This window comes from Levilactobacillus sp. HBUAS70063 (assembly GCF_038374745.1).
Lineage (GTDB): Bacteria > Bacillota > Bacilli > Lactobacillales > Lactobacillaceae > Levilactobacillus.
Genome location: NZ_JBANSM010000002.1, coordinates 115343 through 172423 on the forward strand (window position 1 = coordinate 115343; position 57081 = coordinate 172423).

A 57081-nucleotide genomic window follows, 5' to 3' on the forward strand; every position below is an offset into this window, starting at 1 on the left:
CGGGGCGGAAGCGACGTTTGCGGCCGTCGCCCATCCACAGGTTCCGGGTTATCAGGTTATCGCCAATAGTGCGGCGGACGGCGATTTGACGCGGGTATCGGCGCAATCCGTCTTCAGTGATGCATCGGACCTCACGTTTACCGTGGTCTACGCGCCAACGGAATCGGGGAAGCCAGTCGACCCCGAAAAACCGGTGGCTCCGGAGAAACCAATTGATCCAGAAAAGCCGGTCGATCCAGAAGACCCAGTCGATCCGGTGGACCCGAACAATCCCGATCAACCGGAAGCGCCCGGCGACGCGGGTGAATCGACCACCCCGGAACGCCCAACGGCCCCTGGCCATTCGGACACTCCGGACACGTCAGATTCTACCGAAACGGCGACCAATCCGTTCACGCAGGAACCGATGGAGACGGCTACTCGTGATCAGCGGCGCGGTGTGACGGTGTCTCTACCATACAGTCGAAATATTTGGACGCGCCAGTCGCAGTCGCTCCCACAGACCAACGAGCATTCGGCCAATTGGGGTCGTGGGTTGGGCGCCATATTGCTCCTGGCCTTGAGTTACTTGGGTTACGGGGCTTGGCGGCGGCACTAAACCATTGGCTGGTCGCCAATCAGTGGACAGTAGAATAGAGGACTTGGTGCCAGTCGACAACGACTATCGATCGGGTTTATGAGCCATCGGGACAGGGAAGCAAGCGCTGTGGCTAATTTCCCTTCAAGTTAGCCATCCTCTGCGCATGGTTGGTGAAGCGCCAAACAACTGACGGACTCACGCCCCTAGTCAACGTGTGTTCATCTAAGTCGTGCTCGCCGCCATACCTGACGATTGTGCGTTGACAGGACACCCAATCGACCGAGAACTTCCCCTCAGATTTCGGTTTTCCGATGGGATGATCGCCCAGGTAGTCGTTGTCGACTGGCACCAAGCACAGTGAAAAAACGAGATTGATCCGATGATTTTATCGGGACAATCCCGTTTTTTGACGTTCATGGCGGGTCATCTAGGAGGAGAAAGTTTCGGCCCGATTCTACCGGACAACCGTTACCATTCGGCTGGACTGTAGCGACTAGCGACCTTCAGTCACGCGCGACACGTGAAATTTCTGAACATTTTGTGTTGGCTTCAGTGGGAACGATCGGCACTATGGGCGGATTGGGGCTCATGATACGAAGAACAGTTAATAGCGGAAGTAAACGTTACATTAAAAATGTTTACATAATTCAGCACTTCTGGTGATTTGGTTATTCTTTTTCAGATGTAATGGTCTTATGATATTTTTATACTAGTTAATCTGGTGTGAAATCTTTCCCAGATAATTGGTCTAAATCGTTAAACTAGAACCTGGCCCGCGAATTTTTAGCGGGCCAATTCACGCAGGAAAAAGTTGTTTTGTCAAAAGTTGCGGGTCATTACGAGTCTAAAGAAGAGGGTTTATTCATGACATGGTCTCATTGGCAAGTGCCGCCATTTACTACCAGTGTATTCTTCGTTCTGGGCGTGTTGACGCTCTACTGGGTTTCCTATAATTGGATTATTTCCTGGACCCATACGCATCAGATTAAGGTGGCCGATGATACCATTAACACTTGGTATGGCCTGGCCTATATGATAGTTTTCGTTTTTGGGATACAGTCCTTAATTGTTGGGCAGACCAACGCCTGGGAGTTTATGAACTTTGAGTTGATTGCCATTACGTTCTGTGCGTATTTCCTAAATGTTCGAATTTCTTACTTTTTGCTGTTTCCAATCGTCCTCGTCTACATGGTCTTTGACGGGTCGTTGGGGTATTGGCAATCGTGGGCGCACGCCATTACCCTAATGATATTCTTCGTCCTTTTGAATCTTGCACACACGAGGTCGGAAGGATTCCGGCGCCCCATCGTCTTCTATTTCTTAACGGTGATTCCGTTCGGGGGCCTGTTGTGGTTCTGGATGAAATTAAAGTTCAACTTCTCGTGGTTCACGTTTGGCGAGGAGTGGCTGTACCTCATCATCTTTGAAATCTTGCTCTACATCTACGTGACGATGCTGACGAACGACGCGGAGCTCCGACTACAATTAGCGAAGTTTGCCAGCCACGATGCGTTGACCAAAACCGGTAATTTTGCCGCCTATACCGAGGACATCGAGCGGTTGTTCCAGCAGAGCAGTCGGGAGGGGCGAGCGCTGTCCATGATGATGTTTGACATCGATCATTTCAAAGCCGTCAACGACACCTACGGCCATTCCGTCGGCGATACGGTTTTGCGGGAGGTCGCGGCGACCGTGCAAACGGTGGTGGCCGAAAATGACCCGCACGTCAAGTTCTACCGCACGGGTGGTGAGGAGTTCAACCTGCTCTTCCCGGGGTATGACGTTGCGGCGACCAAGACCATTGTCGACCAGATCTTCACGGCCATTAACCACTTGGAAATTCAATCCGGCGATGACGTGATTCGGCTGTCGGTTTCCGTAGGGGTTTCCGCGATTACCACGGATGATAAGGCGCCCATGGACTTCTACAATCGGGTCGACCGGAATCTCTATTATTCCAAGCGGCACGGCCGGATGCAGATCACGGTGGCCTAATTATTGACTCACTTATAGAAATGACCTTTCTGACACTTTCTCAGAAAGGTTTTATTTTTGACTACTTTTTTCCAGGCGGAGGATTAGGCATAATGAAGCCATGGTTAGCCGCGGTGGTCACTTCCCAGAACCGTCGCGACTAGCTAGGCACTTGCATGACAGCTTCAACCCCTTATCTGTAGAAAGTAACTGTCTCTGAATGGCTGATTCTGCCGATGGAATCAGTCATTTTTGATTAGCCGCTAAAGGTTGAAAGATAGAGATCGACTAAAGCTGTGGTCATTGCGCAATTCATGGCGTTAATATTAGTCGTTTGCAATTTCATAGCGGAAAGCGGTCGCCTTACCGTTCGCCAAATATGGGTTGGATCGCGGTGGGCGGACCGGACCGAGCCTGAGAGGCGGTATCGGCCTCGCTTTGAGCCGATAGCCCACGTCTCAAAGACGCCAGTTCCCTAAGTGGCCTAAACACCACTAAGGGAACTTCCACGGCTGAACCCATATTTGGCTCACTCACGGCTGCGAGAGTGCTGGCCAGCAACCAGCGGCTTAATCCCACGTAACAACCGGTTTGTCGATAAACGTTGGTATTACTGATAAACACCATCCCGCCGGAGATCGTCAGGGGTGGAGCCAGCTGTGTCCCCCATAGCAGGCAGAACCCCTGGCAGGCGCAGGCCTCTGGTTTCACTAATTTTAGTGGACAAAACGCCGCCATTACGGGAAACAATGAGCTTTATTCAATTAGGGATTCTGTCAATGATGGAGGCCATCAGCCTGATAGCGGGTTAACCACAAGTTTGGAGTCCAACGTCTGACCGTTGGTACGCCCTGGATTTAATTGATCAGCTCTAAATAAAAAAACCCGTCAGACCTGACGGGATCGAATCGATTTCTTCTATTCTGCGGTAAGCCGCTGCATCAGCGTCACATCGTTTAAGATATCCTGCAGGGTAATCTTGGCCATCTTGGCCTCGGCCGCCGCCTGAATTTCACTATAGTAGTGACTCAGGACGGTCGGCATAGTTTGGCCAATTGGACATTTCTGCGACGTATGCGTGTCGACCTTGAGTAGCGGGGCTTGACCGGGCAAAGTCGCGTAAACATCGCGTAGCGTGATCTCGGCCGGATCGGTCGCCAGGGCCAGTTGGGTTGGCCCGTGGGTCGGCGCGAGTAAGTGACTACGCTTCAAGTTCGCCATAATCTTACGAATGAGGCTGGGGGACGTTTCGAGACTACTGGCCATTTCCTGACTGGTAATCTTCTTGCCCTTGAAATAAGCAATGTAGACGAGTACGTGAATGGTATCACTGAATTGCGTGTTCGCCATCCGGGGGGCCACCTCCTTTAATATTCTGTATCTTATTTTATAACAGTTTTATATAAAAGTCAGTTAAAAAATCCTAAATAATTAAATTTGTTGTATTTAAACAAAAGGATTGACATTCAGTCCCAAAGTCCTTATGATTAAACTGTACTTAAAAATAATACAAAAATTAATCGGGGGGTCTGTACTATGGCAGCAATTACGATTTTTGGTAAGGGAAACATGGGTCAAGCAATCGGTGACGTGTTCACGCAAGGTGGCAATCAGGTCAACTTTATTGATTCCAAGGATACCGTTGAGAATCTTGGTGAAATTGTGGTATTGGCGGTGCCGTACAATGCCGCATTAAGCATTGCCAAGGCGAACCAAGCCGCTTTAGCCGGTAAGGTTGTCGTGGATATCACGAACCCACTGAACTTTGATACTTGGGACGAATTGGTCGTTCCTGCCGACAGTTCCGCCGCGGCTCAGATTGCCGCTGCCTTACCTGATTCTAAGGTCATCAAGGCCTTCAACACGACCTTTGCCGCAACGTTGAAGAGTCGTCAGGTTGGCGACCAACAGACAACGGTGATGGCTGCCGGTGACGACGACGCCGCTAAGCAAACGTTAGCCGCTGCCTTAACCGATAGTGGCGTGGCCTTCGTCGATGCGGGCTCCCTGAAGCGGGCGCGTGAACTGGAAAGCTTTGGCTTCTTGCAAATGACCTTGGCCGCCAACGAAAAGATTGGCTGGACCGGTGGTTTTGCGGTCGAAAAGTAAGGGCAATTAAAGATTAAATTGACGGGCGTTACGCCCTGAAAATTGGGGAAGGGTCTTGTAATGGCAATCGCCGTTCAAGACTTTTTAGTCCAAAAGAAAAGCGTCAAGTTCCGGATAGTCGGAGCTTGGCGCTTTTGTCATTCAGCGGAGATTAGTCAATCACAACCAGGGACTTGATGGCTTTCCGGTCGGTCATGGCTTGGTAAGCCTCTTCAATGTTAGCCAAGGTGAATTGTTGGTTGAAGACCTTGCCGGGGTGAATGTCGCCATCCAGCACAGCTTTTAAGAGCACCTGCTTGTCGTAAGTGGTGACGGAAGCGGGACCACCGGCGATAATCGTGTTGGTGTAGAACGAGGTGGTCATATCCATCTTCGGTTCGTGAGGCAGGCCAACTCGGCCCACGATGGCACCCGGACGGGCAACCTTCATCGCCGTATCGTTGGACAATTCCGTACCGACACATTCGAGAACGGCATCCGCACCGGCACCGTTGGTTAAGTCCTTCACTTCGGCTACGGCTTCGTCGCCCCGTTCGGAGACGATATCGGTGGCGCCAAATTCAAGGGCCAGCTTTTGCCGATCGGCGTGACGGCTCATGGCAATGATCCGCTTAGCACCGCGCATTTGAGCGGCAATGACCCCGCACAGACCCACGGCACCGTCGCCGACAACGACGACGGTGTCTCCGGTCTTGACGTTAGCCACGCGAGCGGCGTGGTAGCCCGTCGCCATGACATCGGCCAGGCTCAATAGGGAATTTAACATGGCGTCGCTGTAGTCTTCGGGTTGGCCAGGAATCTTGACCAGGGCCCATTCGCCGTGTTGGAATCGAATGTATTCGGACTGAACACCACTACTGAAGTTATCGGTGTGGTTCTGGCAAACGCCGTCAAATCCGGCCCGGCAAGCGGCGCAGTGGCCACAACCGTGGGTGAATGGGGCGATGACAAAGTCGCCGGGTTTAACCGTGGTGATGTCATTTCCGACTTCTTCAACGATCCCGATGGCTTCGTGACCGGAGTTTTCGGAATGCGCCGCCTTGTCTTCTAATCCGCGGAAAGCCCACAGGTCGGACCCACAGACACAGGTCCGAACGACGTGGATAATCACGTCATCGCTGGCTTGAATCGTGGGTTTTTGAATATCTTCAACTTCAACTTTTCCAGGTTCCATAAAAATAGTAGACTTCATCTTTTGGCCTCCTAGGCTTTAATACAAAAAGTTTAAGCGTTTACACAACGTTTGTAAAGAAACGTTACTTTGGTGGGGAACCGCTGACCCCCATTTAGTTTAGCCCCATGATGGGGACTTTGTCTAATACCTATGGACTATTGGAAGCCATACGGGTTAGGCATGGAAATATACATAAGACCGCTTAGTTAAGCCGTCGCCGGCCAATTCTCCCGCAACAACCGAATCATTGGGGCCACGACCGTCTGATTAGTCGGTAAGTAAGCCGCATAGACCGGCATGTGCGCCGACTGATCGCGGATGGGTAGGCGGACGGTATTGGTCTTCGATGTATTCGTGGTGAGTAGTGGATCAAGGAATGAAAAGTTACTGTTGAAATATGGAAAGTCGGTGTACGCGCTGATTTCGCGAAAGGCTTCGCGCTGGTCCTGGTAGAGAAACTTGGCGCCCGGAATTGCCCGTTGAATGATGTCACGCCACGGACCAATGTCAGCAATGACCAGAAAACTCAGGTCCTTTAACTCGGCAAAACGAATATCAGCTTGATTGGCTTGGTACATGAACTGGTTTAGATTGACCGCGAGATTTTCGGTCCCCAGGAACTGAGTGGTGATATCTGGAGCAGTCGGCGCCTGGGACGTCAGAATTAAGGTGTAATCGCGATCCTGTAGTTTTTGAGTCAAGTCCTGATCCGTCAATAAATCCGCGGTAATCGTCGTTTGGACCGGCAATTGCGGCCGTAGGTGCTGTAGGAGCATGAGTGGTCCGGGGAGCGTGCTGCCAATGGTGAGGTGGTGTTGACTGCGCTCGAAGTTTTGGACCTTCTTAATCGCTTGGTGTTGTGCCTGCAGGAGCGCCGCCGCTTCCTGGGCAGCCAATTTACCGGTCGGTGTCAGCGTGATCCGGTTGGGCTGGCGGTCAAAGAGCCGCACACCCCAGTCGGCCTCCAGCTTCTGCATGCCACGGGTCACGGTGGGTTGGGTCACGTTGAGCTGGGCTGCCGTCTTGGCCAACGTTCCGGTCCGGGCAAAGGTCGTTAATTCCTCTAATAAATAATTATCGAGCATCCTAGAACCGCCTCCCTTAAAGTATACGTTAGTCGTATACTAGCATGAATAACTGGTAATTTTCAAGCGGGCCTTTCGCGGTTATAGTAGAGTCATTCAAGTTAAGAAAGGAACGATGATTTTATGGCAACCATACCAACGATTACGTTAAACAATGGCGTTGAAATGCCGCAACTGGGATTTGGCGTGTTCCAAGTCCCGGATCTAGCCGAGTGTGCGGCCGCCGTGACCACGGCGCTACAGGCCGGCTACCGGCTACTCGACACCGCGACCGCCTATCAGAATGAAGAGGCCGTGGGTCGCGGCATCAAGGCCAGTGGGGTTGCGCGCGACGAAATCTTTGTGACCTCGAAGCTGTGGGTCTCGGACTTCACCTACGAACGCGCCCAGCGGGGAATTGACGCCTCGCTTCAACGGCTGGGCCTGGACTATCTGGACCTTTACCTGTTGCATCAGCCCTACGGCGATACGATGGGGGCTTGGCGGGCCTTGGAAGAAGCGCACCAGGCCGGTAAGATTCGGGCCATTGGGGTGTCGAACTTCTATGCCGATCAATTGAAGAATCTCGAACTGACCATGACCGTCAAGCCCGTTATCAATCAGATTGAAGTTAACCCGTGGTATCAACAACCTAGCGAGGTCGCCTTCAATCAGAGTGAGGACGTGCGGGTTGAGGCCTGGGCGCCATTTGCGGAGGGAAAGCAGGGTATCTTCACCAACACCACGCTCCAACAGATTGCGCAGGCTCACGGGAAGACGACCGGACAGGTGATTCTTCGCTGGTTACTCCAACGCGGCATTACCGTCATTCCCAAGTCCGTCCACCGCGAACGGATCCGCGAGAACCAAGACGTCTTTGACTTCACGCTGACCCCGGCGGAAATGCAGACGATTGCGGGCTTGGACCAGGGAAAGAGCCAGTTCTTCGACCACCGCGATCCCGTCACCATCGAACAGATTTTTGGCGCAAGCTTAAAGGATTTAAAGTAAAGGAGTAGATAATAGATGACTACACCAACGATTAAATTAAACGATGGCCGGGCCATTCCGGCAATTGGCTTTGGGACCTTTCAGATTCCCAATGATGGGTCCACCTATGATGCCGTCAGCGAGGCCTTACGGGTCGGTTACCGCCACATCGATACGGCCGTAGCGTACTTCAACGAGGCCGAGGTCGGTCGCGCCATTAAAGATAGTGGGATTCCCCGTGACCAGATTTGGGTGACCAGTAAGTTGTGGCTTCAAGATTACGGCTACGAACCTGCGCAACGGGCCATCGACTTGTCGCTTGAGAAACTAGGGCTAGACTATCTGGACCTCTACCTCATTCACCAACCTTACGGCGACGTGCCCGGTGCTTGGCGGGCAATGGAAGACGCCCAACGTGCCGGCAAGTTAAAGTCGATTGGGGTCTCCAACATGACGCCGAAGATCTGGCAACACTTTGTGCCCCAATTCGACGTCATGCCGGCCGTTAACCAGGTCGAATTTAACCCGTACTTCCAGCAAAAGGCGATCCGGAAATTAATGGCGCCTGGCGATGTGAAGCTGGAAGCCTGGGCACCACTGGGACAAGGCAATCAAGTCCTCTTGCAGGAACCGGTCGTCACGCGGTTGGCGGCCAAGTACGGTAAGGACGCCGGGCAAATTATTCTGCGATTTGAACATCAGCTCGGCATCATCGTCTTTCCGAAGTCGGTCCATGCCGCGCGGATCAAGAGTAACTTGGCTATCTTCGACTTTGAATTGACCGCCGATGAGATGGCGGCCTTAACCGCCTTGGATCAGGGTAAGGGTCGGCATGATCCCGATGCTCCGGGTGTTCAGGAGATGCTATTAAATGCGTTCGACGTACACGCGGCGGACTAGGTCAACGTGAAAGTAAATAGAATTACGGTGGTGTCGGCGGCTCGTCGGCACCATTTTTAGGTTTAAGGCGACCGCAACCAAAGGAAAACGATAAACGCAGTTAATTTCCAGTCGGATTTGCTATAATTAGTGAGAATGGTTATGAAACTGTGGAGGGAAACATGAAAAGTAAGGATTTTAACTTAAAAATTCCGGCGAACATTGGCGAACAGCTCAAGCTCGATGCCGATACGCCGGTCAAATTGGTGGTAAAACGCGACCGCTTAGTCGTAGAATTCGCGGAATCGCGGCGGCGAATCTTTCAAAATCGGCTCATGTGGTGGCCGGTGATTGCCGCCTTCATCGTCAGCGTGGGGTACTACATCTTCTGTCGCTGGCAGGGGATTCGCCACCTCAAACTGTCCGGGGATAATTCACTGGCGACCGGGCTGATCGTGACCGGGGTGGTCATGGGGACGCTCCTGTTTGCCATCTTTTTTATTCGTGATCGGAATAATCCGCAGAATCACTTTACGAAGAATATTTATTGGCGAAACTTTCCGGTGATCGTGCTGTCCTTCGCGTTGATTCTCGCCCTCATCCTGGTCGGGAGCATGTGGCTACTGGGGATGCTATTTAACGGCGCCAGTTTTGACCGCATCACCGCCAGCATGATTATCTTTGTCTTCGGCGTCTTTATTAATTTAGCCATGATTTACTTCGCCCAGGCCGTGGACGCCGGTGTCTTGTCGACCGTCCTGACGCTGGTCATCATCAGTGGGGTGGTCATTTCCATGGCCGTCAATAACGAACGCTACTGGTGGCAACACAACCTGAGTTTTCTGGGGACGAGTCACGCCTCCAGCGGTTGGCAGTTCAACGCCACGCTAATCTTCTCGGCGCTTCTCATGATTGCCCTGATTGACTACCTCTTCGTGAGTCTTCAGGAATATTACCCGGGGTCACGCCGCCTGATTGTTCTGCGAATCTTGTTGACGCTGACGGCCATCAACCTGGGATTGGTGGGGGTCTTTCCCAACAATATTTCCTCACACCTGTTACATGATCAGGTCGCCAGTTTCCTGATTTACTGCGTGCTGGCCCTGATTATCGGTGTCCGGTGGTTGTTGCCGCAGATTACGAAAGAATTTCTGTACCTATCCTATGGTGTGGGGGCCGCGTTGTTCGTGGCCGAAGTCCTCTTCCGCGGGATCGGCTACTTCTCCCTGACGGCCTTTGAAATGGTGGCCTTCGTGATGGCCTTTGGCTGGTTACTGATGCTGCTGGACCGGATCGAATCCTTAATCAATGTCGGGACGGAGAGTATCATTTCATTAGAAGAATAAACGTTAGGCGGTGCCGGTGGGGCCGCCTTTTTAGGTGGCGCGATGGGTGATCACCGTCATGTTTTCGGGCATGGCCCGGACCTTGGCCGCCGCGTGATCGGCGTTGATCTGTTTGACAATCTCGCTTAGCGTGGTGGTCTTGGTCTGGTCCTGGCGGAAGGAGTGAACGATCATACTATCGTACAGCACGTGTTGATCGGTTAAGCGAAACCAATTGGGCGCCAGATTCTTGGCGTTATCTTGAATGTGTTGATCGGGCCAGACGAGGGACTTGGTCTGACCGTTACGTTGGTAGTTTTCGACCTGCCAGCCCAGCTTGAAGTCCGAGACCTCTTGCCAACGCTGGAGCTTAGCATGCTTGATGGCAAAGTAGATAATGGCGCTGTAGGTGAGTTTTCGCTGATGTTTGAGCTCACTAACGGTCAACTTGGGAGTGGGCCGCTTGCGAGTCGAGCTGGCGGTCGTGGGGGTACTGGCTTGCGAATGGTTCGGCGTCAAGCGAGGGAGCATTAGCAGGCCGACGCCCAGTAACAGGATGACGAGGCCGAGGCTAAACATTTTTTTCATGGCAATCAGTCCTTTGCATCATTTTGAGATAAAAAAAGACAGCTAAACACACTTGAGGTTTAACTGTCTGGGTCAGAAATTCAGTATGTAATTAAAACTGCCGTTAAGCAGATTCGCTGGTTTAGTACCAGTGATGACTTTGCCAGAACTTCTTGGCTTTGGTCCATGAACCGTAACGGCCACTGACGTAACGGTTAGCGGTCTTTTCCTGGTTGGCTGGTGAGTAGTCACCGTGCAAGTAGGACTTCAGAAGTTGGTAACGACCGTAACATTTGCCGTTACGTGCCGTGTAATTGTAGCCAGATTCGCGCTTAGCGATCCAGTTCTTCGCTGCTTTTTGTTTTTTAGAAAGGCCAGCGTTAATCTTAGCAATCTTCTTCGCTTGACTCGCGGATACTCGGGATGAGGCTTGGGCAGTCGTAGTCTGTTCAGGAACTAAGCTTGACGTAACGTCGGTCACCATGCCGAATGAAAAGCCAAATAAAAGTAAAAGTGAAGCAAATTTAATTGTAAGTTTTGATTTCGACATTTTTTTAATCTATCCAATCTGTTTTCTTAATACTTAACAGCATACCTGAGAAGTATTGCAATTTAGTTACTGTGTAGTTAAAAGGCTGTCACATTTGATTGCAGATTGTTGCAAATTCATTTATCCAGCGCTTTCAAACGTATAACGCAGAGCCTAAATCCAGATTGGTGGGCATTTGGGTCGCTAATTACCCGCAAGTATTGATTAATTGATGACCAAATTTTCTGTGGTGCAAGTCAGTGGTTGATGAAGCCAAAATACAAGATGACGATGGCGCCTAAAACGATCCGGTACCAGCCGAATAGCTTAAAGTCGTTGTGGCGAATGTAGTTCAGTAAGAACTTAATGGCGAGGTAGGCGACCACGAAGGAGACGATGACACCGGTCAGCAGGACCAAAATTTGACTGCCGGTAAAGCTGTTGCCGTGGAGAAAGTATTTGAGAATTTTGAGTAACGAGGCGCCAAACATGGTCGGAATGGCCAGGAAAAAGGAAAATTCGGTCGCCACGAAACGGGAGGTGCCGATCAGGATGGCCCCGAGAATGGTCGCTCCGGAGCGCGACGTACCGGGAACCATCGACAAAATCTGAAAGACGCCGATAAAGAGGGCGACCGTCACGGGAAGCTGGTTAAGGTCGTTGAAATGGGCCGTCTGATGCCGATTGTAGGTCTCGATCACGATGAAGAGGATGCCGTAGACAATCAGCGTGGTGGCAATTACCTGCCAACTGGTCAGGTGAGCCTCCATCCAGTCGTTGAGTGGCAGGCCCACGATGACCGAAGGCAAAACGGCGAGGATCACTTTGAACCACAGCGTCCACGTTTGATGGCGCTCGAGTCGATCCTTGCTGGGGGCCCAAGGGTTAAGTTTATTGAAATAGAGGACGACCACGGCGAGAATCGCGCCGAGCTGAATGACCACCATGAACATATTGATAAAGGCTGTCGGTTCCTGTAGTTTGACGAATTCGTCGGCCAGGTAGAGGTGACCGGTGGAACTAATGGGTAAGAATTCCGTGATCCCCTCGATAATCCCGAGGATGGCGGCTTTTAGAATGTCTAACACGTTAAGACCCCTTTGATTGTAGTTGGCAAGGCTGGTAGCTTCCAGCATACAGGCATGATGTAAAGGCAACGTGTGGATTACGTAAAAATTCTGTAAAATGAAAAGGTGACGTCTTCCTTTCAGAAGTCGTCACCTTGATGTGCAGGTTGTTTAGTTATTTTCCGAGGCCAAGCCGGTCAATGCCGCGAGCTTGCGGTAGGCAAAGGTCGCACCCAGGAAGAAGCAGGCGGCCAGGGTTGCCGCGATGGGTAAGGTGTGAAACATATTGGCGGGTAGGACCAGCGCCAGAAGGGGGAAGGCGTAGGCGGCCGGTAGCTTGATGCGCAAGAGCTGCAGGAACACGAATACCGACGGGAGCGTCACCAGCGTGGCCAGCAGCCATGAGCCAATGACTAGGTGAACCAGCACGCCGATGGTCGCCGCGCCACCCAAGGCGATGATGTGTTTGAGCGCGAGTTTCCCGCTGTAACTGCTCTTCTGTGAGACTTCAAAGAAGACGACGAGTACCGGCGGAATCCCGGCCATCTGAGGATAACCGGCGAGCCAAACGGCCCCGATCCAGATGGCGGCGGCCAACACGAAGCCCAGCATGTGCTGGTAGTGAAGGGGTTGGCCCGCGGGTTGCCCCTTGTAGTGGCCCTGTAAAAGCACGCCCACCATCAGCGTCAGGGTAAAGGCGAAGATGGCAAGGATAAAGGACCAGTGTGTGGCGTTGATGATAATAGGTAGCAGGCCGGTCGCAAAGGACGGGGCCAGCGTTGAGCGCAGCACGTTGAGGAGTAACAGAATGAACAGCAGCGTGATCCCCACTTTTTCCGGATAGCTGATGGGCAATTGATTGACGACGAAGCCAATCACCGCGGTGCCGGAAGGGGCGAGAAAGATTTTAAAGGGTTGACTGACCCAGGTGGGATTGTGATAAATCCACATCCCCGCCGTCAGCGCACCAATTTCGGGTAGAATAATTTCATAATCGTTGAGCCAAGTGGCGATGCCAACCATCGTCAGGACGAGGGCGAAGCCGATAAAGTAGTCGCGGACGTCACGTTTCGTAAGTGCCATGGGGCACCTCCTTGTTGTTTTTTTAAAATTACCTGAAACACGGCAAAAACGATTGTAACACGTTTCAATAAAATATTCAGGTCTGAAAAGCCATTGAAAACGGTGTCATTAGGCGCTTGCCATGACTAATTTTTAGGTTGAAGCGTCCGCCCAGTAGGGTATACTGAAAACAACACTAAAATGGAGACAACTATCAGGAGGCAACATGATTTCTTTAAAATCAACACGCGAAATTCAGGGCATGCAGGCAGCCGGCGATATTCTCGCTGGATTGTTTCACGCCCTGAGCGATTACATCAAGCCGGGGATAACGACCTGGGATATTGACCACTTCTCTTACCAGTACATTGTTGACCACGATGCGACGCCGGGCGAATTGAACTTCGAGGGCTATCAGTACTCGACCTGTGTGAGCGTCAACGCGGTTATCTGTCATGGTTGTCCCAGCAAGGACGTCCTGATCAAGGCCGGCGATCTCATCAAGGTGGATACCGTCATCGACTACCATGGCTACTTGAGCGATGCCTGCCACGCCTTTGTAGCGGGTCAGCCTTCCGCGGAAGTTCAGAAATTAATGGACGTCACGCTGAAGGCACTGTATTTGGGCATTGACCAGGCCGTTGTCGGCAATCGAATCGGCGATATTGGCTTTGCCATTCAGGATTACGCCGAGAACCAGATGGGGTACGGCGTGGTGCGCGACTACATTGGTCACGGCATCGGCCCGACCATGCACGAAGATCCCGACGTCCCGCACTACGGCAAGGCCGGTCACGGCACGCGACTGAAGGCGGGGATGACGATTACCATCGAACCCATGATTAATGTGGGCGATTGGGGTTGTAGCGCGCCGGCCGATGATGGCTGGACCATTTCAACGATTGACGGGAGCCTGAGCTGCCAATACGAGCACACCATCGTGATTACGACGGATGGGCCGAAGATTCTGACGTCATTTGACCATGAGCTGGATGCACCCTATTTATTGAAATAACCGTAAATGACTAAAGGGTGAAAGTAGAATAACCACGCTGATTCCCGTGACGGCGGTGTTCTGTCCACTAAAATTAGTGAAACCAGGAACCTGCACCTGCCAGGACTTACGCAAGGGTCTAGGATGTTTTGTCCTAGGCCTTTTGGTGGATAAAGGTCGATGTTTAGGCGCCGATTCGGCCAGCCACGCTTGACAACGCCATGAATTTCCCGTAGTGTGAAACGCAGCTTAACAGAAAGGGGTGACCATCCATGACGCTACAAACGCTAATGGCCTGCGTCCCCGCAGACGGTCAAGGACGTTTTTCCTCAAAGTAAATTCTAAGGAGAAATATGATGAAAAACGTCCGTCCATCGGTCCCCTCATTGGGATTGATGATTACACTCGTGGGATTTCCACAAATCAGCGAGTCAATCTTTACCCCGGTGTTACCGCAACTACGCCGGGCCTTTGCGGTGAGCGCCAATCAAGTGCAGCTCACCATGAGTACCTACTTTGTCGCCTTTGCTCTGGGTGTCCTGATGTGGGGGCAGCTGGCCGATAGGTGGGGTCGACGACCGGCCATGCTAGCCGGCATCGTCGTTTATTTGTTGGGAAATGTTGGCTTATTGCTGAGCCCGCAGTTTCTCACCTTACTGGGGTGGCGATTGGTCCAAGCACTCGGCGCGAGTGCCGGGTCAGTGGTGACCCAGACGATCATGCGCGAAAGCTTTAGCGGCGTGAGTGGCGCAAAGATTTTTGCCAAAACGAGTGCCGCGATGGCCCTGGCTCCGGCCTTGGGTCCCTTGATTGGTGGGATCATGCAAACCTACTTTGGCTACCGCAGCGTCTTCGCCACCCTGGTCACCATGGCCGTGGCGGTGGGGCTGTACGCTCTGAGTCGGCTACCCGAAACGCAGACTAGCCGACCACCCCGACTTCGTCAGTGGCGCGTCGTTCGCCGCCTATTGACCGATCCCGTTGTCTGGGGCTACGGGCTACTCATTGGCGGTATTAATGGCGTCTTGTTCAGCTATTACGCCGAGGCGCCGTTTATCTTCATGACCCATTTTGGCTATTCGGCCGTCCGATACGGTTGGCTGGGCTTGGTCTTGGCCGGTGCTAGTCTCCTCGGCGCCTTGTTGGTCAATCGGTTCCTGAACGTTTGGACGCCGGAGCAAGTCGCCCTCGGGGGTCTCGTCTTCAGTAGCTTGGCGAGTGCTGGCCTGGTGGCGGCCGCCTATTGGCAGCAGGCAACGCTGATGATTGTCAGCATTTTTCTAACGTTCCTCGGTCTTAACGTGACCTTACCCAACGCCTTGAATCGCGCGCTAGTGGGGTATGAGACGATCATGGGGAGTGCGAGTGGTTGGTTTAGCCTCGGCTACTACCTGCTGGTCAGCGCGCTGACGTATGGGATGAGCTGGCTGCATAACGGAATGGTTCAGACCCTGCCGTGGTATATGGCGGGATTGAGCTGCGGGATGTTGGTGATTTTTGTCTTACTCGTGCGCTCGCGGCGGCGTGAAAATCAGGAAAGCCTGTGCTTCACTGAGAATGATTAGTTTAGCGCTCAGTGCGAACCGCCTAATTAAATCGTAAAATAAAAACCGATCTCATCGCTGAGGTCGGTTTTCTTGTGAGCTTATTCGTGGATATGCGCCTTAACCAATTCGAAAATTTCAAAGATATGTTCGTCGGCCAGGGTGTACTTGATAAATTTACCATCGCGTTCGCCCACCACCAAGCCGGCCTGACGGAGGGTCTTGAGTTGATGGGAGACGGCCGATTGGGAAACGTCCATGACCGCCGTAATCTCGCTGACGGTCCGGCTACTTTGGTACAGTAGCGAGAGAATCTGATAGCGCGTGGCATCGCCGAACGTCTTGAAGAGGTCGACGCTTTTTTGAATTTCCGCGGTTGTCGGGAGCTGTGTCTGTTGTTTTTCCATATTCATCACCATGGCTTTCATTTTACCATAAAAGGCCGCCGTGAGTTTGTCCACTTTGACAGTTGACACCAGGATTAGATATGTTATGATGAAGCCATACATATGAGCGAACATTCATATAAACGGTGATTCATTTTTAGTCTGGGAGGCGAGTACGATGCGGGAATATTTAAAATTAGCGGAAACCAAACGTAACTTAGCCATGATTCTGGGGAGCATCAGTCTACTACTCATCGCCACTTTCGTACCTTTTGTGAAAGCGGTTACAATTGGGCTATACCTGTTGGCCTATCTGTTAGTGGGTGGCCCGATCTTAGTGGCGGCCGTTCGTGACTTATTTACGGGGAAACTCTTCGGGGAGGCGTTTTTGATGACGGTGGCCACGGTCGGCGCGCTCGCCATCCGACAATACCCCGAGGCCGTAGCGGTCATGCTCTTTTACCGCATCGGCGAGTTCTTCCAAGACTCCGCCGTTAGCAAGTCGAAGCGCTCGATTACGGACCTCCTGAAGATTCGGCCCGATTACGCCAATCTCGTGGTCAACGGTCATACCCAGCAGATCGCCCCAGATCAGGTTCGGGTCGGCGATACGCTTATCGTCCGGCCGGGAGAAAAGATTCCCGCCGATGGGACCGTTACGAGTGGGGAAACGTATCTGGATACCAAGGCGTTGACCGGTGAAACCAAGCCGGCTTTGGTCGGCGTGGGGGACCAGGCCTTGAGTGGGACCATCGTCAGCAATGGCGTGATTGAACTTCGGGTAGAAAAGGCCTACGCGGATTCGACCGTGGCCAAGATTTTAGAATTGGTGCAGGATGCCACGACGAAGAAGACCAAGACGGAGAATTTTATTACCAAATTCGCGCGGGTCTACACACCGGTAGTCGTTGGCATGGCCGCCTTACTGGCCATTGTGCCGCCGGTTTTCTTCGGCCAACCCTTCAACGATTGGCTGTACCGGGCGCTGATCTTCTTAGTCATCTCCTGTCCGTGTGCGTTGGTCATTTCCGTTCCGTTGAGTTATTTTGGCGGGATTGGTGCGGCGTCGCGGGCCGGCGTACTGATTAAAGGTAGCAATTATTTGGAAGCCTTGAATCAAGTCAAGACGGTCGCCTTTGACAAGACCGGGACGTTGACGCGGGGTGAATTTGCCGTAGTCAATGTCGCTCCGGTTACGCTGAGCAAGTCGGCGTTAATCCAATTGGCGGCTACGGCCGAAGTTGCCTCGCCCCATCCCATCGCTAAGTCAATCGTGGCCTTGGCCGGACTGTCGGCCGATTCGCAGCAGTCCGCAGAGGAATTGGTCGGTCTGGGCGTCAAAGCCAGCAGTGACGGGCAACCCCTGTACGTGGGCAACGCCAAGCTGATGCGCCAGGTTGGCGTCACACAAGACCTGCCGCAGAGTACCACAGGGACCATGGTTTACGTGGCGCTAGCCGGTCAGTACCAGGGGGCCATTGAGGTCGCCGATGCGATCAAAGAAGCCACGATTCCCGCGCTGGCGGCCCTGAAGCAGACGGGCGTCCGGCAAACGGTCATGTTGACCGGGGACAATCGTCAGGTCGGCCAAGCCGTGGGCGATCAGATTAAGATTGACGCGGTTAAGGCGGAATTGTTGCCGCAGGATAAGGTGGCCGAAATGGGGAAGCTTAAGGCCGACCTCGGGGCCAAGGAAAAACTGGCCTTCGTGGGCGATGGTCTCAACGACACGCCGGTGTTGGCCAGTGCCGATGTCGGGATTGCCATGGGGGCCTTGGGTTCCGATGCTGCCATCGAATCGGCGGACATTGTCTTGATGAACGATGATCCGCTGGCGATTCCCCGGACGATGACCATTGCCAAACAAACCAAGCAAATTGTGTGGGAGAATATTATCTTTGCTCTGGGGATTAAGCTGTTGTTCCTGACGCTGGCCGCCCTAGGTATTACGACCATGTGGTGGGCCGTTTTCTCCGACGTGGGGGTCACGCTAATCGCTGTGCTCAACACGTTACGCCTGTTGCTGATTGGCCGTCAGGATCGCCCGCAGAAGGTGCAGAAGACGTTGGCTAAGGTCAGTGGGTAAGTTGAATTTAAGTTGAATACAGGAAACGCCGTAAGACCAACTTGGTTTTACGGCGTTTTTTATGTTGTCGGGGCACAGTTAATTAACCAAAAATCAGTTAAGTTCGTTTATCGTATATTTTCCTTGGCTTTTCCCGGTCACTCTGGTATAGTTCTTCTTGTAAAGACCGATATTATTGTTTATAGTTATTTTAATGTTCGCATTTAGGAGGAACCCATTGTGGATAAGTTCTTTAAGCTTAAGGAGTCAGGCACCACCGTTGGCACCGAGATTGGCGCCGGCGTGACGACCTTCTTCGCGATGTCTTACATTCTGTTCGTTAATCCGCAAATTCTGGGCCAGACAGGGATGCCGCAACAGGCCGTCTTTCTGGCCACGATTATCGCCTCGGTGGCGGGAACCTTGGTCATGGGGCTGTTTGCCAACGTGCCGTATGCCCTGGCTCCCGGGATGGGGCTGAACGCCTTCTTCACTTATACCGTGGTGATGGGACTCGGCTTCACCTGGCAACAGGCCCTGGCGTTGGTCTTCTTTTGTGGAATCATTAACATTATCATCACGGTCACTAAGATTCGGAAGATGCTGATTTCGGCGATTCCGGTTAATCTCCAGCTCGCGATTAGTGGTGGGATTGGTGCGTTTATCGCCTACGTGGGATTGAAGAATGGGAACTTTCTCAATTTCACCAGTGACGCCAGCAGCTTACTGACGGTTAACGGCAAGGCCTTCAATGCCACGCAGGAAACGTTTCGGCATGGGATCAGTTCCGTGGTCACCAACGGGAGCATCACGCCGGCCTTGGCCGTGTTCAATTCGCCAGCGCTGATTCTCGCGGTGATTGGGTTGGTCATAACCGTGATTTTTAAGGTTCGTAAGGTACCGGGCGCTCTGTTAATTGGAATTTTGACGACCACCGTGATCGGTATTCCGATGGGCGTGACGAACCTACATCTGGCCAGCGATTATTCGATTGGCGCCTCCATTCACGAGTTGGGGACGACCTTCCTAGCGGCATTTTCCGCCGAGGGGATGGGGTCGTTATTCTCCCAGCACAACCGCGTGATTCTGGTTCTGATGACGATTCTTTCGTTCAGTCTGTCCGACACGTTTGACTCCCTGGGAACTTTCATCGGAACGGGACGTCAGACTGGAATCTTCTCCGGGAAACGGGAGCTCGAACTGGAGGCCCAGCCCGGATTCAAGTCGAAGCTAGACAAGGCTCTCTTCGCGGATTCGATTGCGACCGGGGTGGGATCGATCTTCGGGACCTCGAACCTGACGACCTACGTTGAAAGTTCGGCGGGGATTGGCGCCGGTGGTCGAACGGGGCTGACCAGCGTGGTCGTTTCCGTGCTGTTCCTGCTGAGTTCGTTGGCATCGCCGCTATTGTCGATTATCCCGACGGCGGCAATTGCCCCATCGCTGATTCTGGTCGGCATTATGATGATGAGTTCCTTCAGCCAGATTCCGTGGCACGACTTTGGGGAGGCCATTCCGGCGTTCATGACGGCCTTCATCATGGCGTTTGCCTACAACATTACCTATGGGATTGCTGCGGGGTTCATCTTCTACTGCCTGGTCAAGACGGTGGAAGGCAAGGCGAGAGAGGTTCACGGTTTGATTTGGATCGTGTCGGCACTGTTCGTGATTAACTTCGCCGTGTTGGCCTTTGTTTAGGCGCACTTTCGATAGTTGATGGTGATTTAGAAAATGCTGCGTGCCGCCGCAGAAACTGTTGAAGTTGCGAATGGCCGCAGAGATAGTCAATTTATCAGGGTATGTTGGGAGCAGATCGGTGTTGGCCGATCTGCTCCTTTTATTTCGAGATGAGAATAGAGTAGGATTTGTTAACTTGAGAAGATGTTGTTTATTTGAACTATAATTAGCTGAACATAGCACGGTGATTTTGAAGTTGTTCGTTCATCCGGTTAACGTTTAAATGCCGATTAGGTTCAAAAATACCGGTCGCAGAGTGGTTCGGCGCACCCTGAGTGATGAAATTTTAAGGGAAGCGTGCTACACTCAAAACAACTAATGACCGAAAGGGTGACGACCATGCCACAGGCAGATGTACTATTAGTGATTGACGTTCAGACCGGATTGAATCAGGCCGCAGGTTACGCGGAGCTGGTTGACCGAATCAATGAGCGCCTCGATATTTATCATGATGAGGAACGGCCGGTAATCTTTATGCAGCATACCGATGACGAGTTGCCGTATGGTAGCGATGCCTGGCGGCTGGATTCGCGCTTACACCGACAACCGGAGGATACCGTCTTCCTCAAATATCATTCGGATTCCTTCTACGAGACGGGGCTGGCCGAACGGCTACGGCATATTTCGGCGGAGAGTGTCGAAATTTGTGGACTCCAGACGGAATATTGTGTAGATACGGCCTTTCGGGTGGGGCATGACCGGGGCTTTGACATGATTACCATTTCTGGAATGAGCACGACCTTCGACACACCAGAATTGCCAGCAGCGGTAATTCGGCGGCATCACGAAGGAATTTGGAATGGGAGTTTTGCGACCGTTTATCAAGCCGTTGAATAACTAGTCTTTGAAATCAATTGGTGTATAATTTAGTTATGCACAATTGACTAAAATAGCGACCTGGTCACGCGACCGGGAATCAATCGCTATTCTTTAGAAGGGGCGTTTTCAATGACAACCATTTACGATTTTTCGGAGACCGAGATGAGCGGTCGAACCATTGATTTTGAGGCTTACCGCGGCAAGGTCGTACTCATCGTCAACACGGCCAGCAAGTGTGGCCTAGCGCCGCAGCTTGAAGGAATTGAAGCCCTGTACAAGCGGTACCATGAGCAAGGCTTAGAGGTGCTGGGCTTACCGTCCAATCAGTTTCACCAGGAACTCGATTCGGATGAAGCCACTAGTGACTTTTGTCAAATGCACTACGGGGTCACGTTTCCCATGACCAAGCAGGTGCGCGTCAACGGCGAGGCCGAAGATCCTCTGTTCACGTATCTCAAGGCAACCGCCGGGCACGGTCGGATTAAGTGGAACTTCACGAAGTTCTTGATTGGGCGGGATGGCCAACTGATTGACCGTTTTGCGCCAATTACCAAGCCGGAGGCCCTTGAGGCCCCAATCGTTCAAGCGTTGGAAGCGAAGTAAATTAAAGGTTGAAAGTAGAATTAACGCGCTGCTTCCCGTAACAATCGTGTTCTGTTCACTAAAATTAGTGAAACCAGGAGCCTGCGTCTGTCAGGAATTCCGCCTGCTATGGGGGACACCTCCAGCCTGGGAAGCGGGCTTCCGGTTCGCTTGGAAGCCTTGTAAAACCCACAAGTCTTCCAAGTCGCCCCACGCTGTAAGCTGAGAAAGAACCTCAGCTAACACCGTCGACACAGCTGGCTCCATCCCTGGCGATCTCCGGCGGGCATGATTTCTATCTTTCAACCTTTAAAAGTAAATCAAAAAGGTGTTGATGACCAGCTAGAAGCCGGCGATCAACACCTTTTTTGGTGCACTAAAGTTTTAAGCTAGCGCCATTTGCTTTAAAAAATCAGGCCCTAGCCGTCGTGGTGAGTTTCGTTCGGTTGAGGAGCAGGGAACTAGCCACCACGGAAAAGGAGCTAAAGGCCATACCTAAGCCGGCCAATTCGGGGCTTAGTATGAGGCCGATACCGGCGAAAATGCCGGCGGCCACCGGAATGCCCAGCGTATTGTAGATGAAGGCCCAGAAGAGGTTGAGCTTGATGCGGCTGAAGGTCTTCTGGCTGAGCTCGAGGGCCCGAACGACATCGAGCAGGTCGTTTTTGACCAGCACAATGCCGCCGGACTCGATGGCAATATCGGTGCCAGAGCCCATGGCAATCCCCACGTCGGCGGTCGTCAGTGCGGGGGCATCGTTAATCCCATCGCCGACGAAGGCCACGGGCCCCGTTGCCTGCAGGCGTTCTACGGCGGCCGCCTTATCGGCTGGGAGCACGTCACTAATGACCTCGTCGATGCCGACCTGATCGGCCACGGCTTGGGCCACGCGGGCGTTATCACCGGTCAGCATGACCGTCCGTAGCCCGCGGTCCTTTAACGCGGCAATCGCCGTGGCGGAGCTGGGCTTCGGCGCATCTTGAATGGCGATTAGCCCCACGATTTGGTCGCCCAAACCAACCAGAACGACTGTCTTGGCCGCGGCCTGAAGGTGGTCCATCTGCTGCTGAATAGTGGTGGTTAAGTGAAAGTCACTCAGCAGTTTAGCGTTACCGATGACCGCGCGTTGGCCATCAACAGTGGCCTGAACGCCCTTACCCTGTCGCGCTTGAAAGTCGGTGACAGACGCGGGGGTTAGGCCATCTGCCCGTGCGGCGGTTAAGATGGCCGCGGCTAGGGGATGTTCCGAAGCGGCTTCCAGATTGGCCGCCAGTTGGAGGACTTGCGAGCGGTTCCCCACCACGTCCGTTACCCGAGGTTGACCGGCGGTGATGGTCCCAGTCTTGTCGAAGACCACCGTCTTAATGCGGTTGGCCATTTCCAAAACCTCACCATTCTTGATCAGAATCCCTAGCTTGGCACTGCGCCCCGTTCCCACCATCAGGGCAGTGGGTGTGGCGATCCCCAGGGCACAGGGACAGGCGATGATGACAACGGAAACGGCGAATAACATGGCGTTGACCAGACTGGCGCCCAGCAGAACGTACCAGACGGTAAAGGTTAGAATTGCCGCAATTAACACGGCGGGTACGAAGATGTCGGCCACGCGGTCCACGGTCTTTTGAATCGGGGCGTGGCTGGTCTGCGCCTTCTTCACCATCTCAACGATCTGGGCCAGTAGCGTATCGTCGCCGACCTTGCTGGCCCGAAAAAGAAAGGTGCCGGTACCGTTGATGGTCGCGCCGATGACCGCGTCGCCCGGCTTCTTGGTGACGGGCATGCTTTCGCCGGTCACCATGGACTCGTCAAGCGTTGAGGTTCCCTCGGTGATGGTGCCATCCACGGGAATCTTTTGCCCGGGCTTCACGCGGATGAGGTCGCCCACAACCACTGCGCTTAAAGGAACGCGGACGGTTTGACCGTCACGAATGACTTCGGCCTCCTTGGCCTGTAGGTTCACCAACTTTTCCACGGCACTAGACGCCGAGTGTTTCATCTTCTCTTCGAAATATTGGCCCAGTAGGATAAAGGTAATGACGAAAGCGGCACTTTCAAAGAAGACCGCCCTGCCGGTTAGCATGGCGTAGACGCTGTACAGGTAGGCCGTGGCCGTACCGATGGCCACCAGCGTATCCATGTTGGCGTGGTGATGGCGGAAGGCGGCCCAGGCACTTTGAATGAAGGGTCCCGCGGAGATGACCATCACGCCGGTCGTCAGCAAGAACATCGTCCAGTTCCCACCGGGCAACATGAAGCCAAACGGTTTGGCCAGCATCTCCACCAGCATGGGAAGCGATAGGACTAGAGAAACGATGAAGCGGTTCTTAATGCTCATGGTTCGACGACCACCTTTCCGTGAACCATGGCCATGCCGCAACTAAAGGGATGTTCACCGGCCACCGTGGTATCGATCGCAATGGTTTGGGGATCGCCCAAGGGCAGGTCGGCTAAAAGGTTTTGGTCGGGGAATTGGACCTGGTCCAGACAGCCGGCCGCGCTAACGCGGTTGAACGTCACTGTTGCGGGAATCCCTTGCTTGAGGGTGACGGTGCTGGGATGGTAGCCACCGTCGACGATGATTTCAACATTCTGAGTTTGGGTTGATTTTGTCATGAGAGAACCTCCAATTGGTTTATTTAATCCGTTATTTGACGATGACCTTGCCGTGGAACATATTCATTCCGCAGGCGTAGTCGTATTCACCAGGCCGGCTAGTGTCGATAGTGACCGCGTGATTTTCACCCTTGGGTAGGAATTCGTTGATTCCCAGGTCGGGAAAGACCACCTGTTCCAGACAGGTCGAGGGGTCCTTGCGGTTAAAGGTAATCTGGGCGGGCACGCCTTGTTTTAGGACGACGGTGCTGGGCGAATAGCCGCCATCGACGGCGACGTTAACGGCTTGCTTGTCGGCCGTCACTTGGTCGGCGGAAACGGCCGCCGTGGTGTGTTTACCGAAGAACCACCAAGCAATAAAGCCAATCGCCATCGCGGCGATCAGTGTAACCAGAAGTTTAGTCATAATCTATGCCACTCACTTTCTTTTGTGTTTACAAATGTAGTCGATGTAACTAGCTTAATTCTATCGTTTACATTTGTCAACGTAAAATAATGAATTTTGATCAAAAAAAGTCGGCCGTTACCACTGATATTGCGATAACGGCCGACTGGGAGTCGGAAATGGCTGTGGTTGAATGCCCGGGTCTGCTAGGCGTGTTGTCTGTCAGGGCGGGATTTCTAGTGGGGAATGATAGCCAAAGAAGGTTAGCATTAGTTTCGGATGCAGTGGGATTAGCCAGTCGTGGGTTGGGACTGCAATCATAGCCGTGAGTGAAGTGGAATCCAGGCTCAGCCGGGGGATTTAGCGGTATTTTTGGCCGTTAAATCGGTGACTTTGAGACGGTGGCTTTCCGGCTCAAAGCAAGGTTCGAGGCCGCTCTATGGCTCGGACCGGCCTTCCCCAGCGATCCAGTCTAGATTCCGCGAACGGTAAGGCGGCCAGCATGGACTGAACCCCCAAAGCCCTAAACTTCCTGCACCAAGCCATCGAAGAAGCGCTTGAGCGAAGTCTTCCCGCGCGTGCTGCGTTCCCCCTCCAGGTAGAGCATCTCGCTGCGGACATTTTTGTATTCATACAGGGTGTTGGCGTATTCGACCACGATCTCATCGCCCATGTCGTCCAAACAGAGGTGGGCGAGGTTGGTGAGGCCGGTCTTAATGGCCCGACGGACGCGTTGAAAGACAATCTTTTTCTCGCGGTCGTCGATGTGGTAGGCCACGTTGAAGTCAATCTCGCGGAAGCTGAGTTGCTGGTCGAGCATGATTTGGGTGATGGCGAGGATATCTGCGGACCCCGCCTCGGAAGTAATTCCGAGAAAGCGCAGGATCGATAGAATCTTGGCCTTTTGCGCCTGGTGGGGGTCGGCGGCCGGTTGAGTCGTGGTCGCTCCACCAACTAGCGACTGAATATTGTCGAGCTTTGCGGCCATTTGAACGCTTTGGGCGACCTTTTCCACGACCGTTTTGACCTCAATCAGATTGATGGGCTTATCGATAAAGAATTCGATGCCAGCCTGATAGGCTTCGGCCCGCAAGTCGGCGTCCTTGACCTGAGAAATCATGATGAACCGCAACTTAGGGTGGAGCTTCTTGAGTTTTTCGACCAGTTCAATCCCCGACATGCCGGGCATCAGTAGATCCACCAAGACGATGTCGATGTCCAGTAGCATGATATCGGCCAGCGCCTTTTGCGCGGCCGGAGCGGATCCCACCACGCTGTTGGTGGGGTCCTGTTCCAGAATCCGTTGGAGCATCATGGGAATGGCGGGGTCGTCGTCGACAATGTAGAAATTCATTGGGGAGCCTCCTGGGTTAGTCGTTGCTTGTTGAGCGTAATTTCAAAGTTAGTACCTTTACCGGGCGTGGAGTCGACTTGGATATCGCCGTCAAATTGCTCTTGAACGATGATTTTGACGTGGGACAGGCCGATGCCGCGGTAAACGTTTCCCGTGACCTCATCGAACTTGGTGCTAAAACCCGGCTGAAAAATCATGGCCTGGGTGGTCGCGTCCATGCCGCTACCGTTGTCACTCACCGTCATCACGATGTTGGGGCCGGCATCGGCCACGGTAATGCGGATGTGGCCCTTGGACTGGTCCAGTAGGGCGTCGGCACTATTGAAGATGAGGTTGGAGAGGATCGAGACCACGTAGTAGTGGTTGGGGATGACCAGATCCACATGGCTGTGGGTCTCGATCACCACACCACGTTGGTTGTCCTTCAAGGCTTCGCGGATGTAACGGGTGGTGACCTTGAGAATATCGGCCAGCTGCATGGGTGTGGTCTGGTCGTTGCCAAAGTAGCTACCCAAACCACAGATCACGTTTTGATAGTCCTTCTTGATTTCGTGGACGTCGCGAGCAATGGTCAACGCCATCTCCTGTTCGGCAGGCGTGGCGTTGGCGTCCTGGAGGTGTTTGTTCAGCAAATAGGCGTTTTTCATGACGTTTTCAATCTCCGTGATGCTCTTACGCATGAAGTAGACCTCGCTCTTCACCACCGAAGCGACCCAGATAAAGTGGTAGTACTGCTGCTCGTGGTCCTCGTCGCGAATCAGGAGCGTGAAGTGGTGGTAGAGAAAGGCCAGACCACAGCTAATCAGGCTGCGAATCAACGCCGTGACGAAGAGCAATTGGAACAGACGGTAGTGGTAGTCGGTGAAGCCCGTTAAGATGCTGACCTCCAGCAAGTTGGCGAGGTAGTCGCAGACGATGATGGTTAGTAGAAAGGAACTGTTATTGCGTTGACCCTTGCGCCAGTAGATGGCGTAGTAGAGTAATCCGTAGCAGGCATAGAAGGCCATGTCGGCTATCACGTAGCGGACGTTATCGGTACGGCTGACGTCATTGCCGATAAACAGGAGGATTCCCCGGAAGATGGGTGAGGCCACCGCGATGGTCAAGGTGATGTAGATGGGATTCAGGTCGGCGTTGAAATACAAGAAGATGGGGAGCAGCAAGACCGACAACGTCAGGATAAAGCCCGGCGTATAGGCGGAGATATTGACCTGCGAGGCCAGGGCGATACAGGTGGCCGCAATGAGAATGCGGCGGTAGCGTTCATGACTGATGAAGCGAGATGGTTTCAACATTTTTGAAAAACTCCTCATACGGTTGCTGGACGGACGTTAACGGATTGGCGGGTACGGCGCTTAAAATAAATTTTTAAATGATTAGAGCGCGGGTTGAAGTTCCGTGAAGTTTTACGAAACCGATTACATATACTGACATTGTAAATAACAAAGGAGGAATTAACAATGTACAATTTGCGGAATCGGAGTTTTCTCACTTTATTGGACTACACCCCTAAAGAAATGGGTTTCCTGCTCCAGCTTGCTGAAGACCTCAAGAAGGCGAAGTATGCTGGCACGGAACAGCAAAAATTAAAAGGCAAAAACATCGCCTTAATTTTTGAAAAGAATTCAACGCTGACCCGTTGTGCATTCGAGGTGGGGGCCTACGACCAGGGCGCCCACGTGACCTACCTCGGCCCTTCCGGCACCCAGATGGGGAAGAAGGAATCCGCCAAGGACACGGCGCGGGTACTCGGTGGGATGTTTGACGGCATCGAATACCGGGGCTTCTCCCAACGTACGGTGGAAACACTGGCGAAATATTCCGGGGTCCCGGTTTGGAACGGGCTGACCGACGAAGATCACCCCACCCAGGTGCTGGCCGACTTCTTAACGGCGAAGGAAGTGCTCAAGAAGCCTTACGACCAAATCCACTTTACATACGTGGGGGACGGCCGTAACAACGTGGCCAATGCCTTGATGATTGGTGCCGCGATTATGGGGATGACCTACCACCTGGTGTGCCCGAAGGAATTGAACCCGACGCCAGAATTGTTGGCTAAGGTCGACGCCATCGCCGAACAGACTGGTGCCACCATCTTTATTACCGACGATGTGGATGAGGGTGTCAAGGGTTCCGATGTGCTTTACACCGATGTGTGGGTGTCCATGGGCGAACCGGATGAGGTCTGGACGGAACGGATTAAGTTGCTTTCGCCTTACCGGATTACCAGCGAAATGCTGGCAAAGACGGGCAATCCCAACTGTATCTTTGAACACTGCCTGCCATCCTTCCACGATACGGAAACCAAGGTTGGTAAGGAAATCGAGGAGAAATTCGGCCTGACCGAAATGGAAGTCACCGACGAGGTCTTCGAAAGCCCGGCTTCGGTGGTCTTCCAGGAAGCCGAGAACCGGATGCACACCATTAAGGCGGTCATGGTCGCAACCCTGGGCGATTAACGGAGGATAAGCAGATGGCAAAAATCGTTGTTGCCTTGGGCGGAAACGCCCTGGGAAAATCACCGGAAGAGCAGTTATCCCTGGTCAAGCATACGGCCACTTCACTGATTGGACTGGTGGCGGCGGGCCACAAGGTCGTGATTAGCCACGGCAATGGTCCCCAAGTGGGCGCCATTAATCTCGGCATGAACTATGCGGCCGAGCACGGCCAAACGGCGGCCTTTCCTTTCCCGGAATGTGGGGCCATGAGTCAAGGTTATATCGGCTATCACCTCCAACAAAGCCTGCAAAACGAGTTGCATCAGCGGGGAATCACCAAGGACGTGGCGACCGTGGTGACGCAGGTCGAAGTGGACGAGAGCGATCCGGCCTTTCAACATCCGACGAAGCCGGTCGGGGCCTTCTACAGCAAGGAGGATGCCGATCGCATAGTGGCTGAGAAGGGCTACACCTTCGTGGAGGACGCCGGTCGGGGTTACCGCCAGGTCGTGCCCTCACCGCTACCGAAGACCATCATCGAGTTAAAGAGTATTAATGATCTGATTGAAAACGACAACCTGGTCATCGCTGGTGGCGGTGGCGGCGTGCCTGTGGTCCAGACGCCTAGTGGCTTAAAGGGTGTGCCAGCCGTGATTGACAAGGACCGGTCCAGCGCCCTGCTGGCGGCTAACATTGCTGCGGAACAACTGATTATTTTGACGGCGGTTGACGCGGTATACGTCAACTACGGGACACCGGATGAGGATGTCCTGCGGGAGTTAACGACTGCCGATGCGCGGCGATACATCGAGGATGGGCAGTTTGCACCGGGAAGTATGCTACCGAAGATCGAAGCCTGTTTGGACTTTGTGGCTTCGGGTGCCCACCGCACGGCGTTGATTACCTCGCTGGACCGTCTGGATGACGCCCTGGCAGGTAAGGTAGGAACATTGATTAAATAAATCTGGTTGGCCAATCGACCGGATGCCGAGTCCATCGGCAAGAAGCGGCATACACATAGAGCGTGGTCCAAAGGATGTTGGCGTAACACCCGTTCTTTGGGCCACGTTTTGGCATGGCGGTGGGGGAAAACGCCGCCGGAACAGCAGTCAAATAAGCGTTAAGGGGTGACAACATGGATACATCAGCACAACAACCTAAGAAAAAATTCAAGCTACGGATGCCCGGGGCCTTTGTGATCTTATTTATTCTGACGATTGTGGCGGTTATTGCCACGTGGTTGATTCCCGCGGGGTCCTATTCCAAATTGGCGTATGAGTCATCGAGTTCGTCGCTGGTCATCACCAAACCTTCCGGGAAGACGGAAAAGGTGGCGGCTACGCAGGAACAGTTGGACAAGCTTGGCGTGAAGATTCAGATCGGCGAGTTTACGTCCGGCGGTATCACGCAAGCCGTCTCGATTCCCAATACTTATCAACGATTGAAGCAACATCCGGCCGGCTTGGGCGCCATCACCAGTAGTATGGTGCGGGGAACCATCGAGGCCGTGGACATCATGGTCTTCATCTTCGTGTTAGGGGGCCTCATCGGCGTGGTGAAGGCCAGTGGGGCGTTTGAAGCCGGCCTGCTGGCGTTAACCAAGAAGACGAAGGGCCATGAATTCATGTTGATCTTCATGGTCGCCGTACTCATGATTCTCGGGGGCACGTTGTGTGGGATTGAAGAGGAAGCCGTGGCGTTCTATCCCATTCTGGTGCCCATCTTCATCGCGATGGGCTACGACTCCATCGTCTGTGTCGGGGCCATCTTCCTGGCGAGTTCGGTCGGGACCTCGTTTTCCACGATTAATCCGTTCTCCGTGGTGATCGCGTCCAACGCGGCCGGCATCAACTTCACTGAGGGGATTATTTGGCGGATTGCTGGGTTAATTGTGGCGTCCATCTTCGTTATCTGGTACCTACATTGGTACAGTAAGAAGGTCAAGGCCACGCCGGCATTCTCCTACACCTACGAGGACCGCTCGTCCTTTAATAAAATGTGGTCGGTGGCCTCCGGCGATAGCGAAGAGGGCAGCGAATTTACCTTCCGGAAGAAGCTCATCCTGATTCTGTTCGTCGTGACCTTCCCGATCATGGTGTGGGGCGTCATGTCGCAGGGCTGGTGGTTCCCAACCATGGCCTCCTCCTTCCTGGCGTTTGCCATTATTATCATGTTTTTGACGGCAACCGGGAAATATGGGATTGGTGAAAAGGGCGTGGTCGATGCCTTCACCAATGGGTCCGCCAGTCTGGTCGGCGTCTCGTTAATCATCGGGTTAGCGCGCGGAATTAACCTGGTCATGAATGAGGGGTTAATCTCCGATACGATTCTCCATTATTCCTCGACGCTGGTCGCCCACGTGAGCGGTTCGGTCTTCATCCTGATTCTGATGCTAATCTTCTTCGTTCTGGGCTTCATCGTGCCGTCTTCGTCCGGCCTGGCAGTGTTGGCCATGCCAATCTTCGCGCCGCTGGCGGATACGGTAGACATCCCACGATTCGCCGTGGTCACGGCCTACCAGTTCGGGCAGTACGCGATGCTCTTCTTGGCCCCAACCGGTCTGGTGATGGCGACCCTGCAGATGCTGGATATGAAGTATTCCCACTGGTTCAAGTTCGTTTGGCCAGTCGTGGTCTTCGTCCTGGTCTTTGGTGGCGCCATTCTGGTGGCCGAGGTCTTGGTCAGTTAAGCGGTAATGTTGTGAGGCAATGGTCTGCTCCGATTGGTGGCAGGCCATTTTTAGGGAATGAAATCGTCGTGCCGCCGGGGTAACCCGGATAGTTGGCCTGCAGTCGTGGCGCCAGCGCGTGCTATACTAATCTTATGTAAGTAGCGATGAAAGACAAGGAGGTACAGCATGTCACTGACGACTGCGAAGGATTATTTACTGTTAACGGAAAGAATCGATGCCAAACCGGTGCTGCGAACGCGCTTCACCACGCAGGCTTACTTGGTGCTGGCTACGGTGTTAGATCTGATTGACCAGCGTGTTTTGGCGGTGGCTGAGGGCCAGCTACGGATTGCCGATACGGTCAAATTTGACGCGCTACCCCAGTATCTCAATGAATTAAAGGTCCGGCTCCAAACCGACTTGCGGCAGGATACCCGGGTCAAGACCAGCTTAAAAGTGGTGACCAGCTGGAACATTGTCAACGATATTTACGATGGCATCGGCGCCGAGCTGGAAGCGGCCAATTTGGTTAAACGGGTGATCTTTCAGAACAATCTGAAGCCCCACGTTATCTATGAACCGCAGGACGCGAGTCGCCAGCAAGTCCGCACCGACCTGGCGCAACGGGTGACGGCGGGAACGCTCACCCCGACGGACATTAACCTCTGGTTGATTTTGCGTCAACAGGATGCACTGAAATACTTGTTTGCCGACTCGGAGTTGGCGGCGCTGACGACGGCCTTCGACCGACAGACGCGCCAATCTCCAGCGGCGGCGACGGCACAAAGCCTGGTCACCACGGCCGGTGAGATTATTCAGATGAAAAAGTTTGAGATGGACGGCTGGCTAAGCTAGTCGGCCCCATTTCAGGCGTCAACAAAAGCCATTCCAATCGCAACTGGAATGGCTTTTTTGGTGCTCCCGGCATGGACGCTGAACCGTGCCGCTAAGGGAACGCCCACGGCTGAACCCTTATTTGGCGAACTCACGGCTGCAAAGGTGCTGGCCAGTAACCAGTGGCTTAACCCGACGTAACGACTAACTGAGTGACTAACTCAGCTGTTGCTGATAAGCACCATCTCGCCGGAGATCGCCAGGGGTGGAGCCAGCTGTGTCGACGGTGTTAGCTGAGGTTTTTTCTCAGCTTACAGCGTGGGGCGACGTGGGAGACTTGCGGGTTTGGCAAGGCTTCCAAGCGAACCGGAAGCCCGCTTCTCAGGCTGAAGGTGGTCCCCATAGCAGGCGGAATCCCTGGCAGGCGTAGGCAACTGGTATCACCAACTTAATGGGTAGAACACAATCGTTCTGGGAAGCAACACGTTAAGTTTACGTTCAACCTGGTGTTAGCGCTTCAGAAGAACAGGTAGTAGGCGCCGCTTAATCCGATAAAGACGTAGATATAGCGTTTCACCGTCCCGATGTTCAGGTGATTGAGGAGACGGGCCGCAATCGCCGTGCCGAGGATGGCGCCGACCATGCCGACCAGAATATCGGGAATCACGGCCGTGGTGAGAATCCCGTTGGCGACCCGTAGCGTGGTGATGTAAACGATGTCGATGAGGAAGAATGTTTGGATATTGGCGATGTAGTCACCCGTGGACTTGGCAAGCGACAGGAAGTAGAGGGCCATGAGCGGGCCGCCAATGCCGAAGAGGCCGTTGAAAAATCCCGAGATGATCATGAAGATGCCGGCGACGAACCACGGATAGGGTTGGGTACCAGCCCGTTTATTGAATGAAAAATATAGGGACAGCGCAATCAGCAATCCCCCCAGTAGCATCCGCAACAGGTGGACGTCGAGAACCTTGACAAGGTGGACCGACCAGGCGGCCACGCTGGCGTAGACCAGGAAGGGGATGATGATACGCTTGAGGTGAATGTCGTGGCGGTAGCGCAGAACCAATGTTAGGACGCTAGCGGCCATGATCAGAGAGGCCACCCCGGCGCTCTCCGCGATGGGGAGAATGCTGGGCAGAAAAATCATCATCATGATGGCGGCCCCAAAGCCGGTGAGTCCCTGCACCAGACCCGCTAGAAAGCCAAATAGAATGATTAGAAACCAAGTCATGGAAAAAACTCCTTTAAATCTCGTTGCGTCTAGTGTGGAGAATTTCGACGGGAAAGTCAACGACACGCAAGGTATTCGATGAATTTTGCGGTTGGGCTTGCCAAGGCTATCTCGAGATGTTATAGTGTAATAGCAAAATATAACACTAGGGAGGCGGAGCAAGTGAACTTTGACGATAAGGTCCCCATTTATTATCAAATCGAGAATTATATCTATCACGAGATTATCACCGGCACGTTAAAACCGGGCGAGAAATTACCGTCCGTTCGCCAGCTAGCCGTGGACGTCACGGCTAACGTGAACACCGTCCAGCGCGCACTCAGCGAGATGATTGCGGCGGAGATGATTGAATCTAAACGCGGTAGGGGGAATTTCGTAACCATGGACACAACCAAGATTGATCAGCTTAAAGTTAAATTAGTCACGACCCAATTAGAACGGGTCTATGAGCAACTACACGCGTTGAATCTGAGTGACGAGGAAATTGTCACCAGCCTACAACATTACATCCAACAGAGGGGGCAAGCCAAATGACCAATAGTTTAACGATGCAAGGCGTCACCTACAAGCGCGGCATGAAGACCATTCTCCACGACGTTGACCTGACGCTGGCTCCCGGAAAAATTGTGGGCCTACTGGGAACTAACGGTGCCGGGAAGACCACGTTAATGCGCTTGATTACCGGCAGTGCCAAGGGCAAGGGGGCTATCGCGGTGGCGGATCACTCATCCGAAGCCGAAAGAAAACAGCACGTGAGCTTTTCCGAGCAGCTTCGCGGATTCGCCGGAAATGTGAAATTGAACCGGATTGTGGCGTTTTACGAGACCATTTACGGTGACTTCGAGGCCGAACGGTTTGCCGACCTGGCCGACTTTCTGCAGATCGATACCGAGTTAAAGCTGGCCGCCCTGTCCAAGGGAATGAAGGAAAAGCTGGTGATTGCGTTGACGCTGGCTCGGCGCACGGACCTCTACTTACTGGACGAACCCTTCAGTGGGATTGACAGCATGAGTCGCAAGAAGATTATCAACAGCATTATCCAGTGGAAGCCGGAGAACGCCACGATGGTCATCAGCGACCACTACGTTTCCGAGATTGCGCCGATTTTAGATGAAATCGTGGTCGTCAAGGATCAGACGGTCTATGCGCATCGTCAGGCCGATGAGATTCGCGAAGAGTTCCACATCGGCGTTGAGGCATACTACGAGAGCTTGTACGAGAGGGGCAACGACCATGACTAATTTTGGAAAACTATTCAAGGTGTTCAACCGGAGTAAATTTGCAACGGTTAACCAACTGATGCTGATTGAACTGGCGGTGATTGCCGTCAGCCTCATCTGGAACCTGATTTGGGGCAATCTGTCCCAGATGAGCGTGCTGGGCACCGTCAGCGGCTGGTCAGGGCTGGCTTATCTGGTCGGGTTCATCCTGATCGCCCGGCGTGCCGAGAATGCCTTCACGCACGATACTTACCGGTTGATTCCGGCCAAGGACACCACCTTTTATTTGGCCAACCTGGTCTCCTCGTTGGTGATGTTCCTCTACCTAATCGCCTTGCAGGTCATCCTCCACTTAGTGGGGATCGGCATTGCCTGGTCACAGATTAGCCCAGAATTGGACGGGATCATGCGTCTGAGAGATATTAGCAGTGCGGAGCTGGCGAAGGGCATCATGCTGGTCGTCCTCATGGTTCTGGCCCTCTTTATTCTGGCGCTGACGACGATTACCTTGATTCATCTGACCGTCAGTGCAACGAATAGTTTCCTGCCAGCTGCCGGTAAACGGGTGGTGGATGCCATCCTTTACATCGTGGTCATTGTATTGGTGGTTCGTCTGGTCGCCTTCTTCTTTGGCCAAGTCAATCAACTGATGACCACCTTGAACCTGCAGGGGACCACGAATATGGTTCTACCAATTATCGGGATGCTGGTTCTCGCGGCGTTAGAGTCCGTGCTGAACATCTTCTTGATGAAGCGCTGGGTAGAAACGGTCGCCAATTAAAATTAAACGAATGAACTTGCCAAAAAGGGGCCGAGAAATTTTTCTCGGCCCCTTTTAACGACTTGAAATTTAAATGTTTTGCAGCTGTGCCTGAATGGCGGGGATGGCGGCGCCGATGGCAACGGCGTGGTCCACCACCGTTCCGCGCTGGAGATAGCCCGGCGTTTCAGGGAAGACGGAGAGTTGCTTGAGTCGTTGCTTGAGCGCCTTGACGTGGGATTCGTTGAGGTATTTTGTCAGCTCACCGGCAATCACGATAGGGAGGTCGACAAACATGTGAAGGTTGTAAATGGCCTCGGACAGGTAGTTCAGGTACGTTTCGAAGCGGGCCTCGACCGCCGCATCGTGCTGGTGCAGGTCGGCAAAGAAGGTTCCGAGATCCTCGTTGGGTTGGAGCAGGGAGCTAACGGAACAATAGGTTTCGATGCAACCCCGCCGCCCGCAGTAGCAGACCGGCCCGTCCACGGAATTTAAAGTGATATGTTCCATGGTGCCGCTCCGGCCGCTGGGACTCTTGAAGACCTGGCCGTTGATGATAATGGCGGTCCCGATGTGTTCGCTAATGGACAGGAAGATACCGTCGGTCGGTCGGCTGGCGTACTCGGCCACCGCGACACAGTCGGCATCGTGGTAAAAGGTGACGGGAAAGGGCAGATACTGCCCGAAATTATCGGCCTGCATGCCGGTACAGTCCAGAATTTTCCCGTAGAGAATGGTCGTCCCATCGTTAGAGATCAGACCCTGAATGCCCATGCCCACGCCGCTAATCTGGGTCAGGCTGAAGCCCTTCGTTTGAAGAAAGCTCAAGATTTGCTGGCTGAGTGCTTGGGCGTACTGGTCGTCGTTGGCGAAGGGCAGGTTGGTCGTGTGGAGGGCCAGCACCTCGTTACGCAGGTTGAGGACGGTCATCGTCGCAAAACTACGAAAGATTTCGACGCCGACACTCAGGCTGACGTTGGGGTCAATCGCGTAGGCCGTGGCTCGCCGCCCAATCAGAGACTTCAATTGCCCGCTTTTGACGATTAGGTGGCGTTCGGTTAATTTCTGGAGATTGGAACTCACGGTGGGCAGACTCAGGCCCAGGGTATCCGCAATGTCTTGCTTGGAGAGCTTGTCGCTGTTGTACAGCAGGTGGTAAATATCCGAATAGTTAGAATGCTGAATGGCTTGCATATTACTGGTACTCATGATGGGCCCCTTTCTGAATAGACTAGATAGATTCAGTGTAGCACATTCCGACAAAATAGAAAGTGACTTGAGACAATCGTGTAACCGTTATCATTGCCGATCTGTGGTGATTGGTGGTAGCCGTTGGCGGAAACGACAGGCGGGTAAAAGGACCGTCTCACGGCAAAATGTATAAGTGAATATTTCACAAATCCAATTTAATTGGACACAAGCCATTGCGTAAAAGTGTGTCCATAGTAGTAATAACGAAGTGTGATTACATGTGAAATAGATATTTATCCGGTCAACCGGTTGCTTATGTAAGCGATTGCAATTATACTAGTGCAGTAAATTGATTTTATCAAATGAGTTTATAAAATGACTTATACGAATTCTTTGTGAGGTGTTGGAATTGAAGAAATATCTATCCTATGCGTTGGGAACGTTCGGACACGATGCGTTCTATAATACGTTGAGCATTTATTTTATGATGTTTTTGACCAGTCAGTTGTTCACGAACAGTGCGGACGAGAAAATGGTCGGCATTGTCACGACGCTGATCGTGGTGATTCGGGTCGGCGAAATCCTCTTCGATCCCATGATTGGAGGCGTTGTGGACAATACGAATACCCGGTGGGGCAAGTTCCGACCGTGGATTATGGTGGGGTCGGTCGTGGCCTCACTGGGGCTAGTCTTTCTGTTTTCGGACTACTTTGGTCTGGCCTGGAGCAACCCCACAATCTACTTGATTCTGATTGCGGCAACCTTCCTCATCGTGGACGTGTTCTATTCGTTTAGCGATATTGCGCTGTGGTCCTTGCTGCCGGCGGTGAGTTTGGATTCCAAGACACGGACCAAGTTTGGGACGGCCTCGCGGATTGGGTCCACGCTGGGCGCCCAGATTGTTATTGTGATTATTACGCCGGCCATCATGCTCTTTTCTCACTGGATTTCGAAGGTGCCCTTTGGCCAGCAGACGCGAGCCGGGTGGACCGGGTACGTGGTAATTGTCGCCGTGCTCTGTACCGGTGGGGCGCTGATTACCTCGTTGAATTTGAAAGAACAGCATAATGTGATCCGGTCAAACGTCAAGCACACCACGCTTTCCGACATTTTTCGGGCGATAGGGCGTAACCGACAACTCCTGTGGATTGCCGCGTCGTACTTCCTCTTCGCCTTTAGCTATGTGGTCACCAATTCCCTGTTGATGTACTACTTCCGTTACCGGCTGGGCAACGCGGGCGCTTACACCTGGGTAGGGGTCATTACCTGTGTGCTGGGGGTTATCTCGGTGGCTTTGTATCCGGCACTGGAAGCGTTGATTCGCCGCAAGGCCATCTACATCGGGGGGATTGCCTTCATGCTGATTGGCTACGGCCTGTTCTTATTTGCCGGGCAGAACCTGCTGCTGGTCTTACTGGCGGTGTCCTTTTACTTCTTCCCGTACCCGCTGATCTTCTTGGCCACGCTGATGACGATTACCGATAGCGTGGAGTACGGGCAACTGGTCAATGGTGTGCGCAATGAGTCCGTGACCCTGTCGATCCGGCCGCTGATTGATAAGCTGGCCGGCGCCGCTTCCAACGGGATCGTGGGGGTTGTGGCCGTGATGGTCGGCATGACCGGGAACGCCAAGCCTAGCGATATTTCCGCGGCGGGAGTGACCCAGTTCAATCTCTTTATGTTCTACATTCCCATCGTGTTGCTGGTGTTGGCGGCTGTTATCTTCTGGATTAAGGTGACGCTGACCGAGGAAAAACACGCCGAAATCGTTCGCGAGTTGAAGAAACGATTAAAAACAAAATCGCTCGAAAACCAGGAATCTCAAGCGATGCAGCATGATTAAGCACTAATTTTTTGAAGAAAATATGAAAACGTTACCAAAATCTATTGACTTCTGAGATTTGAGGGATTATGCTAAGTCGTGAATTAAAGAAAGTCGTTTTACAAAATACATTTATCTTTTAGGAGGAATTTATCATGGGTATTTTAGATAGAATGCGTCTCGACGGTAAGAAAGCTTATGTCACGGGTGGCGCACAAGGTTTAGGAAAGGCCATGGCAACGGGGTTAGCCGAAGCAGGTGCCGACGTCGCCATCGTAGATATCAACATTGCTAAGGCGCAACAGACGGCCAAGGAAATCGCCGAAGCCACGGGTCAAAAGGCCATCGCCATTAAGACGGACGTGACTGACCCTGAACAAGTTCAACACATGGTCGACACGGTCGTTAAGGAATTGGGTGGCTTGGACGCCGCCTTCAACAACGCCGGGGTTTGCCTGAACGTTCCCGCCGAAGAGATGACCTACGACCAATGGCAAAAAGTGGTCAACTTAAACTTAAACGCCGTCTTCCTTTGCTCAACGGCTGCCGGTCGCTACATGCTTAAGCAAGGGTCCGGGTCCATCGTCAACACGGCGTCCATGTCCGCCCACATCGTTAACCGGCCACAACCGCAATGCTCTTACAACGCCACCAAGGCCGGGGTTATCCAGTTATCCAAGTCCTTAGCCATCGAATGGGCTAAGAAGGGTGTGCGGGTTAACACCATGAGCCCAGGTTACATGGGAACCGATTTAACCCTGAACTCACCTGACCTGAAGCCATTAATCAAGACCTGGAACGACTGGGCACCACTGGGCCGCTTAGGTAAGCCAGAAGAATTACAAGGCATGGCCGTTTACTTAGCTAGTGATACCAGTAGCTTCTCAACGGGTTCCGACTACTTAGTCGATGGGGCCTTCACCGCATGGTAAACCGTTGCGCATAACGCTTGATTAAAGAGGGGAATAACGATGAAATACTTGATTGGTACCGACATTGGGACCTCTGGAACGAAGAGTATCCTGATGGACACGAACGGCAAATTAATTGCCCAGGATTTGGAAGAATACGATGTCTTGACGCCGCGTCCCTTGTGGGCGGAACAGTGGCCGGACGTCTGGCTCAAGGGCGTTAAGGATTCCATTCGCGCGGTCGTTCATGAAAGCGGTGTCGCACCGGCGGACATTAAGGGAATTGGCCTGAGCGGTCTGTACGGTGGTTCCGGGGTGCCAGTGGATGACCACATGAATCCGGTTCGGCCCGACCTGATTTGGATGGACCGGCGTGCCGCCGAGGAAACGACGTGGGTCAAAGAACACGTAGACCTTAAGCGGTTGTCGGAAATCACCGGTAATGACGTGGTTGACCCGTACTACGGGTACACGAAGGTGCTGTGGATTAAGAATCACGAGCCCGAGAACTGGAAGAAGACGGCGATGTTTTTGCCGCCGAATAACTACGCTATCTACAAGCTGACGGGTGAGGTGTCCATTGATTATTCCGCTGCGGGGAATATCGGGGGCTTCTACGACGTCAATACTGGGACCTGGTCTCAGGAAATGATGGACGCCATGGGGGTTCCCATGGACAAGATGCCACAAAAGTTCGTGGACGCGACCGAAATTGCCGGTCGGTTGACGGCGGATGTGGCCGCCGACCTGGGTCTGAATGCCGGCACGCCGGTGATTGCCGGTGGGGTCGACGTGGGGGCCGCGAACATTGGTATGGGCGTCTTCGAACCCGGCCGGTACGTTGCCGCCATCGGGTCTTCCATGAACGCCGCCTTGGTCAGCGACAAGCCAATCAAGGGCAAGGGCCTCATCGTTTGGCCATACCCTTACAAGTCACGCGAGTTGGTCTACAACTTCAGTGGGTCCGCCACGGCGGGGGCCATTACCAAGTGGTTCCGCGATAACTTTGGTGATGCCGAGGTCGCCGTGCACAACCAGGGTGGACCAAACGCCTACGTCACACTGGGCGCGGAAGCCAAGGATGTGCCGGCGGGAAGTCGCGGCCTGGTCGTTCTGCCTTACTTCATGGGCGAACGGGCGCCAATCTGGAATTCCGATGCCAAAGGGATGATCTTCGGATTGTCGCTGGTTCACACCAAGGCCGACCTGTTCCACGCCTTCCAAGAAGCCGTCTGCTATGCGCTCCGTCATAGTATGGAGAGCACGGGTCGCGACCTCGGTGATTACATCGTCATTGCCGGTGGGGTCACGAACTCGCCGGACTGGGTCCAAATGTTTGCCGATGTCACGGGTTATGCGGTGCGGACGCCGGTGGACGATGCCGAAGCCAACCTGGGGGATGTCATGCTGGCCGGACTGGCAACGGATACGTTGACGGTCGACGAGGTTCAGAAGTGGCAGGTCTTGGGCGACAAGGTGGAACCCCGTGCCGAACAACATGCGACCTACAATAAATACTATCAACTGTACCGGAAGCTCTACGATGATTTAGGCGATGATATGCACACCTTATCCTTAATTTCCGGCATCGCAGAATCTTAAAAAAACGGCGACTACCGAACCCGACGAGAGCGGGTGGCGGGGTCACCAACGATGAAGCTTAGTTTTAGTGAATGAAGAGTTCGGGAATTTTATCTCGGACTCTTCATTCAGTTAGGGGGAAATTAGCATGTATCGCATGATCACTAGTGATCTGGACGAAACCTTACTTCGAGCCGACGGAAGCATTTCCGCGGAAAATGTGGCGGCCATCCAACGGGCCACGCGAGCGGGAATCAAGTTCGTGCCCAATACGGGGCGGAGCTTTCTCAGCATCCAGCCCTTGCTCAAGCGCTTAGGGTTGTGGCAACGGTCGGACCAATACGTGATTGCTTACAACGGCGGGGCGGTCGTGGAAAATTCAAACAATCGTGTCTGGCGGCAGTCCCCGATGCCGTATCAGGTCGCGGCCCGTGTTTTCGCGATTCTCCAACGATTCGATGTCGCCATTCACGTGTATACGTTGACTGGCCTAACCATCTACCATCCACGGGCCGATGACCTGGCCTATCTGCGAACGCGAGGGGTGCGGGCAACACCGATGCTGGGCGCATTTGACCAGTTTAAGACGGCCCCCATCATGAAGGTGATTGCCATGAATCCGAGTGAGGCCGTGCGCCAAGCGGCCAAGGTGGCGGTGGTCCAAAACGTTCAGGAGCCGGTGAACTGTACGTTTTCGTCCGGTCGCTACATGGAAGTGAATCCGGTGGGCGTGGACAAGGGTACGGCCACCCTGGCTCTGGGGCGGCACTTAGGAATTACGGCCGCCGAAATCATGGCTATTGGCGATAATGCCAACGATGTTCCCATGCTGACACGCGTGGGGTGTCCGGTGGCGGTGCGCAATGCCACACCGGCCGTTCAGGCCATCGTTAGGCACGTCACCACGGCGGACTTCGAGTGCGGTGTGGCCGAGGCAATTTCCCGGTGGGGGATGTCTTAGCAAGGGGGATCTGCTGAAAATGTCAACCGATACAACTGTAAAGCCGTTAAATAGGGGCTCACGTGGTCGAGTTGGATGGGACAGTTAACCAACTGAACGGGTGACCAGTCGTTCGCGATTCTGGTGAGGCGATGACCGAGTAAGGTGAGACGAGAGGGCCGAATGATTAGCAGAAAGTGACGACTGGTTCAGACCAATAAGTTACAAATGAAAATAAGTCATCATTTTTACTTGTGAATGTTAAAACTTGTTTTCAAATTAACTTCGGCGATCGCGTTGGAAATTGTGTGTACAATCGGAAAAATATTTTGTGATTTACGGAAGCATTGGGAGTGCTTACTGCCGTGTGGCACAAAGAATTGTTGCTTGTGCACAAATGACGCGGAAGGCATTGTTTTGTGACCCGAAATGCTTTATAGTTAACTTGTGAACAGCTTATCAAAAAGGGGATGTGTTGAATGGCAATTACCATTTCGGTTTTAAAAGAAGCTACTGGTGAAAACCGGGTAGCATTGTCACCGGACGTCGTACGTAAGCTCGTCAAGAACGACTACCAAGTGCTGATCGAACAAGGTGCTGGGGAACGGTCCTTCTATCGTGATGACGCTTACACTAAGGCTGGTGCCAAAGTCGTTGACCGCTCAGAAGCGATTACGCAGGCAACTGTAATCGCCACGATTGCTCAACCAGATGATGCAGCCATTGATCAGATGAAGGCGGGGCAGACACTCATCGGATTACTTGCACCGCTGACGGACACGGAATTTGTGAAGAAGTTGGCCGCAAAGAAGATTAATGCGTTAGCGTTTGAGCTCTTACCACGGACCGTGTCGCGGGCCCAAACGATGGATGTTTTGAGTTCGCAGGCCAGTGTTGCCGGTTATAAGGTTGGGTTGATGGCCGCGGATCATTTCTCACGGTACTTCCCAATGATGATTACCGCTGCCGGGACGGCTAAGCCAGCTAAGGTCTTGGTACTGGGGACCGGGGTTGCCGGACTGCAGGCCATCGGGACCGCTAAACGGTTAGGGGCCATGGTTTCCGGCTACGATATTCGGCCAGCTTCTCGTGGTGAAGTGGAATCGTTAGGGGCAACCTTCCTGACGACCTCCGTTTCCGCGACCGGTGAAGGTGGTTATGCGCGGCAACTGACCAAGGAAGAAACCGCACAACAACAAGCAGAATTGGAAGGATTCATCGCTCAAAACAACGTGATCATTACGACCGCGCAAGTGCCTGGGCGGCGGCCACCACTGCTGGTTACCCAGAAGTCCGTGGACGAAGCTAAGACCGGGACGTTATTTATGGATTTGGCCGCCAGTGACTTAGGCGGTAACGTGGCGGGTTCCAAGCCGGGTGAAACGGTGACGACGCCAAATGGTGCCAAAATCGTGGGTGCTGGCGACATGGCCAGTCAATTACCAGCTTCCGCTTCGGATATGTACGCCAAAAACGTGCAGGCCGTCTTAAATGACCTTAATCAGGATGGCAAACTGGTCTTCGATGTTGATGACGAAGTGGTTGGGGAACTCCTGGCGACCTATGACGGTGAAATTATTAGTAACCGGCTACGGTCGGTCATGGAACTGCCGGAACGTAAGCCAGCAGAACCGGAAGAACCTGAAACGCCGGCTGATGATCAAGACGACGCGAAAGGAGCTGATTAGTGATGAGTGAGGAATTATTTACGAATCTCGCAATCTTTGTCCTGAGTTTATTGGTTGGTTTTGAAGTCATGAGTAAGATTCCAGCAACGTTGCAGACGCCAATGATGTCCGGGGCCAACGCCATTCATGGTGTCGTTGTCGTCGGGGCGTTCGTCATCGCTGCGGAAGCCAACAGCTGGGTATTCTACACCTTGGCCTTCTTCGGTGCCGTCTTTGCTGCGATTAACGTGGCGGGTGGTTATACCGTTACCGATCGGATGTTAGGGATGTTTGACCGCAAGCCAAAAGCCAAGTCAGAGGGGGATGATTCTAAATGAGTACCCTACAAACGATTGCCTCTTTAATTTACTTAATTTCCGCGGTGTGCTACGTCTTGGGTGTGCACATGATGCGTTCTCCAAAGACCGCCCGCAAAGGGAATGGGCTATCCGCCATCGGGATGTTTATGGCCGTTATTATGATTATTATCGAAGTGGTGGCCGATGGTAAGATTACCGCTACAGGTTGGATTGTCCTCATCGCCGGCTTAGCGGTCGGAATCGCATATGGGGTGGTCAAAGCACGGAAGGTGCCAATGACCGATGTCCCACAATTAGTTAGTCTATTCAACGCCGTGGGTGGTGGCGCCGCTGCCGTAATCGGGATTTTCGATTACCTGATGAAGGGTGACGGCGTGGCCCTGAGCCTCGCGTTCTCGATTCCTGTATTTCTTGACGTGATTATCGGGGGGATTACTTTCTCCGGGTCGCTGATTGCGACTGGGAAGCTGTCCGGTAAGGTTCCGGGGAAACCCATTACCTTCCCTGGTGCGAAGATCGTTAACATTATCGTGGTCTTAGGGATGTTAGTTGCCGCTTGGTTCATGCTGGCAACGCCGACGAATATTTGGTTCGTCATCCTTGGTTTGGTCATGGCTCTGATCTTCGGGCTGCTGATGACCTTGCCAATTGGTGGGGCCGATATGCCGGTTGTCGTTTCACTCTTGAACGCCTTCACCGGTTTGGCCGTTGCCTTTGCCGGGTTCGTTATCAATAACCAAGTCTTGATTATTGCCGGGGCCTTAGTTGGGGCCGCCGGGACGATCCTGACGCTGCAAATGGCCGAAGCCATGAACCGTTCAGTTGCCAATATCTTAGCCGGTGGCTTTGGGACTGGCGACAGTGATAGTGGCGGTGCCGGTTCGGATGTGCCTGTCGATGTAAAGGAAACGTCTGCCGATGATATCGGGCTCCAATTGGCCTATGCGCAAAATGTCATGATTGTGCCTGGGTACGGGTTAGCCGCAGCGCAAGCCCAACATGAAGTGGCGGAATTAGCGACGGTTCTGACCGAAAAGGGCATCAACGTTAACTACGCCATTCATCCGGTTGCCGGGCGGATGCCAGGGCATATGAACGTGTTGCTGGCCGATGTTAACGTGCCTTACGATCAGATGAAGCAGTTGGATGATGCCAACCCAATGTTTGAAAGTACCGACGTTTCTCTGGTTATCGGGGCCAACGACGTTACCAACCCACTGGCTCGTGAAAGTGGGAATGAAATTTCCGGGATGCCGATTCTGGATGTCGATAAGTCGAAGTCCGTGGTGGTTATTAAGCGGTCAATGAGTACCGGGTACGCAGGTATCCAAAACCCATTGTTCTCGATGGATAACACGCAGATGTTCTTCTCGGATGCCAAGACTGGGCTGCAAGATATTGTGGCAGCAACCAAGCAGTATTTGGAAGACTAATCTGAAAAGTAAAGATGAGAAAGGTTCGCGAAACGTGCCGAATGGCGGGGCGTTAGCGAACCTTTTTTAGGTCAAAAGACCATCGAAGCTGACGGGAAAGTCGGTGGTAATTGCGTTACTGATTACAGGTTAAGCAGAATTATACGGGACTTTTCTTCAGCTGACAAGCCTAACTGAGATAGCTTCGAAACGGGTAAAAAGGTTCATGATCGGCGCCTTGATTGACGTTGACCATGAACCTTAGCTTGTGAGTGGTTGGGGTTGTTTATAGTATTAAGTGAGGCCGATGAGCATGAGCAAGTGGCCAATGAAATGACGAGACTAAAAAAACCCTCATCAATCCGAGATGAGGGTACCAGTTGATCCATAGGTTGCATCTGGAATGTACAGAGCAACTGGGCAGGTGGGAACCTGCATGACTTAGTGTACGCGACATTGAAGCAAATAGCCAGCCCTATTTAATAATTGGCATTAAATTCTTTTCATGGTAGCATGGGCGTAACCAAATAAATCAGTGGGGTGATGGGCTATGCAAAAGATGCGAACCATGTTGTATGTCGATGATGTCGAGCAAATCGTTCAATTTTGGCAGGATAAGTTGGGGGCCGAGGTGGTCGAGGTGAACGCCTTACCCGATGATTCGGAGAATATTGTGGTCACGGTGGCCCCCAACGTGGAATTATCGTTCTTTGCGAAGTCGTTTATCCGGCAATATTCGCCGGAGGTTCTCGATAACACGCCCTCGCTGATGTTCTATAGTGAGGATTTCACGGCGCTCCACGATCGGCTGACGACCGCCAGCGAGATTGTGGACCATAATGGGACGGCGACCTTTAACTTTCGCGATCCCGAGGGGAATTATTTTGCGGTTAGTCAGGCTAAATAGACCGATTGGGAGAGGTGATCCGGTTGTGGATGCCTCTTTTTTATTTGACGGCTAGCAGCTCTAGAGCCTATCGTGACGGGGATTAACCGGGAGTGGTTTTTAAAATAGTTAGCTTTTAGTTAGTTTTAGTTTACAAAGACTAACTAAAATGCTAATATTAGCCACATCAAGAATACGAGGAGGTTTTTTAAATGACAAACAGGAGTCGAGACTTGTTAAATAGTTTTGGAAAATTACTTCAGAATCGGGCCTTCCTGATGGCCGTGGGACGGCAAGCAGGCATGGGTGGTCATGGCAATGGCGGGCCTGGAAGCGGACGGCGGGGACAAGGGAAGCTACTCAAGGTGCTGGCCCAATCCCCCAACGGGCTGACCAACGCCGAAATTGCCGAAATCTTAGATATTCGCCCGAGCTCGGTGAGTGCCACCATTAATCGTCTGGTTGCGGCGGGATTTGTCGAGCGGATTCCCAGCACGACCGATAAACGGGCGGTGATTGTCCGGCTCAGTGCACAGGGGCAACGGCTCTTTGCACAATACGATGAGCGGATCGATGCCACGGCCGATGACTTATTCGGCGGACTGACCCCGGACGAGCAGGCCCAATTGGAACAGTTATTAACGAAGCTAGCGCACCAACTCAGCGACTTGGACTGGGGCGATTACATGGGGCATATGCCGGGCTGGCCACATCCAGGCATGGGGCGTCATCCCCACTTTTAAATTCTAGGCATACTGGAGGCAAAGAGAAATGGAACGTAGAATGACAGCGCCACGCACCGCGCACAAACGGCCGACTGGCAAATTTGATGCTAAGGGCTTTTTACACTTAATTCGGCAAACCCGACCGAAGTATTGGCAACTGTGGGTGGGGTTGTTTCTTGGCCTCATCGCGACGGGCGCCCAGTTGGCGGTGCCTAAGCTAGCTCAGTCGTTGATTAACGGGCTAGGTCACGCCTTAAATCAACCACTATTGATTGCGGTGGTCGTCCTCTTCATTGTCAGTGCACTGGTGAGCGCCGTATCGGGAGCACTACTCGGCTTCTTTGGAGAAAATGTCGTGGCTCGGTTGCGCGAAACGTTGTGGCATAAGCTGGTTCGGTTGCGGGTCAGTTACTTCGACAACGTGAAAACCGGTGAAATGACGTCGCGCTTGGTTAACGATACCATGCAGATCAAGAACTTACTCGCAAACTCGTTTCCCCAGATGGTGACGTCTTTACTCCAGCTGGTCGGGGCATTGGTGATCATGTTGCTGATGGATTGGCGCATGACGGCTATCATGTTTATCGCGGTGCCGTTGGTCATGCTGGTGATGTTTCCCATCATGCGGCAATCCAGCAAGATTGGTCATCAGCGCCAGGATGCCATGGCAACGTTTAGCGGTGAGACCGACGAGACGTTGGGTGAGATTCGATTGGTTAAGTCATCCAACGCGGAAACCTACGAAACGCGGACCGGAACGGCGCAAATTAAAGATCTCTATCGCATTGGGTTACGCGAGGCGATTTACGATGCTGTTGCGGGTCCCGTGATGACGACCAGTATGCTCGCCGTCTTTGTCGGGGTGTTGGCCTACGCGGCGATTCGGGTCTCCGCGGGAACCATGAGCATGGGGACGATGTTTTCTTTCATGATGTATCTCTTTCAAATCATTGGCCCAGCTGGCACACTGGCCCGGTTCTTTACCGATTTGTCCAAGGCAAACGGTTCTACGGAACGGGTTCGCGATCTGTTGGCAGAACCGGAGGAGGCGTTGACGACCGGGAAGACCCAGTCCGTCAGTGAGGCCACATTGGCGATGGACCACGTTGATTTTGCGTACGAAGACGATGGTCAACCGGTTCTTCACGACGTCAGTTTCGAAGCTAAACCGAATACGGTCGTGGCTTTTGCGGGTCCCTCCGGTGGGGGTAAATCGACCATCTTTGGCTTGTTGGAACGCTACTATCAACCGCAGAGTGGCCGGGTCACGATTGGGGGCGCGGATGTCAACGACCTTAGTCTCAGCGATTGGCGATCACAGATTGGATACGTCAGTCAGGACTCCGCAATTATGGCCGGGACGATTCGCCATAATTTAACGTACGGCGCGGAACAAGTCTATACGGACGAAGAACTATGGCACGTCTTACACTTGGCCTCGGCCGATGGGTTCGTGCGTAAAATGGCGAACGGCCTGGATACGCAGGTGGGGGAGCGTGGCGTTAAGGTCAGTGGGGGCCAACGGCAACGCTTAGCCATTGCCCGGGCCTTTCTCCGGGACCCGAAGATTCTCCTATTGGACGAAGCCACCGCTAGCCTGGACTCCGAGTCGGAAGCCATGGTTCAACAGGCTTTGACAGAGTTGATGAAGGGACGGACCACGCTTATCATTGCCCACCGCTTAAGCACCATCGTCGATGCGGACAACATTTACTTCATCGAAGACGGCCGGGTCAGCGGGCACGGGACGCATCGCGAGTTGATGGCTAGTTTGCCGCTTTACCGGGACTACGTGAAGATTCAATTTAAGAACTAAGTAGCGGCTAAGAAGGGCGGAATCCCTGGCAGGTGTAGGCACCTGGTTTCGCTAATTTTAGTGGTAGAACACCATCGTTACGGGAATTAGCACGTTAAGTCAATTTTTAACCTTCAGTTATTTAAAGTCAGCACAAGGGCCTGGGATGCTTTGTCTCGGGCCCTTGTGCTGACTTTAAATTTTGAGGGATAGGTTACTTAGCTAACTTAACGGCGTGAGCAGTGTACGTAACGTGCCAGCCCTTAGGTAAGCCGTGAACGTGCTTGAATTTGCCGGTGTGGTGCTTATAGGTCATGAGCTTAGCGCCCTTCTTGAGGGAACCCTTGGTTAAGGTTAACGTTCCGTTGAGCTTAGCGGTCTTCTTGACGGCCAATTGACCGGCCCGACTCAGCGTGAGTTGACCTTGCTTGGCTTGTTGGAATTGACCGCGAACACTGACTTTGTTGGTGGTGAGCTTCAAGTTTCCCTTGGTCAGGTTAACGTTTCCTTTTCCGAGGGCCTGTTGGTTCGCAACCTGAAGGGTCCCGCCCCGTAACGTGGTGCCCCCGGTGTAGCGATTAGCACCGCTCAGCGTGAGTTGACCGCTCCCGGTTTTAGTTAATTTACCGGAGCCACTGATGGCGTTGCGCCAGGTATCCTTGGCGTTGAAGGTGCCCTTCTTAGCATTCATATTGACGGTTACGTTGTTCAGAAAAGCCCCATAGCCATTGGCTGCGGAGAAGAGGTCGAGTCGGCCCCAGCCCTCGGTATCGTCCATGCCGGGGTAGCCGGAAGGCATCCCGGTGGTGAAGAGGACGGCCCGGCGTTGCGTCGCGCTTAAGTAAGGTAGTCGGGTTGCCAGTAGGACTTCAGCGCCCTTGGGAACGCGCATGGCTTGGTGCGTATCGCCGGTTTGGTCAAAGCCGTAGGTCATCCGATAGCGGTAATTCTGACGGTTCTTTTCATAGTTTTTGAAGTCGTCTTGTGCAGTGGTGTCCTTGTGTCCTAGCAAATCGGCGGATTGGGCCGCTTTGTAGCCGGCCTTCGCAATCTCTTGGTTGGCTGGATCGTTCAGGACGGCTGCGGCGATGGCCGTACCGGTCATTCGGCCACCTATGACGGCGAGCGGTGAGTGCCGGCCGGCGATGATTCGGTCATAGCCAACTTCGGAGGACCGCGTCACCAATTCTTGGAAACGTTGGGGTAACGCGTAGGCAAAGGCCAGGCCGGAGTCAAAAGCCGCGGTGGTATGACCACTTGGCAGGTCAAAGGAATCCGGTTTGGCGTGGGCCATGATGTTCTTAATGGCCGGTAAAGGTTTGACGGCCGTACTTAGGCGATAAGGCCGCGGCATGGCCACGTAATGTTTAGGCGAGTTGATGCCGGAGTACGGTGAGCCCTCCGCAACGTTGACCAATTTCACCAGATCGCCTAGCTTGGAGTCGGTTGCGGCCCAAGTGACCTTTTTAGGGCTGTAGTTGGCGGGCAAGGGGGCGCTAGGCATTGATAAGTAGTTAGTTTGAGCATCGGCGTTTTGAATGAAGGCCGGTGCGTAGGGTCCTAATCCCGAGATTAAGTTGTAACGAAGGTCGCGGCGATCGGAAAGGTAGGCGCGTTCACTTTCACTGGCGGACCGGTCTTCAGTGACCTTAGCCGATTTGGCGAGGTTGAGATTGATCATGTCCTGATCCACCACTTGGCCGTTGCGCCAGTACTTCGTAAAACCGTTAATGACACCGATCACGGGATCGCTCGTGGGCGTCATATAGGTCATGTTGTCGAGGTTGTGGTGATAGCCATCGACCACGTAGCCGTAGTCCGCTTCGTGGGGCTGTAATAGGGCGGCCACGTTGGGGTGTTTGGCCTTGGCACTAGCGTTGGTAACCGTGGTGACCATGGGCAGCGTGACGGCGACTAAAGAGAGCATGACGGCGGCGCGCTTGGTCCAGGTCCGTTGTCTAATTTTCATGAAAATACCTACCTTTCGAGATTGCCGGTTCGCTTTCATTTTTTGTTACAAACACAGCATACCCGATTTGAATCCAGTTGTCAGCGGGCTTAGGCAAAGTGATACAGGAACCATACCAAATCGATACATGGTGTTCGCTTTTGACCATCCACAACATTAGAATCCCTATAATTATCCGTTTTCATAAACGTTTCAATAAAAAAGGACCGCCTCAATCCGAGACCGTCCAATTACTTAAATCGCTAAATTATTTTCTAGAGTGTCGTTGCCCCAGTCCTCCAACTCGCGCAGGATCTGGTGAAACATTTCACCGTTTGCCGTGAGCCGATAGCTGTAGTCATCCTCGGGCAGAGTCTCCACTAATCCCCATTCCGTCAGGTGTTTCAGGCGAAGCAGGAGATTAAAGGTTGAGATGCCGCGAACGGTGACGCGCAGGTCCATGAAGTCGGTGGGTACCGGCGCGAGTTGGTATAGGATGAGTGCATACCAGCGCTGGTGTAGAATTTCCAGGCCAAGTTCACTGCCGAGATTTAATTGGGTTAAAGCCATGGTTAAAATGGTCCTTTCTGGGATTAAATTTGTAAGAAGTTGAATAAGCGGTAGCCTAGGCGCAGACCAAACGTCTTGTCGGGATTGTCAAAGTCGACATCGATAAGGTCGGTTATCTTTTGCAGACGTTTGGTCAAGCTATTCCGATGCAGGTGGAGCTTGTCCGCGGTGACACTAATCTTACAGTCGTTTTCGAGAAATTCGAAGAGCGTCTTGAATAGTTCGCTGTGGTGGCGTTGATCGTATCTTTGCAGAAATAAAATCTGTGTACACATTGTATTCTTCAGTAGTGGGGCGTTATCGACCTGCGAGAGGATGACGTAAATATTGTATTTTTGCGTGAGATTGACCACCTCTAGGGTCCCGAGTTGCTGGGCGAGCTGGGCAGATTGGTCGCAGATATTGCGAAATTCCGCTGTCTTACTGACGTCCGTGTAGGGTTCGGAAATGAAAAAATAGTGGTGAAAGAACGCCCCGAGTTGCTTGAGCTGGGGTCGCAATTTAGGCAGATCCGGCGCATTAAATAAAAAAATGAGGCGCTGATGGTCCTCGGTCAGCGGGAGTGGTGCCACCAGATCGCGGAGCTGTTGGATAAAAGCAGTTTGATTGGTCGCCCCGGCCTCTGGCGTAGCCGTCACACAAACGAAGGTATCGGCCAGCAAGGGCTGCAGGAGCGTGGTATCCGTCTGGTCCGGTTGCGTGAGTAGCTTGCCCAGTAGGCTGTTGACCTCGCTTTGATTGGGATTCAACGCATAGCGATCGATGAAGCTGTTCAGCACGCGAATGGCGAGTCGAATCTGGTCGAGAGCCACCGGATACCCCTTGGATTGGGATGTGAACAGGTACCAGGTGTTTAACGCCAGGGGATTAATGATGTTGCGGATAAATTCCTGCTGTCCGCGGCGATACAATGGCGCGTTGGTCGTGGCGTCGAGCCAGTCCGTGGGAATTTGAGAGAGCGGCGATTGCCCGCTACTGATGATGTGCCCGGACTGGTCGGCCAAGATGACGGCCTGTTCAAGGTAGGCGGCAATCAACGCCGTGAGCTCATCGATCGTGGCGCATTGGATGGATTTTAACAGTAACTCATCCTTGTTCATGACGGCGGTCCTCCTAACGGTGTGCAAAATACACACTAAAATTTTAAAACGGTAGGCATTATCCACCTTGTTGGGTCAGTGGTGCCGATGGTATAGTAATGCCACGTTGAAAGCATCATATCATGCGATGGGCAAGTTGTCCATAAGGAGGATCGTACATGGAATTTAAAGATGTTTTACAGCATCGGCATGCTGAGCGGTTCTTTACGGACCAGCAGATTGCACCGGCGACTTTACAGGAAATCGTGACGGACGCCAAGCAAGCCCCCTCATGGGCCAATGCGCAGCCGTGGCAGGTGGTCGTGGCAACGGGAAAGACCCTGGCGGAGATTAAACGCGGCCACCTGGAGCGAAGTCAACGGGGTGTCGCCGGCAATACGGATATGCCGGTGGCTCATCGGTCCGAGTGGTCCGCGGCTAGTCGCCAAAACATGGCCACGTTTAATGGCGAGCTAAATCGACATTTGCTGGCGGCCGATGCTCAGGCCACCTATGGTCAGTCGCAGGATCGACTGTTTAACGCGGCCGCCCTGGTTTATTTAGTGCTGCGCGAGCCGGTCAACAGCTGGGCTATCTTTGACTTAGGGGCATTCTCGCAAACGCTGATGTTGAGTGCCACCGATCGCGGGATTCAGTCGATTCCAGCCTATGAGATCATTCGTTACCCGGATGCCTTGCGGAAAATGTTTGGCTTGGATCAGACGTCGCGTTTCATCATGGGAATTGCCCTCGGGTATCGCGACCGGGCGGTTATCAATGACTTTCGTTCTAGTCGCGTGGCGAGCTCGGAATTTCTGACGATTAGGGATTAGGAGGTTATTTAATGAAAATAATGGTAGTTGGGGCCACGGGACGCGTTGGCCAATTGCTCGTTGAACAGCTACGGCGCGCGGGTCACGATGTCTTGGCGGGTTCCCGTCAGCCACAGCGTGGGGATGACCACGCCGTTTTAATGGACCTCCACGACCAGCCGGAGAAGTTAGCGAAGAAGCTTCAAGGCATCGCAGCCGTGTACTTTGTGGCGGGTTCGCGCGGCCACGACCTCTTGCAGACGGATTTGAATGGCGCGGTGAACGTCATGAAAGCTGCCGAAATAGCGGGCGTGCACCGTTTCATTCAGTTGAGCTCCGCCTACGATCTCCAGCCGGAACGGTGGGCGGAGGGGTACCTCAAGGACTTGACCGACTATAACGTGGCCAAATATTTTGCCGATGAGTGGTTGATTCACCGAACGACTCTCGACTATACGATTCTCCAGCCAGGCGTTCTGACCACAGCCCCCGCAACCGGCCGGATCAGCCTAGATGAAGAAACGCTGGGTGAGAATTCCATTACAGACGTGGCTACCGTACTGGCCCGCCTGATTGAAGCTCCCCGGTCGATTGGCCGGGTCATCATGATGAAGAGCGGCCAGACGCCGATCGATACGGCTTTGGCACAGCTATAAGGGATAAAATGAGATAGGAAAAACAACTCAGGCCGGTAGCCGCGCAATTCACACTGCGTGGCTACCGGCCTGTTGACGTTGTGTGCAGGCTGATTGATGGTATTTTTGGAGGGTGACGGCTATTGTGGGGATCGTGATGGAAGACTAGACTATAGGATATCCCTTAATTAACCGTGCCGTTAATTAACTGGCGTATTTGCGGCAGGATTTTCTTATTTAGATTATAATAAGAAAGGGTTGATTAGAGAATATGATTGGAGGAATCTTGATGCAGAAATATACGGCAGAATTTTTGGGCACCTTTATGTTGGTGTTCCTGGGGACCGGGGCGGTGACCGTTGCCGCCGGGAGTACCCTGACGATTGGTCTGGCTTTTGGGTTGGCCATTACGGTGTCGGCATACGCGTTCGGCGGCATTTCGGGTGGTCATTTTAATCCCGCGGTGACGACGGCAATGCTGATTAACCGCCGGATTTCGGGAAAAGATGCACTCTGGTACGTCGTGGCGCAGGTCCTGGGCGCAACCGCAGCTTCAGCTATTATGAAATTATTTGTGAGCGGCTTGGGCCTGGCGACGAATCAGTTGGGCCAGACGGATTTCCCAAAGATTTCCGCGAGCTTGGCCTTCTTGGTTGAGGCGTTGGTCACGTTCCTGTTCCTATTGGTTATTTTAAACGTGACGAGCGACCGACACGGCAATGGCGACTTTGCCGGCGTGACGATTGGGGTGACCTTGGCCTTTCTGATCATCGTTGCCTTAAACCTAACGGGTGGGTCATTGAATCCGGCGCGGTCATTTGGACCGGCCGTCTTTGCCGGTGGAAGCGCACTGTCACACCTTTGGCTCTACATTCTGGCACCGGAAGTTGGCGCAATTCTAGCCGCTTTTGTTGGTCGGATGATGGGGAGTGAAGACTAAGTTTTCAGTTAAAATGGGTTGACCTGATGAGGCCAGCCCATTTTTTTATTTTTGAAGTTCGGCGAGTTTGAACCGTACCATCTTAGCAATCAATTCGGCAGGCAGTGGCTGGTGATAGCTAAATTGAATGGCGCCCTTAGAATATTTGTAGTGGCCCACCGACTCGTCTTCGAACGCGGCAATTGGCGTGTTGGTGGGGTAGAAGCCGAGGTGATTCTTCATGAGTGCGAAGTAAACGATGTCTTTTTCCTGATGAAAGGCGGGCATGCCATAGCTTAAGACCTCGGTGGTGTCTGGCAGTAGTGGCTTTAGGATTCGGTACATAGCGGTTAGCTGGGGCTGTTGCGTTGGCTCGGCCTTTTCGATATAATCGGTAATGACGGTCATGAAAGCGCCTCCTAAAATAAGTAATGGTTTTGCGTTGAGCGTACCATAGTTGACGGCAATTTACTTACATAAAACGTTTTACGTGATCCAAAACCAGCCGATAATGAGGCATCGGCTGGTTGAAGTGACTATTGTGATTGGTGTGACACGACAATTAGGCCGTGGCGCGAACGCCGACCGGAACGGATACGATGAAATTGATAATTCGATCGTAAATTGCCAAGTTTTCAGCGGTAACATCGCGGTCAAAGTCGTGTTCGGCCTGCGCAATCGGGATGAGTTCAGCATCCGGCAGATATTTCGCCGTGTCTTCCGCAGTGGCAAAGGGAACGTCGGGATCATCCGTACTGTGAATGAGCAAAGTCCGTGGCAGGCGTGTGAGGTCCTCGGGGGTTAGGGAGTAAGTGTCCGCGGCCCGCATGCTCGGGAGAAATTGACTGAGCCAAGTCCCGAACTGACGACCAGAAACGTATAGGGGATAACGGTCTTTCATGTCACCGGCAACTAAGGGCTGCCGGTGAATCATGGCCTGGGCGTTCATCGGTAAGACCTTGGGAAAACTATCGTAAAATTCGGCCGGCATCCGGAATTCAGGATAATCCAGACTAGCATAGCCGTACAGGTCAACCAGCCCAACAGCCTCAAACCCGTCGCGCAAAAGAAGATAGCAGAGATAAGCCCCGGCCGAACGTCCCATTAAAGTGATCCGAGACGAACACCACGGTTTGTCCATGACGATGTCTAAGGATTCCCGTAGGACGGGTAAAATCACGTCAAGTTTGACCTCTGGTGCCAGTAAGTAATCAAATGTAACGAGTTGAATTCTCGCGTCGACCAGGCGTTTGATATAATCCAGCGGTAAGTCGTCTCGGTGACCAAATTCCAAGCCACCGCCGTGCAGGTAGAAAACAGTGGCGGATGCCTCGGTATCGGGGGCATATCTGGTTGCGTTAAGGGTGATGTCGTGGTAGGTATTTAAAGGGATTTGTATTTTTTTCATCGTAGCCCGCACTCCTTCTAAAGTTGTAATCGATTACATTGTATCAAATATTCGCTCGGAAAAGTGACAAATGAAAATGTTTTTATGGTCAAAGTGAACAATGCCTCACGAAAAGAAACCGCTTACAATGGGTGGTGATAAATAGTTAACGACTAACTGACAAGCGCTTGGCGTTTGTTGCTGATCAGGATCCTTACTAGTTCGCGCGAACAATCATCTCTGAGGACTTTAGGACTTAGCCATTTATCGAGACTATTCTGCAACGAAGGTGGTTATTACATTCGTAAGGGGTTTTGAAGGTGAAAACGAACGAGTATGAAGTAACTGAGCAGCAAATTGCAACGTTCAAAGAGCGCGGCTACAACGATGACTTACTACCCAAGACCGGAGATAAGCGTAACATGGGAATCGGCAATTTCTTCACGCTATGGATGGGGTCTATTCATAACATTCCCAATTACGCGGCTGTCGGTGGTTTCTTATTCTTGGGACTCTCACCGCTTAACGTCATGATCGCCATATTCTTGAGTGCATTCTTCGTTTCCGCATTCATGGCTATCAACGGGATCGTTGGATCCAAATACGGCATTCCCTTTGCCATGCACCTTCGTTCGGCCTATGGCAACCTCGGTGCAAAGCTACCAGGATTCCTGCGTGGCTGTGTCGCGGCGATTGCCTGGTTTGGGTTACAGACGTATACAGGGTCTCTAGCGTTACTGATCATGATTGGTAAAATTTGGCCGGGATTCCTGGACATTGGGGGATCGACCAAGATTTTAGGAATTAGTATTCCAGGATTAATTTCATTCACGATCTTCTGGATTCTGAATGTCATGGTTGGTTTCGGTGGCGGTAGCATTTTAAATAAATTCACCGCTATCTTGAGTCCGTTAATCTATGTTGTCTTTGGTGGCATGGCGATTTGGGCAATCTGGGGTGCCGGTGGCTTAGGTCCCATCCTGTCCTACCATATCACCGCTACTTCACATGCAAACCCGATTCTGGTTTACTTTATTATTTTCAACTCTGTGATTGCCGTTTGGGCAGCGCCCGGGACAAGTATCGCGGACTTCACGCAAAATGCGAAGTCGACCAAAGCTCAGGCAATTGGTCAAACGTTGGGCCTGTCGGTAGGTTACCTAATCTTTGCGTTCACCAGTGTGGTGATTCTGATTGGGGGCTCGATTCATTACAATATCCAGGAATGGAATGTTTTGAACATTATCGAACGGTGGGACAGCTTACCCGCAATCCTGATTTCGATGGCCGTCTTCTTACTGACCACGATTTCAACGAATGCCACGGGGAATATCATTCCAGCTGGTTACCAGCTAACGGCGTTATTCCCCAAGAAGCTCAATTACAAGAGTGGTGTGATTATCGCTAGTATCATCAGTTTCCTCATCATGCCGTGGAAATTAATGGAAAACTCGGACAGTATCTTTATCTTCCTGAATGGAATCGGTGCTGTCCTGGGACCAGTCGCTGGGGTCATGATTGCCAA

General features: G+C 52.8%; 54 protein-coding genes (2 of these 54 only partly in view). 34 read left to right on the forward strand and 20 right to left on the reverse strand.

Features of this window, described 5'->3' with window-relative positions; genetic code table 11:
• On the forward strand, positions 1-598 hold the final stretch of the coding sequence (locus tag V8I28_RS03440; protein ID WP_341778725.1) for a lectin-like domain-containing protein. Its footprint begins 1694 nt before the window's first position; the window shows 598 of its 2292 coding nt (coding positions 1695-2292); the start codon falls outside the window, past its left edge; its stop codon occupies positions 596-598.
• An 846-nt stretch (positions 599-1444) separates the two neighbouring features.
• Positions 1445-2575: a GGDEF domain-containing protein gene (locus V8I28_RS03445; RefSeq protein ID WP_341778726.1), complete on the forward strand. Its 1131-nt coding sequence runs from the start codon at positions 1445-1447 to the stop codon at positions 2573-2575.
• 897 nt (positions 2576-3472) lie between these two features.
• Here V8I28_RS03445 and V8I28_RS03450 read toward each other — a convergent pair.
• Positions 3473-3904 (reverse strand): Rrf2 family transcriptional regulator, encoded by a 432-nt coding sequence (locus tag V8I28_RS03450; RefSeq protein WP_341778727.1) that lies wholly within the window; start codon positions 3902-3904, stop codon positions 3473-3475.
• 186 nt (positions 3905-4090) lie between these two features.
• Here V8I28_RS03450 and V8I28_RS03455 point away from each other — a divergent pair, with 186 nt between their 5' ends.
• Positions 4091-4663, forward strand: a complete 573-nt coding sequence (locus tag V8I28_RS03455) for an NADPH-dependent F420 reductase (protein ID WP_341778728.1) — start codon at positions 4091-4093, stop codon at positions 4661-4663.
• 151 nt (positions 4664-4814) lie between these two features.
• On the opposite strand, the gene V8I28_RS03460 is transcribed toward V8I28_RS03455, so the two are convergent.
• Both V8I28_RS03460 and V8I28_RS03465 read right to left on the reverse strand, forming a co-directional pair.
• Positions 4815-5855, reverse strand: coding sequence for a zinc-binding dehydrogenase (locus V8I28_RS03460; protein WP_341778729.1), 1041 nt, complete (start codon positions 5853-5855; stop codon positions 4815-4817).
• Between the two features lie 188 nt (positions 5856-6043).
• Complete coding sequence (locus V8I28_RS03465) at positions 6044-6922, reverse strand: LysR family transcriptional regulator (RefSeq protein ID WP_341778730.1); 879 nt, start codon at positions 6920-6922, stop codon at positions 6044-6046.
• A gap of 123 nt (positions 6923-7045) precedes the next feature.
• On the opposite strand from V8I28_RS03465, the gene V8I28_RS03470 reads away from it, so the two are divergent.
• The 3 genes from V8I28_RS03470 to V8I28_RS03480 all read left to right on the forward strand — a co-directional run bounded on the left by V8I28_RS03470 (position 7046) and on the right by V8I28_RS03480 (position 10116).
• The gene (locus V8I28_RS03470) at positions 7046-7912 is read left to right on the forward strand and encodes an aldo/keto reductase (RefSeq protein WP_341778731.1); all 867 of its coding nucleotides are present in this window, start codon (positions 7046-7048) and stop codon (positions 7910-7912) included.
• A gap of 15 nt (positions 7913-7927) precedes the next feature.
• Positions 7928-8791: an aldo/keto reductase gene (locus V8I28_RS03475; protein ID WP_341778732.1), complete on the forward strand. Its 864-nt coding sequence runs from the start codon at positions 7928-7930 to the stop codon at positions 8789-8791.
• 161 nt (positions 8792-8952) lie between these two features.
• Positions 8953-10116, forward strand: coding sequence for a DUF998 domain-containing protein (locus tag V8I28_RS03480; RefSeq protein WP_341778733.1), 1164 nt, complete (start codon positions 8953-8955; stop codon positions 10114-10116).
• A 30-nt stretch (positions 10117-10146) separates the two neighbouring features.
• Here V8I28_RS03480 and V8I28_RS03485 read toward each other — a convergent pair whose 3' ends face one another.
• The 4 genes from V8I28_RS03485 to V8I28_RS03500 all read right to left on the reverse strand — a co-directional run bounded on the left by V8I28_RS03485 (position 10147) and on the right by V8I28_RS03500 (position 13341).
• Complete coding sequence (locus tag V8I28_RS03485; protein WP_341778734.1) at positions 10147-10683, reverse strand: hypothetical protein; 537 nt, start codon at positions 10681-10683, stop codon at positions 10147-10149.
• Between the two features lie 121 nt (positions 10684-10804).
• Positions 10805-11146, reverse strand: a complete 342-nt coding sequence (locus V8I28_RS03490; protein ID WP_341778735.1) for an aggregation-promoting factor C-terminal-like domain-containing protein — start codon at positions 11144-11146, stop codon at positions 10805-10807.
• A 302-nt stretch (positions 11147-11448) separates the two neighbouring features.
• Positions 11449-12279 (reverse strand): undecaprenyl-diphosphate phosphatase, encoded by an 831-nt coding sequence (locus tag V8I28_RS03495; protein ID WP_341778736.1) that lies wholly within the window; start codon positions 12277-12279, stop codon positions 11449-11451.
• A gap of 150 nt (positions 12280-12429) precedes the next feature.
• Positions 12430-13341, reverse strand: coding sequence for a hypothetical protein (locus V8I28_RS03500; RefSeq protein ID WP_341778737.1), 912 nt, complete (start codon positions 13339-13341; stop codon positions 12430-12432).
• A gap of 205 nt (positions 13342-13546) precedes the next feature.
• On the opposite strand from V8I28_RS03500, the gene map reads away from it, so the two are divergent.
• Positions 13547-14335, forward strand: a complete 789-nt coding sequence (gene map, locus V8I28_RS03505; protein ID WP_341778738.1) for a type I methionyl aminopeptidase — start codon at positions 13547-13549, stop codon at positions 14333-14335.
• Between the two features lie 335 nt (positions 14336-14670).
• Positions 14671-15879 (forward strand): multidrug effflux MFS transporter, encoded by a 1209-nt coding sequence (locus V8I28_RS03510; RefSeq protein ID WP_341778739.1) that lies wholly within the window; start codon positions 14671-14673, stop codon positions 15877-15879.
• Positions 15880-15959: 80 nt separating this feature from the next.
• On the opposite strand, the gene V8I28_RS03515 is transcribed toward V8I28_RS03510, so the two are convergent.
• Positions 15960-16265, reverse strand: a complete 306-nt coding sequence (locus tag V8I28_RS03515; protein WP_341778740.1) for an ArsR/SmtB family transcription factor — start codon at positions 16263-16265, stop codon at positions 15960-15962.
• Positions 16266-16422: 157 nt separating this feature from the next.
• Between V8I28_RS03515 and V8I28_RS03520 the strand changes: the two genes are divergently transcribed.
• The 4 genes from V8I28_RS03520 to V8I28_RS03535 all read left to right on the forward strand — a co-directional run bounded on the left by V8I28_RS03520 (position 16423) and on the right by V8I28_RS03535 (position 21468).
• Positions 16423-18330: a heavy metal translocating P-type ATPase gene (locus tag V8I28_RS03520; RefSeq protein ID WP_341778741.1), complete on the forward strand. Its 1908-nt coding sequence runs from the start codon at positions 16423-16425 to the stop codon at positions 18328-18330.
• A gap of 219 nt (positions 18331-18549) precedes the next feature.
• A complete protein-coding gene (locus V8I28_RS03525) occupies positions 18550-20007 on the forward strand; it encodes an NCS2 family permease (RefSeq protein WP_341778742.1) in 1458 nt (485 codons plus the stop codon).
• Positions 20008-20385: 378 nt separating this feature from the next.
• A complete protein-coding gene (locus tag V8I28_RS03530; RefSeq protein WP_341778743.1) occupies positions 20386-20883 on the forward strand; it encodes an isochorismatase family protein in 498 nt (165 codons plus the stop codon).
• A gap of 111 nt (positions 20884-20994) precedes the next feature.
• Positions 20995-21468, forward strand: coding sequence for a glutathione peroxidase (locus V8I28_RS03535; RefSeq protein ID WP_341778744.1), 474 nt, complete (start codon positions 20995-20997; stop codon positions 21466-21468).
• A 391-nt stretch (positions 21469-21859) separates the two neighbouring features.
• On the opposite strand, the gene V8I28_RS03540 is transcribed toward V8I28_RS03535, so the two are convergent.
• From V8I28_RS03540 to V8I28_RS03560, 5 genes are all read right to left on the reverse strand, one after another.
• On the reverse strand, positions 21860-23782 hold the full coding sequence (locus V8I28_RS03540; RefSeq protein ID WP_341778745.1) for a copper-translocating P-type ATPase: 1923 nt from the start codon (positions 23780-23782) through the stop codon (positions 21860-21862).
• Positions 23779-24060 (reverse strand): cupredoxin domain-containing protein, encoded by a 282-nt coding sequence (locus tag V8I28_RS03545; protein WP_341778746.1) that lies wholly within the window; start codon positions 24058-24060, stop codon positions 23779-23781. The genes V8I28_RS03540 and V8I28_RS03545 overlap by 4 nt, the downstream gene beginning before the upstream one ends.
• Before the next feature lie 31 nt (positions 24061-24091).
• Positions 24092-24466: a cupredoxin domain-containing protein gene (locus V8I28_RS03550; protein ID WP_341778747.1), complete on the reverse strand. Its 375-nt coding sequence runs from the start codon at positions 24464-24466 to the stop codon at positions 24092-24094.
• Positions 24467-24968: 502 nt separating this feature from the next.
• A complete protein-coding gene (locus V8I28_RS03555) occupies positions 24969-25799 on the reverse strand; it encodes a DNA-binding domain-containing protein (RefSeq protein WP_341778748.1) in 831 nt (276 codons plus the stop codon).
• Positions 25796-27094 carry a sensor histidine kinase gene (locus tag V8I28_RS03560; protein WP_341778749.1) on the reverse strand — a complete coding sequence of 433 codons (1299 nt, stop codon included), beginning with the start codon at positions 27092-27094 and terminating at the stop codon, positions 25796-25798. Before V8I28_RS03560 ends, V8I28_RS03555 begins: the two co-directional genes overlap by 4 nt.
• Before the next feature lie 165 nt (positions 27095-27259).
• Here V8I28_RS03560 and argF point away from each other — a divergent pair, with 165 nt between their 5' ends.
• From argF to V8I28_RS03585, 5 genes are all read left to right on the forward strand, one after another.
• Complete coding sequence (gene argF, locus V8I28_RS03565; RefSeq protein WP_341778750.1) at positions 27260-28258, forward strand: ornithine carbamoyltransferase; 999 nt, start codon at positions 27260-27262, stop codon at positions 28256-28258.
• 14 nt (positions 28259-28272) lie between these two features.
• Positions 28273-29199 carry a carbamate kinase gene (arcC, locus tag V8I28_RS03570; protein WP_341778751.1) on the forward strand — a complete coding sequence of 309 codons (927 nt, stop codon included), beginning with the start codon at positions 28273-28275 and terminating at the stop codon, positions 29197-29199.
• Between the two features lie 173 nt (positions 29200-29372).
• Positions 29373-30926: a YfcC family protein gene (locus tag V8I28_RS03575; protein ID WP_341778752.1), complete on the forward strand. Its 1554-nt coding sequence runs from the start codon at positions 29373-29375 to the stop codon at positions 30924-30926.
• Between the two features lie 168 nt (positions 30927-31094).
• A complete protein-coding gene (locus V8I28_RS03580) occupies positions 31095-31763 on the forward strand; it encodes a hypothetical protein (protein WP_341778753.1) in 669 nt (222 codons plus the stop codon).
• A gap of 48 nt (positions 31764-31811) precedes the next feature.
• Positions 31812-31943, forward strand: coding sequence for a hypothetical protein (locus V8I28_RS03585; protein WP_341778754.1), 132 nt, complete (start codon positions 31812-31814; stop codon positions 31941-31943).
• 316 nt (positions 31944-32259) lie between these two features.
• On the opposite strand, the gene V8I28_RS03590 is transcribed toward V8I28_RS03585, so the two are convergent.
• Positions 32260-32976: a sulfite exporter TauE/SafE family protein gene (locus tag V8I28_RS03590; protein ID WP_341778755.1), complete on the reverse strand. Its 717-nt coding sequence runs from the start codon at positions 32974-32976 to the stop codon at positions 32260-32262.
• Positions 32977-33138: 162 nt separating this feature from the next.
• On the opposite strand from V8I28_RS03590, the gene V8I28_RS03595 reads away from it, so the two are divergent.
• From V8I28_RS03595 to V8I28_RS03605, 3 genes are read left to right on the forward strand one after another with little or no spacing between them, the layout of a single operon-like run.
• Positions 33139-33510: a GntR family transcriptional regulator gene (locus tag V8I28_RS03595; RefSeq protein ID WP_341778756.1), complete on the forward strand. Its 372-nt coding sequence runs from the start codon at positions 33139-33141 to the stop codon at positions 33508-33510.
• A complete protein-coding gene (locus tag V8I28_RS03600) occupies positions 33507-34217 on the forward strand; it encodes an ABC transporter ATP-binding protein (protein ID WP_341778757.1) in 711 nt (236 codons plus the stop codon). Before V8I28_RS03595 ends, V8I28_RS03600 begins: the two co-directional genes overlap by 4 nt.
• The gene (locus tag V8I28_RS03605; RefSeq protein ID WP_341778758.1) at positions 34210-34977 is read left to right on the forward strand and encodes a hypothetical protein; all 768 of its coding nucleotides are present in this window, start codon (positions 34210-34212) and stop codon (positions 34975-34977) included. The genes V8I28_RS03600 and V8I28_RS03605 overlap by 8 nt, the downstream gene beginning before the upstream one ends.
• 69 nt (positions 34978-35046) lie before the next feature.
• Here the strand turns inward: V8I28_RS03605 and V8I28_RS03610 are convergent, their stop codons facing one another.
• Entirely contained in the window at positions 35047-36165 is a 1119-nt protein-coding gene (locus V8I28_RS03610; protein WP_341778759.1) for an ROK family transcriptional regulator, read from the reverse strand.
• A gap of 382 nt (positions 36166-36547) precedes the next feature.
• Between V8I28_RS03610 and V8I28_RS03615 the strand changes: the two genes are divergently transcribed.
• The 10 genes from V8I28_RS03615 (at position 36548) to V8I28_RS03660 (ending at position 48227) form a co-directional block, all read left to right on the forward strand.
• Positions 36548-37990 (forward strand): glycoside-pentoside-hexuronide (GPH):cation symporter, encoded by a 1443-nt coding sequence (locus V8I28_RS03615; protein ID WP_341778760.1) that lies wholly within the window; start codon positions 36548-36550, stop codon positions 37988-37990.
• 134 nt (positions 37991-38124) lie between these two features.
• Positions 38125-38901 carry an SDR family oxidoreductase gene (locus tag V8I28_RS03620; protein WP_341778761.1) on the forward strand — a complete coding sequence of 259 codons (777 nt, stop codon included), beginning with the start codon at positions 38125-38127 and terminating at the stop codon, positions 38899-38901.
• A 39-nt stretch (positions 38902-38940) separates the two neighbouring features.
• The gene (locus tag V8I28_RS03625) at positions 38941-40482 is read left to right on the forward strand and encodes an FGGY-family carbohydrate kinase (protein ID WP_341778762.1); all 1542 of its coding nucleotides are present in this window, start codon (positions 38941-38943) and stop codon (positions 40480-40482) included.
• Positions 40483-40609: 127 nt separating this feature from the next.
• Positions 40610-41422, forward strand: coding sequence for a Cof-type HAD-IIB family hydrolase (locus V8I28_RS03630; RefSeq protein ID WP_341778763.1), 813 nt, complete (start codon positions 40610-40612; stop codon positions 41420-41422).
• Positions 41423-41880: 458 nt separating this feature from the next.
• Complete coding sequence (locus V8I28_RS03635) at positions 41881-43089, forward strand: NAD(P) transhydrogenase subunit alpha (protein ID WP_341778764.1); 1209 nt, start codon at positions 41881-41883, stop codon at positions 43087-43089.
• A 2-nt stretch (positions 43090-43091) separates the two neighbouring features.
• Positions 43092-43406: an NAD(P) transhydrogenase subunit alpha gene (locus tag V8I28_RS03640; RefSeq protein ID WP_233668643.1), complete on the forward strand. Its 315-nt coding sequence runs from the start codon at positions 43092-43094 to the stop codon at positions 43404-43406.
• Positions 43403-44821, forward strand: a complete 1419-nt coding sequence (locus V8I28_RS03645) for an NAD(P)(+) transhydrogenase (Re/Si-specific) subunit beta (RefSeq protein WP_341778765.1) — start codon at positions 43403-43405, stop codon at positions 44819-44821. Before V8I28_RS03640 ends, V8I28_RS03645 begins: the two co-directional genes overlap by 4 nt.
• Before the next feature lie 529 nt (positions 44822-45350).
• Positions 45351-45707 carry a VOC family protein gene (locus V8I28_RS03650; RefSeq protein WP_341778766.1) on the forward strand — a complete coding sequence of 119 codons (357 nt, stop codon included), beginning with the start codon at positions 45351-45353 and terminating at the stop codon, positions 45705-45707.
• A gap of 191 nt (positions 45708-45898) precedes the next feature.
• A complete protein-coding gene (locus V8I28_RS03655) occupies positions 45899-46429 on the forward strand; it encodes a MarR family winged helix-turn-helix transcriptional regulator (protein ID WP_341778767.1) in 531 nt (176 codons plus the stop codon).
• A 28-nt stretch (positions 46430-46457) separates the two neighbouring features.
• The gene (locus tag V8I28_RS03660; protein WP_445928176.1) at positions 46458-48227 is read left to right on the forward strand and encodes an ABC transporter ATP-binding protein; all 1770 of its coding nucleotides are present in this window, start codon (positions 46458-46460) and stop codon (positions 48225-48227) included.
• A gap of 193 nt (positions 48228-48420) precedes the next feature.
• Here V8I28_RS03660 and V8I28_RS03665 read toward each other — a convergent pair whose 3' ends face one another.
• The 3 genes from V8I28_RS03665 to V8I28_RS03675 form a co-directional block, all read right to left on the reverse strand.
• Entirely contained in the window at positions 48421-50175 is a 1755-nt protein-coding gene (locus V8I28_RS03665; RefSeq protein WP_341778768.1) for a phosphatase PAP2 family protein, read from the reverse strand.
• Positions 50176-50409: 234 nt separating this feature from the next.
• Positions 50410-50724, reverse strand: a complete 315-nt coding sequence (locus tag V8I28_RS03670) for a winged helix-turn-helix transcriptional regulator (protein ID WP_341778769.1) — start codon at positions 50722-50724, stop codon at positions 50410-50412.
• Positions 50725-50747: 23 nt separating this feature from the next.
• Positions 50748-51824 carry a PucR family transcriptional regulator gene (locus V8I28_RS03675; protein WP_341778770.1) on the reverse strand — a complete coding sequence of 359 codons (1077 nt, stop codon included), beginning with the start codon at positions 51822-51824 and terminating at the stop codon, positions 50748-50750.
• Positions 51825-51982: 158 nt separating this feature from the next.
• Between V8I28_RS03675 and V8I28_RS03680 the strand changes: the two genes are divergently transcribed.
• From V8I28_RS03680 to V8I28_RS03690, 3 genes are all read left to right on the forward strand, one after another.
• Positions 51983-52636: a nitroreductase gene (locus V8I28_RS03680; protein ID WP_341778771.1), complete on the forward strand. Its 654-nt coding sequence runs from the start codon at positions 51983-51985 to the stop codon at positions 52634-52636.
• 11 nt (positions 52637-52647) lie between these two features.
• Positions 52648-53271 carry an NAD(P)-binding oxidoreductase gene (locus V8I28_RS03685; protein ID WP_341778772.1) on the forward strand — a complete coding sequence of 208 codons (624 nt, stop codon included), beginning with the start codon at positions 52648-52650 and terminating at the stop codon, positions 53269-53271.
• Between the two features lie 268 nt (positions 53272-53539).
• Positions 53540-54190 carry an MIP/aquaporin family protein gene (locus V8I28_RS03690; protein ID WP_341778773.1) on the forward strand — a complete coding sequence of 217 codons (651 nt, stop codon included), beginning with the start codon at positions 53540-53542 and terminating at the stop codon, positions 54188-54190.
• Between the two features lie 45 nt (positions 54191-54235).
• On the opposite strand, the gene V8I28_RS03695 is transcribed toward V8I28_RS03690, so the two are convergent.
• Together V8I28_RS03695 and V8I28_RS03700 are read right to left on the reverse strand one after the other, a co-directional pair.
• Positions 54236-54577: an iron chaperone gene (locus V8I28_RS03695; protein WP_341778774.1), complete on the reverse strand. Its 342-nt coding sequence runs from the start codon at positions 54575-54577 to the stop codon at positions 54236-54238.
• 154 nt (positions 54578-54731) lie between these two features.
• Positions 54732-55577 carry an alpha/beta hydrolase gene (locus V8I28_RS03700; protein ID WP_341778775.1) on the reverse strand — a complete coding sequence of 282 codons (846 nt, stop codon included), beginning with the start codon at positions 55575-55577 and terminating at the stop codon, positions 54732-54734.
• Positions 55578-55876: 299 nt separating this feature from the next.
• Between V8I28_RS03700 and allW the strand changes: the two genes are divergently transcribed.
• Positions 55877-57081: the 5' portion of an allantoin permease gene (allW, locus tag V8I28_RS03705; RefSeq protein WP_341778776.1), read on the forward strand. It continues 301 nt past the right edge of the window; 1205 of the gene's 1506 nt are visible here — the first part of the coding sequence; the start codon lies at positions 55877-55879; the stop codon falls past the right edge of the window.

What these genes read in the sequence shown, in the direction of transcription:
- V8I28_RS03445 (WP_341778726.1), top strand. Translation starts at nt 1,445, where the DNA reads ATGACATGGTCTCATTGGCAAGTGCCGCCATTTACTACCAGTGTATTC.
- V8I28_RS03450 (WP_341778727.1), bottom strand. Translation starts at nt 3,904, where the DNA reads ATGGCGAACACGCAATTCAGTGATACCATTCACGTACTCGTCTACATT.
- V8I28_RS03455 (WP_341778728.1), top strand. Translation starts at nt 4,091, where the DNA reads ATGGCAGCAATTACGATTTTTGGTAAGGGAAACATGGGTCAAGCAATC.
- V8I28_RS03460 (WP_341778729.1), bottom strand. Translation starts at nt 5,855, where the DNA reads ATGAAGTCTACTATTTTTATGGAACCTGGAAAAGTTGAAGTTGAAGAT.
- V8I28_RS03465 (WP_341778730.1), bottom strand. Translation starts at nt 6,922, where the DNA reads ATGCTCGATAATTATTTATTAGAGGAATTAACGACCTTTGCCCGGACC.
- V8I28_RS03470 (WP_341778731.1), top strand. Translation starts at nt 7,046, where the DNA reads ATGGCAACCATACCAACGATTACGTTAAACAATGGCGTTGAAATGCCG.
- V8I28_RS03475 (WP_341778732.1), top strand. Translation starts at nt 7,928, where the DNA reads ATGACTACACCAACGATTAAATTAAACGATGGCCGGGCCATTCCGGCA.
- V8I28_RS03480 (WP_341778733.1), top strand. Translation starts at nt 8,953, where the DNA reads ATGAAAAGTAAGGATTTTAACTTAAAAATTCCGGCGAACATTGGCGAA.
- V8I28_RS03485 (WP_341778734.1), bottom strand. Translation starts at nt 10,683, where the DNA reads ATGAAAAAAATGTTTAGCCTCGGCCTCGTCATCCTGTTACTGGGCGTC.
- V8I28_RS03490 (WP_341778735.1), bottom strand. Translation starts at nt 11,146, where the DNA reads ATGGTGACCGACGTTACGTCAAGCTTAGTTCCTGAACAGACTACGACT.
- V8I28_RS03500 (WP_341778737.1), bottom strand. Translation starts at nt 13,341, where the DNA reads ATGGCACTTACGAAACGTGACGTCCGCGACTACTTTATCGGCTTCGCC.
- map (WP_341778738.1), top strand. Translation starts at nt 13,547, where the DNA reads ATGATTTCTTTAAAATCAACACGCGAAATTCAGGGCATGCAGGCAGCC.
- V8I28_RS03510 (WP_341778739.1), top strand. Translation starts at nt 14,671, where the DNA reads ATGAAAAACGTCCGTCCATCGGTCCCCTCATTGGGATTGATGATTACA.
- V8I28_RS03515 (WP_341778740.1), bottom strand. Translation starts at nt 16,265, where the DNA reads ATGGAAAAACAACAGACACAGCTCCCGACAACCGCGGAAATTCAAAAA.
- V8I28_RS03520 (WP_341778741.1), top strand. Translation starts at nt 16,423, where the DNA reads ATGCGGGAATATTTAAAATTAGCGGAAACCAAACGTAACTTAGCCATG.
- V8I28_RS03530 (WP_341778743.1), top strand. Translation starts at nt 20,386, where the DNA reads ATGCCACAGGCAGATGTACTATTAGTGATTGACGTTCAGACCGGATTG.
- V8I28_RS03535 (WP_341778744.1), top strand. Translation starts at nt 20,995, where the DNA reads ATGACAACCATTTACGATTTTTCGGAGACCGAGATGAGCGGTCGAACC.
- V8I28_RS03540 (WP_341778745.1), bottom strand. Translation starts at nt 23,782, where the DNA reads ATGAGCATTAAGAACCGCTTCATCGTTTCTCTAGTCCTATCGCTTCCC.
- V8I28_RS03545 (WP_341778746.1), bottom strand. Translation starts at nt 24,060, where the DNA reads ATGACAAAATCAACCCAAACTCAGAATGTTGAAATCATCGTCGACGGT.
- V8I28_RS03550 (WP_341778747.1), bottom strand. Translation starts at nt 24,466, where the DNA reads ATGACTAAACTTCTGGTTACACTGATCGCCGCGATGGCGATTGGCTTT.
- V8I28_RS03555 (WP_341778748.1), bottom strand. Translation starts at nt 25,799, where the DNA reads ATGAATTTCTACATTGTCGACGACGACCCCGCCATTCCCATGATGCTC.
- V8I28_RS03560 (WP_341778749.1), bottom strand. Translation starts at nt 27,094, where the DNA reads ATGTTGAAACCATCTCGCTTCATCAGTCATGAACGCTACCGCCGCATT.
- argF (WP_341778750.1), top strand. Translation starts at nt 27,260, where the DNA reads ATGTACAATTTGCGGAATCGGAGTTTTCTCACTTTATTGGACTACACC.
- arcC (WP_341778751.1), top strand. Translation starts at nt 28,273, where the DNA reads ATGGCAAAAATCGTTGTTGCCTTGGGCGGAAACGCCCTGGGAAAATCA.
- V8I28_RS03575 (WP_341778752.1), top strand. Translation starts at nt 29,373, where the DNA reads ATGGATACATCAGCACAACAACCTAAGAAAAAATTCAAGCTACGGATG.
- V8I28_RS03580 (WP_341778753.1), top strand. Translation starts at nt 31,095, where the DNA reads ATGTCACTGACGACTGCGAAGGATTATTTACTGTTAACGGAAAGAATC.
- V8I28_RS03585 (WP_341778754.1), top strand. Translation starts at nt 31,812, where the DNA reads ATGGCTTTTTTGGTGCTCCCGGCATGGACGCTGAACCGTGCCGCTAAG.
- V8I28_RS03590 (WP_341778755.1), bottom strand. Translation starts at nt 32,976, where the DNA reads ATGACTTGGTTTCTAATCATTCTATTTGGCTTTCTAGCGGGTCTGGTG.
- V8I28_RS03600 (WP_341778757.1), top strand. Translation starts at nt 33,507, where the DNA reads ATGACCAATAGTTTAACGATGCAAGGCGTCACCTACAAGCGCGGCATG.
- V8I28_RS03605 (WP_341778758.1), top strand. Translation starts at nt 34,210, where the DNA reads ATGACTAATTTTGGAAAACTATTCAAGGTGTTCAACCGGAGTAAATTT.
- V8I28_RS03610 (WP_341778759.1), bottom strand. Translation starts at nt 36,165, where the DNA reads ATGAGTACCAGTAATATGCAAGCCATTCAGCATTCTAACTATTCGGAT.
- V8I28_RS03620 (WP_341778761.1), top strand. Translation starts at nt 38,125, where the DNA reads ATGGGTATTTTAGATAGAATGCGTCTCGACGGTAAGAAAGCTTATGTC.
- V8I28_RS03625 (WP_341778762.1), top strand. Translation starts at nt 38,941, where the DNA reads ATGAAATACTTGATTGGTACCGACATTGGGACCTCTGGAACGAAGAGT.
- V8I28_RS03630 (WP_341778763.1), top strand. Translation starts at nt 40,610, where the DNA reads ATGTATCGCATGATCACTAGTGATCTGGACGAAACCTTACTTCGAGCC.
- V8I28_RS03635 (WP_341778764.1), top strand. Translation starts at nt 41,881, where the DNA reads ATGGCAATTACCATTTCGGTTTTAAAAGAAGCTACTGGTGAAAACCGG.
- V8I28_RS03640 (WP_233668643.1), top strand. Translation starts at nt 43,092, where the DNA reads ATGAGTGAGGAATTATTTACGAATCTCGCAATCTTTGTCCTGAGTTTA.
- V8I28_RS03645 (WP_341778765.1), top strand. Translation starts at nt 43,403, where the DNA reads ATGAGTACCCTACAAACGATTGCCTCTTTAATTTACTTAATTTCCGCG.
- V8I28_RS03650 (WP_341778766.1), top strand. Translation starts at nt 45,351, where the DNA reads ATGCAAAAGATGCGAACCATGTTGTATGTCGATGATGTCGAGCAAATC.
- V8I28_RS03655 (WP_341778767.1), top strand. Translation starts at nt 45,899, where the DNA reads ATGACAAACAGGAGTCGAGACTTGTTAAATAGTTTTGGAAAATTACTT.
- V8I28_RS03660 (WP_445928176.1), top strand. Translation starts at nt 46,458, where the DNA reads ATGGAACGTAGAATGACAGCGCCACGCACCGCGCACAAACGGCCGACT.
- V8I28_RS03665 (WP_341778768.1), bottom strand. Translation starts at nt 50,175, where the DNA reads ATGAAAATTAGACAACGGACCTGGACCAAGCGCGCCGCCGTCATGCTC.
- V8I28_RS03670 (WP_341778769.1), bottom strand. Translation starts at nt 50,724, where the DNA reads ATGGCTTTAACCCAATTAAATCTCGGCAGTGAACTTGGCCTGGAAATT.
- V8I28_RS03675 (WP_341778770.1), bottom strand. Translation starts at nt 51,824, where the DNA reads ATGAACAAGGATGAGTTACTGTTAAAATCCATCCAATGCGCCACGATC.
- V8I28_RS03680 (WP_341778771.1), top strand. Translation starts at nt 51,983, where the DNA reads ATGGAATTTAAAGATGTTTTACAGCATCGGCATGCTGAGCGGTTCTTT.
- V8I28_RS03685 (WP_341778772.1), top strand. Translation starts at nt 52,648, where the DNA reads ATGAAAATAATGGTAGTTGGGGCCACGGGACGCGTTGGCCAATTGCTC.
- V8I28_RS03690 (WP_341778773.1), top strand. Translation starts at nt 53,540, where the DNA reads ATGCAGAAATATACGGCAGAATTTTTGGGCACCTTTATGTTGGTGTTC.
- V8I28_RS03695 (WP_341778774.1), bottom strand. Translation starts at nt 54,577, where the DNA reads ATGACCGTCATTACCGATTATATCGAAAAGGCCGAGCCAACGCAACAG.
- V8I28_RS03700 (WP_341778775.1), bottom strand. Translation starts at nt 55,577, where the DNA reads ATGAAAAAAATACAAATCCCTTTAAATACCTACCACGACATCACCCTT.